This is a genomic window from Caballeronia sp. LZ029 (assembly GCF_031451275.1).
Classification (GTDB): domain Bacteria; phylum Pseudomonadota; class Gammaproteobacteria; order Burkholderiales; family Burkholderiaceae; genus Caballeronia; species Caballeronia jiangsuensis.
On sequence record NZ_JARUXO010000003.1, the window covers coordinates 1,098,117 to 1,155,295 of the forward strand.

Sequence of the window (57,179 nt, forward strand, 5' to 3'; positions counted from 1 at the left end):
CTTGCTCCTGAGTCAGCATCGGCGGCAAAAGCCGCCATCGTCTCCCAGGTGGGTCAATTTTATGTCGGCGACAGGGTCAGTTTTACATCGGCGCTAACATGCTTCGAGATCTTTATCGCCGTCACGCTTACTTACTGCCCGATGGGTTGAATATTCGTCTGGGTCGCGCGTGGCGCGAAGCGATCGACGGATTCGACCGAATCAAAGCCATGAAGGCGTTCGAATGGGCCACGTTGTTCGCCCTGCGCGTCGCGCTTCGCAACGGATCGGTCTATGTGGAGCATAGTTTCGCGTTCCGCAGTCGAACGCGCATGTTGATTCCGATGGGCGAGTGGATCGCCAAACGCAACAACCTTTACGGGCAACTGGCTCTTCCGCAAGATCCCAAGGATTTTCTCGATCCGATCCTTGCACTCCTCGATCAAAGGCTCGATCTCTTGCTCGAAGCGGTGAAGCAAGGGGATGTGCAGGTTGATACGGCCGTGCATTTGAGTCCGCTTAACGCCCAGTCGGCGGACAACGAGGTAGATCGCCTGCGACAGGCGATCTACCAGGCGCATCCGCAGGGGCAACTTCCGGAGATCATCCTCGAGATCGATAGCGCAACACGATTTAGTTGGCTTCTGCTCGGGCGTGAACCGCGCTCACGAGTGGAACTGCTGATGGTCTATTCTGCCGTGCTCGCGCATGGAACGTCTCTCTCGGCCGCAGAACTCTCTCGGATGGTGCCCGAGGTGCAGGCGACGCGATCCGCCAGATGATGAAACGCTTGGCGGACGAGAGAAAGCTGAGGCTTGCCGCCGATGCGGTACTTGAGTTCATGCACGAGCACCCTATCGCTGCCCACTGGGGCCGTTCTGATCTCGCGTCTTCCGACATGATGTCGCTCGAAACCACACGAAAGGTGTGGCAGGCGGGGCGGATCCACGGCGCCGCTCGGCATCCATCGGAATGTACACACATGTGCTCGATCGTTGGGGCATCTTTTACGATCAGCCGATCGTTCTGAATGAGCGGCAAGCAGGTGCGGCTATCGAGGGCGTCGTGCGCCAGAGTGCCACGAAAGACATCGCTCAGCTCGCTGTCGACACGCACGGATACACTGACTTCGCGATGGGCCTGGCCCGCGCGCTGGGATTTGATCTCTGCCCTCGTCTATCGCATCTTCGTGATCGTCGGCTTCACGTTCCTCGCGGCCGAGACGTGCCACAAGAGCTTTGTGCGGTTACAGACCGCGACGTCAGACTTGACCTTATCGCAGAAGTTTGGGACGAGTTTGTCAGGATCGCCGCATCGATTCGCTCAGGAAAATGTACTGCAGTGGAAGCCCTAACCCGCTTCGGCTCAGCAGCGCGTGGGCAGCAGGTCTATGACGGAGGCGTCCACATCGGTCGGCTCTTCCGTAGCATCTTCCTGATCGATTACTTCACGAACACGACATTTCGGACAGAGCTGCAGCACGTGTTGAATCGGGGCGAGGCCGTGCATGTCGTTCAACGCGCGATTCATGTTGGCCGTATCCCAGTCGAATTGGCACGGCGCGAAGATTCGCTCTCGGCCGTGTCTTCCGCATTGACGCTGCTTGCGAACATTCTGATGGCATGGAACACGACCCACATGCAGCATGCGCTCGAGGCGCCACAAGCCTCCGGAGGCGAATCGCCTGGAGCCGAGCAACTCAGACGGATTGCGCCGACGCATCTGGAGGGCATCAACCTGCGCGGGACCTTCATTTTTCCCGTGGGACGCTACGCGAGCAGGCTGCTTCCAAGCCTGGGTCAAGACGCCAAGGCACTTGCCGCTGGTCAGCGCGCGTAGGACGTAGCGACGACGCCTTTTCGGGTAGACAGCAAGTCTCTGATTTTAAATGCTATTGATTTAGTGTCAGAAGGAAAAGCCTTGTCAGAGCTGGAGCACCCTAACCCGGAAATTGCATGGAAATCAAGTCCATCCCCAGCACAGCTTCATAGTCTTGCCCGCCGTAGAACACACCGACGATCGACACAACCTCCGTCACCAACAGGTAGGCAATGATCGCGCGCTCGCGGAAATGGGTGATCCGAAGTCCCGTCAACAGATCGTCACGCGCAACGCCGCGCGCGGCAAACGTCTGCAATGCGACGTTCGATCTCTCAGAGTTGAGCCAGGGCCTCTGGCGCGAACTGAACGCGCCAGCTCATCCGCGGCGCGCGCTCGATTTCTTGAGTTCGGCACGCACCTGATCGGCCGACAGCGCGCGCGCGGGATCGTCGCGAAGCGCCCGTGCGGCGGGCACGACCTGCTCGCGCAACCACGCTTCGACGGCTCGATTTCGTTCACGAAGCACGCGAAGTGCATCGCGCAACACCTCGCTGTCGGATGCGTAGTCGCCGCGCGCGACTTTCTCGCGTACAAACTCGGCCATTTCGTTCGGTAAGGTGATGCTCATGTGCTGCGTTGTTCCCATGACATCCTCCGACCAGTAGGATTAAATCCTACTCGCACGATCTCGGAGATGTAACCACAGGGAAGCAGTGGAAGTTGATCATATAAAGCCGGGGCCAAAGACTCGCAGAAGCTAAAAAGTACGTCCTGACCGTACGCGCAGGCGAGAGCCTACAAATTCAGTAAAAGACGATGTTTGATGAAGAACCCGACTGATACGATTCGTGCCTTTTGCTGCGCATCTGTCCCTCAAAGTCGGCTGCTCGGCAAGGCTCCGTTGATACGACCAGCACACAGTCAGAAACATGCAAGTCCAAAATGCCCGTCGCTGGGCGCCTCGCGGGGCGCGACGATGGATTATCGCGCTCGTCGCGCTCGGTATCGCAAGCGGCGTGCGGCTGCTACTGCACCCGCTGCTGGGTCCGGTGATGCCGGGCACAGCCTTTAGCATCGCAGCCGTTCTCATCGAGTATTACTTTGGCCTCGCGCCCGCGCTGACGGTGCTGCTGGCGGGATTGTGCATCGCCGATTTTCTGTTCGTACCACCCTACGAGGCGCTGGGAATTATCGATCGGTCGGATGTGATGTTCGCGGTTTCCTATCCGCTGGTGACACTCGTCGTCATCACGCTGCTTGAACGGTTGCGACGCGCGCAGTTTCGAGCCGAGCTCATCGCATCCGTCGCGCAGTCGCGCTACGAGATGCTGCTGCGCCACGACAACGAGCGCGCGCTCGCGCGCCGCGCCGTCGACGAGACGCATCGGCTGCTGCGTCATCTGTCGCAGCATCACGAGCGGTTCGTGCTGATTCAGGCGATCGAGCGCACGCCCGCAGGCGTTGGCGTGGCGCCGCGTCAGCGCGCCGGGATCGCACCTGGCCCCCGCTTCGACGATGTTGATCCGGACGACATCCGCCGTTTCTCGAATGCGCTCGCGCCGGGGAGCCATCGCGTGCGCCTGCGCTCGGCGAATGCGTCCGTTGCGGCGCAGCTCGTCGACTGTATCTGCGAACGATTCATCACGCACGCGGGCGATTTCCTTGTGCTACGCATCGGCGACTGACCGTGGACATGCCGTGAACACTAACGCCGACCGCACCATTTTTAACGAGGGCGACGGCCATGCCGTGCTGATGCTGCACGGGCTTTCCAGCTCGCCGCTCGAAATGCGCTACCTCGCACGCTTCCTCAGCAAAGAAGGCTTCACGACGTGCGCGCCTGTGCTCGACGGTTACAGCGCGGGCACGCGCGAACAGGCGATGGAACATTGGCTCGACGCCGCGACGCGCGAATACGACGCCCTCGCCGCACGCTACGAGCGCGTGTCGGTCTGCGGACTCTCGATCGGCGCGGCACTTGCCCTTGCGCTCGTGCATCGGCGGCCGCAAGCACAGGCCGTCGCACTGCTATCACTCACGCTCGCCTATGACGGCTGGGCGATCCCGTGGTATCGCTTCCTGCTGAACTGGGCCTACTACTCGCCGATGCGCCTGCGCTACCGATATCGCGAATCGACGCCATATGGCCTGCGCAACGAAGCGTTGCGCGCCAAGATCGCCCGCGCGATGCAACGGGACGATTTCAGCGAAGTCGGTCCATCTACGATCTCGTTGCCGGCGCTCCACCAGGCGAACCGGCTCGCAGCGCTCGTGCGCGCGCGCACGCGGTTGATCCGCAACGACTGCCTGATCGTCCACGCAATCGACGACGAGACGTCGAGCCCGCATAACGCGCGCATCGTCGCAAGCTCGATCGGCTCGCCCGTCCTGCGCACAATCTGGCTCGACGATTCGTACCACATGATCACATCCGACAACGAGCGCGAGATCGTCGCGCGTGAAACGGCGCTCTTCCTGCGTGATAGCGAACTGGCGAGCCGCACGGGTCATGCCGGTGGACAGCCGGTTGTATCAAAAGCGTTGATACGGCGTCTGCGCCAACTGGCGGCGGTCGAAAAGAGGAGCGCATGAAGACAAGCAGCACACTTCACGCTCGGCCCGGGAGGTCACTGCCGCGCGAAGGTGCCGGAGCACAGCGATAGGCGGCACCAAGATGCGTCAGAAGAAACGCTAGCCCGCGATCTGGAATCTCTCACGCTTTTTGCCCTTGATCCATAGCGGCTCACGGCCGCGCCCGCTCCACGTGGCGCCGGTCTTCGGATCCTGATACTTCGCTACGACCGGTTGCTTAGCGACAGCTTTCGCTTTCTTCGTCCCTGGTCCACGCTTTCCTTTCACCTCGATGTCCGCGATGGTCAGTCCGTACTGAGCCATTAGCGAACTGATCTCTTCGATGGCGGCCGTGCGTCGCGTCTCCTCCTCCCTAGCGATCCGTCCTTCCACCTTCGCCAACTGTTCGCGCAGGACAAGGCCGCGGCGAGGCGCTACTTCGAAAAGTCAATCGAGCAAAACGGCGAGCCCGAGACGGTGACAATCGATAAAAGCGGTGCGAACCTGGCCGCGCCGGATACCCTCAACGCGGAGCGGCAAATACCGATCAAGATTCGCCAGAACAAGTATCTGAACAATGTTGTCGAGCAAGATCATCGGGCGATCAAGCGACGCACGCGGCCTATGCTCGCCTTCAAGAGTTTTCGTTGCGCCCAGATCCTGTTGAGCGGCATCGAGCTCATGCACATAATCGCCAAGGGTCAAATGCAACACCGAGGCATCGGATGCACTCACGCTCAGCAGTTTTACTCACTGGCAGCGTAAGCAATCCTACCTATATTGCCACTTGTTCGCCATCTTGCCCTTACCGCGACTTAACCGTTCGTACCAACCCGCCGTGCAACCGTTCCATGCTTTGCGGGCGCCCACGACTTTAAGCCCATACTTTTCAGGCATGGAGACGAGCCTCGAAAGTCTTTCTCGTCTGAAGGCCTAACCGCTAATCTGCGTGCAGGAGCCAGAGCATTCCGGCGGACCTGAACAGATCGCGGCCTTCCAGTTTTTCTCGTTTCCCGTCGACGCACGCTGCATATCGAGTGATGAATTCGACGCGCGCACCTGGGCGCCATCGCTCTGGCGACTTGCACTTGTCATGATCTACTCTATCGGAGCCACAAATGACCCAATCCGTAGTCCTTATCACTGGCGCCCTCACCGGCATCGGCCGCGCAACCGCTTTTGCGTTTGCCCGCTCGGGCGCACGCCTCGTCGTGTCGGGTCGCCGCGTCGCACAGGGTGAGGCGCTCGAGGCAGAACTGCGCGAAGTGGGCGCAGAAGCGTTCTTTGTACAGGCCGACGTACGCCGCGACGAAGACGTGCGTCGTCTAGTCGATGAAACCGTTGCCCGCTTTGGCCGGCTCGACATCGCAGTCAACAATGCTGGCACGGAAGGCCGGCCGGGGCCTGTAGTCGAACAGACCGCCGAGAGCTATGCAGATACCTTCGACACCAACGTGCTCGGCACGTTGCTGAGTCTCAAGCACGAACTGCGCGTGATGACCGCGCAGAAAGCCGGAAGCATCATCAATATATCTTCGACTTATGGTCACGAGGGCGCCGCGTTCGCGTCGGTGTATGCGGGCAGCAAGCACGCCGTGGAAGGCATTACGAAATCGGCCGCGCTCGAGGCCGCATCGGCGGGCGTTCGCGTCAATGCTGTCGCACCCGGTCCCACCGACACAGGCATGCTGGACCGTTTCACGAGCACGCCGGAGAACAAGGCCGCGCTCGCCGCAACGGTGCCGCTCGCGCGAATCGGCAGGCCCGACGACATCGCCGCGGCCGTGCTCTACCTGGCAAATGAAGGCGCTGCGTTTGTCACGGGACAGATTCTCACCGTCGATGGCGGCAAGACCGCAGGCTAACTCTCAACGTAGATTCGCCTGCCTGCTCAACCGGCGAAACACCATATCAGCCACGTTTCTGGATAACAGACAATGAACACCGATCTCACCTTCTTCGAATCCAAGGCTTCCCCCAACTCTCGCAGAGTGCGCATCTTTCTCGCCGAGAAGGGCATCGAATTTCCAACCAAAGCGGTGGATCTCGGCGCGAAGGAGCAATTTTCTGACACCTACGTCGCAATCAACCCGCGCCGGCAAGTCCCCACGCTCGTGCTCCGGGACGGCACTGCGATTGGCGAAGTCCCGGCAATCTGGCGCTACATCGAAGAGGCCTACCCCGAGACGCCCACGCTGCTGGGCACGACGCCAACGACGAAGGCGCTCGTCGCGATGTGGGAACGACGTGCTGAGCTGGACGGATTCTCGGCAGTGATGGAGGGCGTCAGGAATGCCGTCCCCGGGTTGAAAGGCCGGGCGCTGTCGGGTCCGCATGGATATGAGCAGATTCCCGAAATCGTCGAGCGCAGCAAGTTGCGCGTCGCGAACTTCTTCGGCGATTTCAATGACCGTCTCAAGACAGTGCCGTTCGTCGCGGGCGATGCGTTTTCGGTGGCGGACATCACTACGCTGGTGACGATCGATTTCGCGGCGGGCGGCATGAAGCTCGGCATTCCCGCGGGGTTCGACGCGCTGCAGGCGTGGTATGACAAGGTGTCGGCGCGTTCATCGTCGAAGGCATGACCGATGCCGCGCGCTCAGTGCCCATGCGCGCGGCATCGGTGCTTCGCCTCAGCGCCGGTAAGCGCTGCACCGGCCCGTGTCACGCCCGCGTCCGCGGACTGCCGCGTCGCGGGAAAGATGGCCTCCAGCGCGGCTTGCGCGTCGCCTTTCATGTGCCGGAGCCTCGCGAGACTCAACGCGCAACGCGACTGCCACCCAACGAAACCGAATTCCCCCGCCATCTGAAGGGCGTCGGCCAGAATCGATTCGGCCGCCGGTATCGCCTCGTCGCCCCGGCTCGCGACCAGTATCTCCGCGTTCGCTCTCCACAACTCGGGCAGAGCGCACCGGTCGTCGGTGCGAACCGCGCGTGTCAGCGATGCGTCGATGACCTCGGCCGCCTCGGCAATCATGCCCCGCCTGCACAACGACTCGGCGAGCGCTGTGATGTATGGCGAGAGCGACACGTAGAAGCGCTTCGAACCGATGTTCGTCATCGCCGGGGAGATGGTCCGGCCGAACGCGGCCGTGTCGCCCGCGCGCAGGTCGAGCAGTCCTTGCCACATCTGCGCACGGGCACGCCACGTCGAAATACTGTGACGCCGCGTTTCCACCGCGAGAGACGCGACGGCCTCCTCGAGCGCGGCATCGTCGCCGCACAATACCGCCAGCGTGCAGACGGCTTCGCTCAGCGCATAACAGATCGAGACGGGATGGTCGAACTCTCGCGCATCGTCGAGCGATTGTCGTGCTGCCTGCCGCGCCTGATCCACGTTCCCCATGAACCACAGCGTGAGTGCGAGCGATGCGTGAGACAGCATCTTCTCGTCGTACAGGAAGCGCATCCGTTGCGCGCGCGTCAGCGGCGAAGGATCATTCGATGCGCGTTCCAGGTTCACGAGCGCGCCCTGAAGATCGCCGCCGAATAGATGCGACATGCCATTCAGACGATAGGCTGCGAGCTGATCGCATTTGCAAGCCGACGTCGATGCGAGGTCACTGAACCGACGAGCAAGCGGGATGGCCCGCGCGTATTCGCCGTTCAGGTAGTGGCACATCCAGCGCCCCCACATGCCCAGCAGTTGATAATCCGCGTTACCGACTCGCGCCGCGATGTCCACGGCCGATTCGAAGGCATCACTGGTGCTGGCTGCAACGGTATGACAAAGCAGACACATCCCGCGCGCCGCATGAAGCTTCATGTGCCGCTCGTCAACCGGACCGCCTTCGACCGACAGCCATTCCAGCGCCACGTCCACTTTCGCGAGACACTCTTGAAGCAGCGCCAGATGCATCAGAAACGGAATGCTGGCGACCGTGAGTTCGATTGCCAGCGGCATGTCCCCTTCGGCGCTGAAGCACCACAGCATCGCGGCGCGAAGGTCGTCCAGATGCGGCGCATAGCCATTTTTCCAGTCGACATCGGCGCGCACCTCTGTCTGCCGCTCGGCGGCCCGGAAGATTTCGAGGAAGTAAGTTGCGTGCCGCCTCGACCATTCACGCATCGCACCGCTCGCGCGTAGCTCGTTCCGTGCATACGCGCGCGTCGATTCGAGCAGCCGATACCGGACATTGCCGCCACCGGAAGCCACTGAAACAAGGGATTTGTCGACGAGCTGCATCAAAGCCGCCACAACGGCGTCCGGGGAAAGCGCCGTGCAACTCGCCATTTCCTGCGCTGATGCCAGCGTGAACGTCCCCGAGAAGAGACTCAGCCGATTCAGCACCGATCGCTGGTCGTCGGACAGCAGGCTGTAGCTCCAGTCGAGCGTGGCGCGCAGCGTCTGCTGCCTCGGCAGCGCAGTGCGCGCGCCGTGCGTGAGGATCTGGAAGCGATTCCCGAGCCGGTCGGCCACACCCTGCAGACCGAACGCCGGCACGCAAGCCGCGGCAAGTTCCAGCGCGAGCGGAATGCCGTCGAGCTGTCGGCAAATTTGCGATTTCAGCCGCAACGCCGCACGTGTATCCAGACTGACGGCGCGCGAACTCACGCGCTCGTCGAAGAGACGCACGGCGCTGTAATGGAGCGCGCCGTCGCAATCGTCGTCTGGCGGCACATCAAGTGACGGGACGCGATACAGCAGTTCCCCGTCGATGCGCAGCGGCTCGCGGCTCGTCGCGACTACAGTCGCTTGCGGGGCAATATGCAGCAGCCTTTCCGCGATCCTTGCGGCTCCGTCGATCAGGTGCTCGCAGTTGTCCAGAACGAGTAGCAGATGCCGCGACACCAGGCTCGGCGCGATCCGGTCGAGCGTGGGCGTTCCGTCGCCTGGAGGAAAACCGAGCGCGACGGCGATGGTTGTCGGGATATGGTCCGCCGATGTGGCGGCTGCGAGTTCGGCCACGAACGCGCCATCGGCAAAGAGAGGCGCCGCGTGACGCGCAGCTTCGAGCGCCAGCCGCGTCTTTCCCACGCCGCCGGTACCCACGAGCGTGACCAGACGATGCGTTTGCAGGCCACGGCAAATCTCGCGCACGGCCGCTTCCTGGCCGATGAGAGGACTGATCGCGGCAGGCAGCCGCGAGCCCGGAAAAAACGGACCGTCCGCTCGCGCGGCAGGCGACTGATCCGATTGCGTCGCGGGCGGGAGCGGTTCTGCCGTGAACTGGTATCCGCGCCCCGTCACCGTACGTATTGCCGCCCGATCGTCTCCGAGCGCACGGCGAAGCGCGGAAACCTGAGCTTCGACGGTATTGTCCTCGACGACGCGGTCGTGCCACACGCTCGCGATGATCTCGTCCTTGCTCAGAACGGAGCCACGCGACTCCACCAGAACGAGAAGCAGGTCGAACGCCCGCTCGCCGATCTCGACTCTGATTCCTCGATGCAACACCTCTCGGCGGCGCGGCGCGACGATCGTTGCCCCGAAAGCGAAGTCATCGTGATGCGGCATGCACGCGTTCATGCGGGCCTCCTCGTGACGAGGTGCGGACAACCGGGATCGAGCGTGAATCCGGGGCGCTCTCTTCATTCACCGGTTCAGCGCGCATCCGATTGTACCGCCGGGCCTGCGAAGCAACGATGGCGCGTGACGTCCTGCTGCCGTGACATCAGCACATTTCAGCGCATTTCAGCGCGTACAGGACCGCATCACGCAACTGTCAGAGTTTCGAGCCGCCGTCGACGCGCAGCGTATCGCCCGTCACCCAGCGGGCCAAATCGGATGCCAGGAAAACCGCGGCCCCGGCGATGTCGTCAGGCTGGGCCACACGCTTGAGCGCCTGCATGCCGAGCGTGAAGTCGCGGCCCGCATCGGTTTTCGCGAAGTTCGACATGTCCGTCTCGACGACACCCGGCGCAATCGCGTTGACACGAATGCCGCGCTCGCCGAGCGCGGATGCGAAGTGCCGCACGAGCGTATCGATCGCGCCCTTGGTCGCTGCATAGGCGGACAGATTGTTGACGGCGCTGCGTGCCGCGAGCGACGACAGCAACACGACGCTGCTGCCGTCGCCGAACATCGGCAGCAATTGCTGTACGAGAAAGTACGGCGCGCGCACGTTGACCGCGAAGAGGTCGTCAAAGTCTTCGACGGTCGTTTCCTCGATGGTGGCGGCCCTGGAGATGCCCGCGTTCGCGACCAGAACATCCAGTCGGTCGCTGGCCAGCGCACGCACCCGTTTTGCAAGCTCGTGCGGGCCATCCGCGGCGCGCAGATCGGCCGCTACCTTGTCAGCACTGCCACCCGCGGCGCGAATCGCTTCGACGACTGCATCTGCGGCGTCCTCGGCGTTGCCGAAGTGCACGAGTACGCGCGCACCGGCCTTGGCCAGTGCCAGGGCGATGGCCCGGCCGATGCCGCGTGAAGCGCCCGTGACGAGCGCGGTTTTTCCGGTCAGACTGGTCATGATCAAACTCGTGAGGATGATTGGCGAGGACGTCCGCGGTTGTGCTCAGGCGTACGGGCGTTCCGAGAGAAACTGCGCGACGTGCGTGACGAAGCGCTCGGGATACTGATACAGCGAGCCGTGGTTCGCATCGGGATAGATGATCAGCTGTGCATCGGGTATGTGCTGCTGCAGGATCCACGAATTGATCGAGTAGATGATCACGTCGTTGTCGCCGTTCACGACGAGTGTCGGCTGCGTGATGGCCTCCAGATAGGCATACGGGTTTTCGCGCGCGGCGCCCCACTTGCCGAGCGCGGCGAGTTGAGCCGGCGCGACCTTGTCGTTCGCTTCGGGATCGCGGTTTTCCTTGCGCAGACGAAACCGTTCGAGGAAAGCGCGCCCTGCCCTCTGGCTCGCGGCAGACGGCGCGAAGTGTACGCGCAGCCACAGATGGTCGGGCTCGTCATAACTCACGCCGAAGATCTCCTGTGCTTCCGGAGTCAGCGAAGCCATGCCTTCACCGCTGCGCGGGCCGGTGCCCACGAGAATCAGCCTGCGCACCAGCCGAGGTCTCGTGATTGCGAGTTGCTGCGCGATGAGACCGCCCATCGAGAAGCCGAGCACGTCGACCTGTTTCAATTCCAGTGCATCGATGAAAGCCGCCGCGTTCGCCGCCATTTCCTCGATCGATTCCGGCACCGTGCCCGAGCTGCTGGAGATGCCCGCGTTGTTAAAGAGGACTACTTCGCGGCCATGGGCGAGACCGTCGGTGACGGCCGGATCCCAGTGATCCATCGTGCCGGTGAAGTGGATGTTCATGATGAGCGGCACGCCTTGCGGATTGCCGAACCGGCGGTATGCGAAACGGATGCCGTTCGCTTCGACGTACTGCGTGGGTGCTGTGTGATGGGTATGGCGGGTCATGGCTGTCATCCTTTGAGTCCGGGGGAGAGTCAGGCGACTCATATCTGGAACGTACGGGGCATCCGCTGATGCGTTGCCTGCTGATGCTCAATGTAGGCGCATCGCACACGCTTGAGAAAGACTTTAGGGGCAGCGCCCCATGCATGACAGGCATGACCGGACAGCGCGCTGCCGCGCGTCGGATCAGCCTGGAAAGCGGTCGCCGAACATCGGCAGGCCGCTGACGGATAGGAATTCGGTTGCCTCTTCCTGCAAGACGTCCCAGTGCTCGGCCAGCTTGCCGTTTTCGAAGCGTACGATGTCGGCCGCTATCCACGCCGCCGCACGCCCGTTTCCGGAGAAGCGACCATGCGCGATCACATAGTCGCCTTCCGCCACCACGAGCTGGTTTTGGTAGCGCAAGGTATCGGGCAACGTGCGGATCAGATCGAACAGGCCGTCGCGTCCGGGCGCGATGTGCGCGCTGTGCTGGATATAGTGCTCGGACCAGAAACGGTTTGCGGCTGCGTAGTCCCGCTTGTTGAAGAGCGTGTCGAAGGCTTCCAGCAACAGCGCCTTGTTGCGCTCCGAAGATGTGTTGGTCATGTCAGTCTCCATAGGTCGGCTTGACGATCGTCGCTCGTTCAGGCAGTCAGTTCGCAGCGGCTGTTTCCGCGGCGGTGCGCGCCGACCGGCCGAAAAGCATGATGGCGAGCATCGCAAGCACGCACAGCGCGGCGCCCGAGTACATCGCGTCGAACAGTCCGTAACGGTCGACGATCACGCCGCCCGCGAACGAGCCGAGCGCGATCGAGATCTGGAAGACCGCGACGAACAGCGCCATGCCGCCCTCGCGCATGTCGGGAGTGGCTTGCGCCATCCACATTTGCAACGCGACTGGCATCGCACCGTAAGACACGCCCCACACCGCGAGGGCCGCGATCGCCGAGATGCGATGGATGCCGAGCGCAGGGAGCACCGCCACCGGGAGCGCGATGAACAGGATCGTAGCGAGCAAGGTCGTACGCACATCGCGTTGCGCCCCTGCGCCGCCGATGAAATTGCCGAACAGGCCAATCAACGTGTAGCCGAGCAACAGCGACGAGATCGTCTTGCCGTCGAACCCCGAGACCGTCGCCAGGAACGGCGTTACGTAGGTGTAGGTCGCGAACTGGCCGCATAGCGCGAGCGTCATCGCCACGAGCCCGACTCGCCCCGGCCGCGTTGCCAGAATGCCCAGCAAGTCGCGCCCGCTGATGCGCTGTGTCACGCGAAGCTCGGGCAGCACCGCCATTTGTACAAGCAACGCGAGGAGCGACATCGCCAGCGCAGCCCCGAATGCCGCGCGCCACCCGGCAAGCTCTCCGATCAAGGCGCCAGCGGGACCGCCGATCAGCATGCCGAGCGATACGCCTGCGAATATCAGCGAGGTCGCGCGCCCGATATGCCGTTCGGCCACCAGCCTCGCACCCAGGCCCGCCCCGATGGCCCAGAATCCCCCGATCCCGATACCGAACAACGCGCGCGCGAAAACGAGAACGGGGAAATTCGGCGCAAGCATGGCGATCAGGTTCGATGCGACCAGGATGAGTCCCAGGCCCTGAAGCACGCGCCGGCGATCGACGCGCCGCACCGCGACCGTCACCGCAGGCGCGGCGATGGCGGCCAGCAGCCCGGGCGCGCTGACCATGATGCCGGCAGCGCCCTCGCTGACGGCGAGTCCTTGGCTGATGTAGCGCAGGAGGCCTACGGGAAGAAACTCGGTCGTGCAGAATACAGTCGCGCTCAAGGCAACCGAGAGGACTGCAAACCATGCCGGTGACTGGGTGGATCGGCCGCTTTCGGACGGGTTCATGATTCTTTCCTTTTGAATGTGATGGACATCGATGGCTTACTTCAGCCAGCGGTTCGGTCATTGACTCGCACGACCTCGCCGGTGACCCAGCGTGCCGCGTCGGATGCGAGGAACGTGACGACGCTGCCAACGTCACTGGCGCCGCCCTCGCGTGTCTGTTCAGCCAATGCTGGCTTATCCTTCTCTACGAGGCTTTCCGCGACTCCATTGACGCGAATGCCGCGCCCGCCCAGAGCGAAGGCGAAATGCCCGACCAACGTCTGAATGGCGCCGCCGATCGCCGCGTCGACTGCGTGACGCCCACCCGCGGCTTGACGCGCTGGCAGAAGAAGAAACGTGACGTTGCTTCGCATGCACATGATGGGAAGCAACTGCTGGACGAGAAAAAACGGCGCACGGACGTCGAGCGCGATCCGATGATCGAAATCGTCGGCGGACATGTCGCCGATGACGTCGCTCGTCGACATTCCCGCGTTCGCGACGAGGATGTCGAGTCGGTCGCCCACGATAGCGCGGACCTCCCGTGCAAGCCGATACGGTCCCTCACGCGTCGTCAGGTCTGCGACGATCGCACCGGACCTGCTGCCGATGCCGCGGATCTCGCGCACGACGGTCTCGGCCTCGCCCGCACCCCGACCGTCGTGAACGATGACCTGCGCCCCGGCTCTCGCAAGCGCCAGAGCGGCGGCGCGGCCGCTGCCGCGCGAGGCGCCCGTGACGACAGCGGTCTTTCCTGCGAGGGCATTCATGTCGTCTTCCTTTCGGCCTGTCTTTGCGGTGGCAGCGCGTAGGGTTGCGCCGCCGATGGACACGAAAGATAGGCTGTGCAGGCCGTCGCGAGAAAGACTTTATAGGCTGGTCTCCATACCTGCGAGGCATGGACGGAAGATGGCGTTTTGCCGCTGGCGATAGTTAATCGACGTAGCGGAAGAAGGCAGGCTGACGGTGGCAGCGGTGTGCGGCTACTGATGCGAAGCGCGCGTGGAGTCGAGCCGGCCGATGCTAACGAACGTCGGTTGAGGCCATATGGGCACAGACGGCGCTTAAGCCCCGAAAAGCACCGACTACGACGCCAGCACGCACCATCGCAGCGTGAAGCCGTCGGACATCAAGAAGCGCCGGGTGGACGTCGTGGATGACAACCAGACCGCCCCGCGCGCTCTACGCCACCGTGAACTGCGCCATCATGCCGGAGTCCTCATGTTCCAGGATGTGGCAGTGCGCCATGTAGGGCGCGTCGGCAGCGGCCGGGTGAGGAAAGCTCAGCAGCAGCTCGCTCACGCCCGCATTTGTGATCGGTGCGATGTCCTTCCAGCCGGCCCGATGCGGCTGCGGCGGTCGCCCGCTCTCGGAGCGGATGCGGAACTGGCAGCCATGGATGTGCACCGGATGCAGCATCTTGTCGTCGCCTTCGGAAACCCGCCAGCGCAGCAGGTCGCCGCGGCCGGCCGTGAAGCCCGGTTCCTTCAGTGCGAAGGACTTGCCGTTGACGCCGTTGAGCGCGAGTTGCTCGGCCATCGGCAAGGCCGGCTCGCCCTCGATCAGCCGGGTAACGCGGGCGACCACCTCAGGTGCAACGGGGCCCGGCATCGCCATGCCCATCATCAGTCCGGCCTTCATCAGCGGCATCATGCCGGCCTCATCGCGGAACATGTTCATGACCAACGCCTGGCTGACAGCCGGCAGCTCTGCCGGCAATGAAGGCAAGCTCGCCAGCACGTCGGGAAGCCTGCCCTTTCCTTCCGCTCCCGTCGGCCGGATCGTCAGCAGGCGCAGCGGCGCATCGAAGGGCGGCAGCCGCATGATGGCTTCACCCTCGGGCTGCGCGACCAGGTCGAACGGCTTGCCGGAGCGGCAATCCACCATCAGTTCGAAGCGCTCGCCCGAGTGCAGGACGAGCTCGTTCACTTTCACCGGACGCTCCAGCAGTCCGCCGTCCGATCCGATGACGAAGAGCGAGCGACCGTCCGAAGTGCTCAGCCGGTAGCTGCGCGCATTGGAACCGTCCAGCACGCGCAGCCGTACCCAGCCGCGCGCGGTGCGTGCCTCAGGATAGTTTGCGCCGTTGACCAGCGGCCGCGTGCCGACATAGCCGTTGATCGCCGTGATGATGTTCATCGTATCGAAGAAGGCGCCGTCGCTGCGAAAGCGGCGATCCTGGATGATCAGCGGGATGTCGTCGATGCCCCAGCGCGAAGGTAGCGCCAGCCGGTCCGCCTCCTCGTCGTCGACGATCAACAGGCCGGCCAGGCCCTTGATCACCTGCGCTGCGGTGGTCGGATAGAAATGCGGGTGGAACCAGAGCGTGGCGGCGGGCTGGTCGATCGGCAGCGTCGGCCGCCAGCGCTCGCCGGGTGCGACGGGCCGGTGCGGACCGCCATCGACATCGCCAGGGATGACCAGCCCGTGCCAGTGCACGGTCGTTGCCTCGGGCAGGCGGTTGGTGAAGTCGATTGTCACCGTCTGGCCGCGCCGCACGCGCAGCGCCGGACCCAGGAAGTCGCCGTCATAGCCGTAAGTCGGCGTGTTCCGGCCCGACAGGAAGCGGCGGCTGCCGCTGCGGGCGTCGAAGGCGATGACGCCTTGCGCGTCCGGCCTGCGTTCCGGCGGGATGGGCAGGCTAACCCGGGCATCGCTGGCCCAGCTGGGGAGCGCCGCCAGCGCGCCGAACGCGGCAACGGTCTGGAGCGCCTGACGGCGTGACATGGGCGTCATGGTGAGTTCCGAGGCAAAGCCGGCATGCCGGCGTCAGGATTCGTAGGACGTCTTCACCGCGTCATGCAGGTTCACGGACAGCTTCGAGACCATACGCATCGGTAGCCACCGCGTGGTCTATCACGGTATCCAGCTCCCCACAGGTGCTCACGCCCGCTGATCCAGTCATCGCAACTCAGCGCCTGAAGGCAACCCCGCCCAACGCCGGGGGCGATGTCATTGTAGGCGACGGCAAGACCCGTGCAGCGCGGCGTTTCGATTGAGTAGCCGTCAATTTTCCGTACGAAAATTGCCGGCTCAGGTCATCCCGGCCGAGCTTGCCCGGCATGTGGCCGCACACGTAAGCAAGGCTCCCGACTGCGCCCTGAACTTCGTGATGCCAAGCATGACTGGATAGCCCGCGCACGGCCTTCCCGAATGGAGCAAGGCTAGCTTCCGGCGGGATGAAAGTCCCGAACACCAGCCGAACTTTTGCCGAGATCGCGGCTTGGTGGCGTTCGGATATGATTTGCCGAGACGAACGGGAGCAACTCAGCCATGGGTGCCGATGATCGCGCAGTTATCCGGTTTGACGAATTCGCCCTGAACACGGCGAGTGGTACGCTGCACGATGCGCGCGGCGCCGAGATCATGCTGCGCCCGAAGGCGTTCGCGCTGCTGCTCTACCTTCTCGAACGCCCGTGCGTGTTGCATCCGCGTGAGGCACTGCTCGACACCCTTTGGCCCAACCTCGCCGTGACCGATGACAGTCTGACGCAATGCGTGGGCGATCTGCGGCGGGCGCTGGGCGATCGCGCAACCGCCGTGCTGCGTACCGTACCCCGGCGCGGCTACCTGCTGACGACGGCTGTGCTGCGAGAGACTGCCGCCGCCGACGTTCCCGCCTCGGCATCCACGACCCTTTTGCCGATTTCAGTCGCAGTGCCGCCGGATGGCGACCTGCTGTTATTCGAGGCACTCGAGCCGGCATCGGACGATGTCGAGGCCCAGCGCTTCGCCCGTGCCCTCGGCGCGGAGTTGCTGATGACCTTCAGCCGGTCCGAGACGATTCTGGTCCAGACACGGGTGACGCAGCCCTTGCCGCCCGAGAGCTTTCGCCTGTCGGGCGCGGTGCGGCGCAGCGGGGAGGAAGCGCAGCTTTCGCTGCTGCTGGAGGAGGCGGATAACGATCGCGTCTTGTGGGCCGATCAGTTGACCTTGCCCCCGCCGGACCAACGAGAGACGGCACTGGCGGCCCTCGCCGCCCGGCTGGAAACGCTGGTTATGGGAGATGGATTGCGCCGCGCCCGGCAGAAACCGGCACACGCGCTCAGATCCTATGACTTCGTCCGGCTGGGCGCCGCGCTCTACGGCCGTGGCGGCGAGGAAGAGAAACACGAGGCGGAACGGCACTTCCTGCAGGCTATTGCGATGGATTCCGGGATCGCGATCGCGCATGCCTTCGTCGCCATAATCCTAATGAATCGCCTGCACGTCGCGCAGGGGCAGGACCGAGCCTTCGAACGCCGAAGGGCGCTGGATTCCGCGCGCCAGGCGGTCGAGTTGAAGCCACGGTCCGGCTTTTGTTTGGCTGCATTCGCCTATGCGCTGGCCCGTTCGAAGCAATGGGATACGGCGGTCGAGAATGCCCGGCTGGCGGTGCGGCTCAGTACCCTGTCCGCCATCGGCACACGCACGATGGCCGCGGTAGCGCTGCTGGTCAGCGGCGAGGCCGCCGAAGGGCTCCTGGCATTGCAGCCAGCGATCGCGCTCGACCCCTTCAGCGCGGCAGGACCGCGCTCCGCGCTCGGTACCATCCTGCTGCTAACGGGCCGTCGCGAAGAGGCCTCGGCCGAATTGCGACGCGCCGCCGCGCATCTGCCCGATTTTCCGCCTTGTTTGCGTTCCACGGTCGTCGCTGCCGCCGAACTGGGACGGATGGACGAAGCAAAGGAAGCGCTGGCGCGACTGCGCCGGATCGATCCGGACTGGCTCGGAAGCCTGAGAGAATTTCTGTCGTTCATGCGGGATCGGCAAGTCGTTGACCGCTTTCTGAGCGCCTTCGCGGCCTGTGGTGCAGAGATGGGCGCGGGCCCTTCGGTCGCGGCGGATGGCGACGCGAATCGAGGCTGAGCCTTCCGGGCACCGATCCGTCGCCCCCCTTCGTCGAGAACTCGGACCACCCATGGCAGGCATTTTTCTATCGCCTTCCTTGCTGGCATCCAGCGGCGGTCGCACGTAGCCGAGTCACGAAGCGACCAGGCGCCGAGCGAGCAATCGGACGGGCCGAACGGTGTCGATCTTGTGATTGGCCGCCGGGTTTAGCGGCGGTGACCCATGTCCTGGACGTCCACTGCGTTTAGGCCGAAGGCTTCGGCCCATCCTCCGCGCATCCTGTTCTGCAACACTGGTTGCGCCGGCCAAATCAGCGAAAAGAGGCCAAAAAAAGGTCTTTTCGCGACGCCAACATATGCAGGTGATCGATAGAATTTCGTCGTGTATCCACGTTACGCACCGTCACGCATCTGATATCTGTCAGATCGCTTTTCCACATCGGATTTCCGGTTCATCCAGCATGACACGGCTCGCACGCCACTACGTCCCAGCACAACCACAGCACGTTATCTTGCAGGGGTTTACCGGCCCCGCCTTCCTGGACGAAGGAGACTATCTCTACTTCCTCTCCTGCCTGGCAGACGCAGCGCGCGTCGCCGATCTGGCCGTGCACGCGTGGGTGCTGATGCCTGAGGCGGTACAGTTCCTCGTCACCCCTTCATATCAGTCGAGCGTGGCCATTACGATGCAGGCCGTGAGCCGTCGGTATGTCGAGACCTTCAACCGCCGCCATGGGCGCCGCGGTTCGGTATGGGGCGGCGGGTACGGCGCAGCAGTGATTGAGCCCGAGCGGTACTTCCTGCTCGCGAGCCAAGCTATCGATCATGCGCCGGTGCGTAGCCGACTTGTAGCCGACCCGGGAAGCTACCGGTGGTCGAGCTATACGCACCATATCGGGCTGCGTGTCGATAGCTTTATCAAGGACCATCCACTTTACGGCGCGCTCGGCAATACGCCGCTCGAGCGCTACCGGGCATACCAGGCTTTGGGCGCACAACCTCCTGACGAACGCGAGGTCGATAACCTGATGCAATCGACCCTGAAGGGCTGGGTGCTCGGCAGCGCCGCATATTGCGAGTGGGCGGCGCAAACAGCCAACCGGCGTTTGATGCCACTGCTCCTGCGCGACCGGCCGCAGAAGGAACGACTGCGTAACTAGGAAAGTCATCTGCTCGCTTCAAGCAGGTCGCAGGACCGAATGGGTTCGCGACCAACCCGGCCGCTGCGAACGTCGCCCTTTGAAGGTGGCGTTGAGCCTAGCCCGGCATACAGGCCCCTTACCGTGTGTGGCCGTTCAAAGGCTCGTCCAGCAACGCTGTGTCAGGCGGCTGTTGCTCTGAAATCCCCGAGCTGTTGCTTTTCAACGATGCTCTTCAATGCCTCATGACGACCCAGAGCGGTCCGCCGGCACCAAGTCGTTGGACTGCGGCTTTCAGGAGACCATCGGACTTCCCGAGGGCGCCGGTGCAACGCGGGACCGACATCATGGGCGAGATCGGGGCGGCGTCGAATAAGCCATCATCGCGCACTACCCTTTCATCCGCTCCTCCAAATACCTCACCGCCCGCGCGCAGGGCGCGGGTAACGGCCATTCCGCGCGATGAATGAGCCATAGAGTCTCGACCACGGGCGACCCGCACTCCACCACTTCGATCTGGTGCTGCTGCGCGAACGCTGCCCGCGCATAACGCGGAATGACCGTGAATCCCAGCCCGCGCGCCACGAATTCGAGGATGAGTGCGATCCGGTTGCTGAAACCGTTGCGCGGCAGGTCCGCGACGCTTGCGTTCTTCCGAAAGCGCCGGCTCAGCAAGCGATTCGCCATCGCCCGCCCATCCGGATGATCGATGAAACCGAGCGTTTCGAGATGGCTCCACGCACGCACTTTTGCACCCGCTGGCACGACAAGTTCCAGGGGCTCCTGCATGAATTTGCGCGCGGTGAGACGCGTATCATCGGGCTTGAGTGTGACGATGCCGAGGTCGTATCGATTGGTCAGCACGGCGTCGAGCACTTCAGGATCCGGCGCGAAACAATAACGAATCTTCCATTGCGGATGCTGCGCCTGCCAATCCAGCATTATCGGAAACAACGCCAGTCCGATGCTTTCCGGCGTGATCAACCCGATCTCTCCGGCTTCTGCAGGACCGGACACGCGCGCATCGAGCCGCCGGCGCGCCTGTTCCATCGCTTCGCAATAGTCGAGCAACGCACGCCCGGCAGGCGTCAGTTCGATGGCACGAGGTCGGCGTATCACCAGCAGACCGAGCGCATCTTCCAGATGGTGCAAATGTTGAGAGACGGCCGCCTGCGTCAGATCGAGCCGTTCCGCCGCGCGCGTGAAGTTGCCGAGTTCGGTCAGCGCAGCGAACGTGCGCAGCCATTGCGGATTGAGCATGATGAGTTGTAGCTGCACCTGGCCATTCGTCGGCAAGGGCATCGTGTAAGGGCCGATCACCTCGGCGGCGAGGGTCTCCGATTGACCTCGGGCGGTCAACCACTGGCACCGACATCGAAGCAAAAGCGGTCGCACATGCGACGCGCAGCCGCTCCTGACGCTGTCCCCATCGGTTCCGTCAACTGCGTGCGATTCCCTCGACTAGCACCGCTCGGTAGGTTGCACCCCTGAACCGATCACGGCGCCGCCGCAGTGTCAGCGAAATGCTTGGCGGCCCAGGTCAGGCAATCCATCCGCCGTCGACCGTCAGGCTCTCCCCGGTCGTATAGCCTGCTTCGTGGCTGGCTAGATAAGCTACGGCCGCTGCGATTTCTTCCGGTTTTCCGAAACGGCCAACGCTTGCGAGCTTCGTCATCGTTGCGTGGTCTTCCGTGCCGGGTTGCGGAGCGAGTTCTGTATCGATCGGGCCGGGTTGCACGGCATTCACGGTCACGCCGAATTTCCCGAGTTCACGCGATAACCCGCGCGTAAAGCCTCTGAGGGCGAATTTCGAGGCGATGTAGAGCGTCACGCCAGGCAAGGGCGCGGCTTCGCCGAAAGCCGAGCCCACGTTGATGATGCGCCCCCAGCCTGCCGCGACCATGCGCGCTGCCGCGTCTTTTGCCAGTTCGATCGGCGCGCGCACATTCAGGTTGAAGTGCGTGTCGTACGACGTGTCCGACGAATCGAGGAACGGCCCATATTCGACTGTGCCAGCGTTGTTGACGAGAATATCGAGCCGCCCTTCGAAGCGGCCGCCGAACGCACCATTCAGCGAGTCAATGAGGCTCTTGACGCCTTCTGGCTGCGACAGATTGGCGCCGACAGCCTCGGCCTCGCCGCCGGCATCGCGGATTTTCTTGACGACGGCTTCGGCCCGCGCGGCACTCGATGCGTAGTGAACGATGACGGATGCGCCGTCGCGCGCAAGACGCGCCGCAATAGCCGCGCCGATTCCACGCGAAGCGCCCGTCACGAGGGCGAGTTTGCCTTTCAGAGCTTGGGTCATGCTTTTCCTCAACAGTAGGTTTTGAAGCGGTCCTCCGGCTTGAACAGCCGGAAGGGACTGCTGCATCGGAGCCAATGTTTCGTGCATTGGTTGATGCGTATCCTCCGCTGAGGCGGAATCGCCCGGTAGCCGCGGGCGGGGAATAGCGCCTATTCCTGCTGCGAGGGGGCAAAGGTGCGCAGCATCTAGCCGGTGAGGCCTGCGCCAGAGTTGCGATCATTGAGAAGGTGCTCGACAAACGCGATGAAGGCACGCGCCTTCGTGGTTGCCATGCGACCGGACGGGAAAACCGCCCACAGGTCGATCGGCGGCAACGTCCAGTCAGTCAGGACGGCCTGAACCGTGCCGTTTGCGAGTTCGGGGGCGAACATCCATTCCGAAGCGACGGCAAAGCCCATGTGCCCGAGTACCGCCGTGCGCATGCCTTCAGCCGCGTTCACGCTTATCCGGCCGGACAAGGTCACGGTCGAGTCGGAGCCGTCGCTGCGGCTGAACAACCACGATTCACCGCCGCCTCGCAGAGAGTAAACGACTGCCTGATGCCGGTTAAGGTCGACAGGTGTTTGAGGGACGCCGGCTTCGGCGAAATATGACGGTGTTGCGACGACGAACCGCCGCGCGCTGGAGATGCGACGCGCGGTCATGGTCGAATCGTCCAGCGTGCCCATACGCAGTGCGACATCGACGCCCTCTCCAAGCAAATCGACGGACCGATCGTCAAGTACGATGTCGATGCTCAGATTGGGGTGCTGATCCAGGAAAGACTTGAGGGCTGGCAAGACATGCAGCCGAGCGAACGTAACGGCAGCGCCGATGCGCAATCGTCCCGACAAGCCCTCCGACGACTCGCGCACGGCCTGCTCGGCCTGATCGGCCTCATCGATGGCCCTCAGTGCGTGATCGTAGAAACGCTGACCGGCATCCGTCGGCGCGAGGCCACGTGTCGATCGCAGCAGCAGACGGGCGCCTAGACGTTCCTCCAGCTGTGCGACCGCCTTTGAGACGGCTGGCTGGCCGAGCTTCAGGCGGCGCGCGGCGGCAGAAAACGAACCCGCATCGACAACTGTTACGAAGGTCTCCATCGCCACCATGCGGTCCATGCGCCCCTCCTAGCAGATCGTTAGCGAAAATGCGCAGTGTAGCGAAACGACGACCTCCCCAGACAAAGCACGCGTTAGGTGGGACGCCGACCTGACTTAGGCGATCAGATGCTGGGGGCCGCTTCTTTTTTCCTGACTCCGATGACTGCTTTCGAGTAGAGTGCGGCCCCTTGGCAGCTTGCTCTCAAGCGCGGCTGGGTGTCGCTGATTGGCCGGCAAGCGCACGCTCGCCGGCCTTGAAAGCCTTCAAGTCGTCCGCGTCGGTGACCGTTGTTCGCCAAAAACGGTCTCCTTGATATTGAGTCGCCGCAGTCTCTCGCGAGTTTGGGGCAGCGCTTCCTCTCCCCGAAGACCAACGGCCGATGGGCCACGAGAATCTCTGCCTCCGATATGCTTGCTCAACGTGTACACACCAGCTATGAGGCAAAGGAATTGGATCTTATTGTCCTTAAGCGTTTGTGACTCGCCTCCATACACCTTCCAGCATCGCCGGTACCCATTGCTCGGCCGGGCACCGACTCCAAGTATCGGCAAGGAAAATCATCGATTCGTCACCGCTCGCCTGCCGAGCGTTCTCCAGCTCCAACAACAGCAGCGTACCCGCGGCGTAGGGGCAGCCACCCACCGTTCCATTCGATGTCGCTTGACGAAGGACCACGCCCGGAGCAAAAAGGCAGCGTTCGCTGGCCATCTCGGGCGTGAGTGTCTGCCGCACCGAGGTGTCGAGATAAAGACAGCGCATTTGATTCAGGCCTCTTACGACATTGTGTATTGCTACACTGACGGCATGGACGCCTGCAAGGTCTCCACCGACCATCGAAGCGAGCAACGCCTTGGCGCGCGTCACCTTGCCCGTCACTTTCCAAGCCAAATTGCGCACCGCATTACCCGGCGCTAGCGACGCAGCAATCACTTCCGCAGCGGCCCAGGTATCCTCGTCAGCTTCGAACGCGGGGCTGAATAAGCGGCCGATGATCTGCTGCACGAGCGGCCCGACCGCGACATCGGGATTCGACTCGCGAATCCACGCTGCCAATGGCTCCAAATCGGCGGGGGCCGCACGGATATTCGGTGCGGCCGCGTTGAGTTTCTTCCACAACGCGTCCTGTTGAATTTCTCGTCCGATTGCCTTTCTCGCGCTCATCGTTGGGAATCGGTGTCCGTTGTAGGACAGCACCCCAAGTATGCGGCGGACCAACAGACTGTTGAGCAATGGCTTGCCAGAGCCAAAAACGCGGTCAAGCGTGTCGTCACGTGCGATTTGAAGGATGTCAGCAGGCTGATCCACCTTGATGACATCGACAAGACCCGGAATGTGTTTATGTTCCACGACTGTGCACCTCGAAGGAGTCATTCTTTCAGCTCGCGTGGGGCGGCAGGCCCAGGCATTTTCCATCGCTGCCACTTGCGCGCTCGAACAGGGCTGACGCCCGCGATGACCTTCCCGCGTCGTCAGATACGAGCCCCGATCATGCCGTCGAAACCGGCTAATATCTATCAGCTACCCGACAGATTCGCACCCTATGACTTCCGATGCGCAGCGCTATCGACCACAACTTGCAACAACACCGTGGTTCAAGGATTTGCCGATCGAGCTTCAGGACTATCTTGTCGCTCGCTCTGACCTGCTCCGATTAGAGAAGGGGCAACAGCTTTATCGGCGCGGCGAACAGTCGTTCGGCCTGTACGCAATTCTCGATGGTGCATTGTCGATTGGCACCGTCGGAGCGGATGGAAAAGAAGCGTTGCTCGCCGTCGTTGGGCCGACCGCCTGGATCGGCGAAGTCTCGATGTTCGATGGGCTGCCTCGCCCGCACGATGTGTCAGCAATGCGTAAGACTCTCGTGCTTCACATACCCGGTCCCGCGTTGGAAAGCCTGCTTAGAGTTCATCCTGCTTACTGGCGGAATTTTGGCTTGTTGATGGCGCAAAAAATCCGGATCTCTTTTGAGACCAACGAAGCCATGATACTGTTGCCCGCCGCTCAGCGCCTAGCAAGTCGCTTATTGCTGATCGCTGGTGGCTACGGCGGGATTAATGCGGAACAGAGCAGGATAAAGCTCTCGCAAGATACCTTGGCTTCAATGGTCTCGCTTACTCGGCAGACGACGAACCAACTACTCAAGAACCTTGAGAGTCAGGGTATTGTCGATCTGAAATTCGGGGAAATCGTTATTCTTGATTTTGATCGCCTGCGCGCTGCCAGTGTCAATGATCCCGGCCCTTGTGGCGCAAATCCGGCTACCTAGATCGTCGCTGCTTCAGTGCGCCACTTTGAACGACGAACGAGAAAGGCGAGCTGGAAGCCTGTGCAGCCAATTTGTCCGCCAGACACCCCTTACCAGTCATCGGCGAATCAATATTGAGGTTCGCCTCTTGGCCGAGCCCTGTCGGATGACCGACGTGAGAGCTTCGGCCTTTGCGGACGTTCGCTGATTTTTGACGAGCTATCTACAGGGTTCGACACTGCGAAAAGCGTGACGATGCTCGCCTTCATCTTCTCGGCACACTCGGTCACCATGTCCGGGTACAGAAAAGGGTTCAGCATCCGGCGCTTGCTGGGCATCATCGCGATGAATTGCGCCTCAGGGCGTCTGTCCACGCCGCGGTAGCCCGAGTAGCCGAAGGCGACCTCTTCATCGCGGTACAGCAGGCGCCCAGCAACATTGATGGCGGCCACGTTCGCCGATTGGGGAACGGCGGCCGCCCGGTCTTGCTCCTGGGCCATTGCGGCCCGATGATCTGCGCCAGTGCGTTCCACGGACTCACGCGCTCCATCTCGTCGCGGAACGCGCGCTTGCGTCGTCTTTGTCGACAGGTTCAATCCCGGGCTGATCTGCTTCATGGGCTCGATGTTCGCGGCTCAGGTGTCCTCAGGCAATGAGGGTGCGTACTGGGTTTTGCAGACCTTCTTTGGCATCGGCTGCACCACTGCGGCATCCCACATCCCCATCGCGTCGGTCACGGCCTTCTCGATGACGGCATGCCGGACACGATCGCGGGCGAGCACAGACAGTCCCTGGAAAAAGCAGTCGAACGCGGTGGACAGCGATGCCGGATCCGTGCTGCTGCGCAGTTCCCCACTCTCAATGCCCCGTACTACGCAGGCGCGGAAGCCGGCGCGCGTGCGACTGCGCACCTCACGAAGCAACTGGGTGATCGCTTCGCTGCCGGTGGAACTGGCCCCGACAACGCCGAGCGCGACCATACAGCCTTTCGGGTGGCCGCTCTCAATCTGCATCCTTGCCGACCGGAGCAGTGCCAGGAACACACCTTCCCGTGGCGGAAGCGACGTGTCATGGAGACTACGGGTCACCTTGCCGTAAATCTCCATGTATCGCTCCAACGCCTCCTTGTACAGCGCCTCCTTGGACTCAAAGGCCGCATAGAAGCTAGGTGCGGAGATGCCCCCGCCGATCGCCGCCTTTAACTGCGACAAAGACGTCGACTCATAGCCATGTTCCCAGAACAGGTGCATCGCCGAAATGATCGCCGCATCACGGTCGAACGCACGTGGCCGACCCCGCTGAACCATGAACATCTCCGTCAGTCAAAATATATATACTAATCGATACACAATCTGTGAACAAGTCGCGACATACAACTTCCCGCGCATGGCAGCGGGCCGTTCAAGAAGGCAGTTGACGCGGCCTTCCAAGTTCTCTTATATTTATACCACTCGGTACGTAAATCCTGAGCAGCGCGGGGTCATCACACGAACCCCGCATTTTTTTCACTATTTATGTACCACTCGGTACGGAAATAACCCATGTCCAAAGAACTTGAAGCACGCCTTGACGCCATCGAAAGCCGCTTCGCGATCGATGCGCTTATCGCCAACTACGCCGAGGCGTTCGACACCATGAACATCGAGCTGCTGGCCACTCTCTGGCATCCCGAATCGCGACTGCTTCTGGGTGCAAACGGCAACTCCGACGGCCTGGAGGCCATCCTGGCGCAAGCACGGATCAACATGAAGCGCATGCCCCACATGCATCATTGGATGGCGAATGCCCTGATCACGGTGGACGGTGACAACGGCCACGGGCTGGTGGCGGCGGACTGTCTTTTTTACGACGTCGATCAGGGCACGCTTCAAGTGAGCGGCCAATACCGCGACGTCTATCAGCGACGCGAAGGCCGCTGGGGATTCCTGGAGCGCACCTTCACCATGCACTACGCTACGCCGCTCCAAAACTGGCACCCCATCACTGGAACAGAACGCTTCGGCCGCCCGGCCTGACGCGGCCCGCGGCCGCCTAAACTTATGCATACGACAACCTCTTCCACGCGTCGATGGTCGGCGTTCGCGGTGTTGCTGGTGGGAGCATTTCTGCCTCCGCTGGACTTCTTCATCGTGAACGTCGCCCTGCCGTCCATCCAAAACACCCTCCACACAAGCGCTGCAGAGTTGCAACTCGTTATTTCCGGATACGCCGCGGCTTACGCGGTCTTCCTTATCACAGGAGGACGGCTAGGCGATTTGTTCGGCCGGCGGAGGATCTTCCTTATCGGCGTCACGGGCTTCGGACTGACATCGGTGATCTGCGGCCTGGCATCGTCACCCGCCATGCTGATACTCGGGCGTGTGCTGCAGGGCCTGAGCGCCGCCGCCATGGCGCCGCAAGGACTGGCCTCCATTCACGCCCTGTTCCCTGAGAAGGAGCGCGCGCGTGCTTTGGGCCTCTACGGCGCCGCGGTGGGACTGGCCGCTGTAGCTGCGCAGGCGCTCGGCGGTGCGTTGATCTCTGCGGACATCTTTCACCTGGAGTGGCGCGTCATCTTTCTCATCAACTTGCCCGTCGTCGCCGCCGTCCTGATCTTCGGGCTGCCGTTGCTACCCGACGTCCGCGGTAACAGCCCGGCACCTGTAGACCGCATCGGGGTGCTGCTTTGCGCGCTCACGCTGGGCTTGCTCATCGTGCCCCTGGTCGAAGGGCGGGAGCTGGATTGGCCCTGGTGGGCCTGCGCAATGCTGATCGCGTGCCCCGTCGCTGGCGTAGGCTTCTGCCGATATGAGGTGGCCTACGCCCGCCGAGGCGGCGTGCCCCTGATCAGCGTCGATCTGATCCGGAGGCCTGGCCTGATGAGCGGGCTTACGGGCGTACTCTTCTTCTACGTCGTCTCTGCTTTCTTCCTGACGTTCTCCGTCTACCTCCAGGGGGCGCTTGGCATGAGCCCATTCGAGACAGGGCTGGTTTTCCTGCCGTTCGGAGTCGGCGCCTTCATCGGGCCGCTGACGACGCCGCTCGCCATCCGCCTCTTCGGCGACCGCGTCCCCGCCATCGGCATGATGCTCGAGGTCGTCGGCTGCATACTCCTCGCCGCCCTCGTGGCCGGCGCGCCCGGACAGATGCCGGCTCAGTTTCCGCTGATCGGGGCGGTAGCACTCCTGGGATTCGGTCAGGGCTGGGCGCTGCCGACGCTGGTGCGCTCGGTTATCAATCGAGCACCGGCGACCGGTTCCGGGATGATCGCGGGCATCACGAATTCGGCGTTGCAAATCAGCGCAGCACTGGGTGTCGCGGTCATCGGCGGCGTCTTCTTCAGTGTCGCAGGGACTTCACCGGATCCGGAAACCCTCGCCAGAGCACTTGTCGTCGCAATGATGTGTGTCGGCGGCAGCCTGACCGTTTCCGCCGTCCTGTCTATCGTCGCTTCAAGATCGAACGTTCAAGCCGCTGCAAGGACCGCGCCTCATTGAGTCCTGCTCCCGTCACTCTCGTCGACTTGATTTGGACGCCCGCCTGTTGACACGCTTGCGCGATCATCGTTCCAAACGCGGATGTTTCGTACGACGAGCACGACGGGTCCGGAATAGAAGCGGTTAGATAAATCGGTTCTGTCGCGCTAACGCGGTCAAGTAGGATCTGTCAGACCGTAACGCATGACGAGCACGATGGCAAAGACAATGACGCCGCGCAAGACGCTGCCTGCTGGCATTGGCAAGGTATTGAAGCGGCTGCATTATCCTGGACGTGATCCTGCTGTGCGTCCGATGGTATGTGGCGTATTCGCTGAGCCTGCGCAACCTTGAAGAAATGATGGCCGAGCGGGGCATCGATGTGGATCATTCGAGCGTGCACCGCTGAGTTATCAAGCTGCTGCCGGTGTTTGAAAAAGCATTCCGCAAGCGCAAACGGCCAGTCGGCACGAGCTGGCGCGTCGATGAGACCTACGTCAAGGTCAAGGGCCAATGGAAATACTCTACCGTGCCGTCGACAAGGTAGGCAACACGGTGGATTTCTTGCTGCGCGCCCATCGTGACAAGGCCGCTGCTCGCCGCTACTTCGAGAAAGCGATTGAACAGAACGGCGAGCCCGAGACAATTACCGTGGACAAGATCGGCGCGAATCTGGCTGCGCTTGAAGCGCTCAATGTCGAGCGGTCAACGCCGATCAAGGTCCGGCAAAACAAATACCTGAACAACGTCGTCGAGCAGGATCACCGCGCCGTCAAACGCATCATTAAGCCGATGATGGGGTTTAAGGATTTCCGCTGCGCGCGCATCATCTTGTCCGGCATAGAGATCGCGCACATGATTCCCAAGGGGCAGATGTGTGAAACTGGCGTCGCTTCGAGCGCAGCCGAGCAATCCTATTCTCTCGCGATGTAAGCATTCCGATTTAACTCACGCGCTTGCTCGTCCCGCCGGCCTTAACGCGACACAACCCCGAACAACGCCTCCAGACTCTTCAGCTTGTTCATCGCGGGTCATAAGCTGGTTGCTCGACCCTATTTGCACCAGAGCCCGCCGCCCCTGCCAGCGGCCTCACTCATCCACAACCTCCGATCACCTGCTCAACCGCCCAACAAGGCGTCATCACCAACGCCCATCCTAACCAAATCCGTCACCCACGTCGCACACACATTTCGTGCAACGTGTTCAACCGCCGAACCGGCTCGACGACATAAGGATTCGTCTCATCCCATGCGTACCCGGCGAGCACGGCGCTGATCATTCGACGTATCGTCGGCGCCTGCTCACGCGCGAAGATGATGTCCTGCAGCTTCCCCGTATACCAGTTCTCGACGAACGCACGAAACGTGTCGATGCCCTTGCGCAGCGGCATATCGTATTGCGTCTGCCAGTCGATGGCCTCGCCGTTCAACTGACGCTCCAGCGTTTCAACAGCGAGATGCGCGGACCGCAGCGCGATCGTCACGCCCGAAGAAAACACGGGGTCCAGGAATTCGCCCGCATTGCCAAGCAGCGCGTAACCCGGACCATGCAGTCGTTCGACATTCGCCGAGTACCCACCGATATGCCGCACCGGCATCAAGAAAGGCGCATCGCCGATCAGCCGGTTCAGCGTCGGCTCGCTGCGAATCAACGAACGCAACTTCGCTTCACGCTCCGCTTCGGGCGCATCGAGAAACGACGCTTCGGCGACACATCCGACTGACGAGCGTCCGTTCGCCAACGGAATCATCCAGTACCAGATATCGCGATGCTCGGGATGCACGGCGACCGTGATCTTGTTGCGATCGTGCGCACCGACGGGAATGTCGTCGCGCACGTGAGTGAAGATCGCGGCGCGCGTGGGCATGCGCGTAGGCGCTTCGAGGTTCAGGAGACGTGGCAGCACGCGGCCGAAACCGCTTGCATCGAGCACGAAACGCGCATGTACCTGATATCGCGTGCCCGCCTCGTCAGCGACTTCGAGCGCGGGTGCATCGCCCGTTTTCATTTCGAGAACCGTATGGCCGAAACGCACTTCGGCGCCCTCCTTCGCCGCGCGACGAATCAACAGATCGTCGAACACGGCACGCTCGACCTGGAATGTCGTGCCCCAGCCGTCGGAATGCTTGTCGCGAAAATCGTAAGCGGACACCTGATCGCGATGGACGAAGTGCGCGCCGTTCTTGTACTGAAATCCGGCTTCCACGACGTCCTGCAACATGCCCGCTTCTTCGAGATACGCCATGCTTTGCGGCAGCAGACTTTCGCCGATCGAAAAGCGCGGAAAGTGTTGCCGCTCCAGCACCAGCACCGAACGTCCGGCCTTCCGGAGCAACGCCGCGGCGACCGCACCCGAAGGGCCGGCTCCGATGATGGCGACATCGACGGAGGTATTCATACAACATTCATTGTTCATCGTTAATTCCCATGAAGGCGGCTGCAAACCAAAGGGCGAATACGACGCTCGCGCGACGGATCAGCGATTACAATCGAGCCACCCAATTGTCAAAGATTCGACTACTATTTCTTTACCGGATTTAATTGTGCAGAATACCGAAACATCCAGCGTGCCGTTCGTTTCTGAAACTGCGTTCGGCGTCTGGTTCCTGCGCACGCATACGTGGGAACACCACGTACTGCGCGTCGCCATCGACGACCTCAAAGGCCTGATCGACGTCCCGCTGCCCGTTCGTCCCACGATCGTCGATGTCGGCTGCGGGCAAGGGGTTTCGTTTCGACTGCTGGCGAAAGCGTTCTCGCCGCAGCGTATCGTCGGCATCGACTTCCACGAGCCATCGCTCGCGCTCGCAACGAATGCCGCGCTCGCCTGCGAAGGCGATTCTGACACCGCCGTTACGCGCATCGAAGTGTTGCACGGCGACTGCGCGAATTTGCCGCTAGGCGACGCCAGCGCGGATATCGTCTTCTGTCACCAGACGTTTCATCACCTCGTCGAGCAGGAACGCGCGCTCGCCGAGTTCCGCCGCGTGCTCAAGCCCGGCGGCTTGCTGCTGTTCGCCGAATCCACCGATGCGTATATCAAATCGTGGGTCATCCGCCTGCTGTTCCGTCATCCAATGCAAGTGCAAAAGAGCGCGGACGGGTATCTCGAGATGATCCGCAACGGTGGCTTCAGCTTCGAACCCCGAAACGTGTCGCTGCCCTACCTGTGGTGGAGCCGTGCAAAAGACTTCGGACTGCTGGAGCGCATCGGTCTCTATGCCCCGAAGCCGGGCAAGCGGCGCGAGACGCTCGTGAACGTTGCTGCCGTCAAGCCCATCTGACCGCGAAACGCGGCGCGCCTTCGAACACGCGCGCCGCACGTCCTTTCCGCGTTACTTCTTCAGCGTCACCACTTCGCCCTTCAGCGCCACGCCCGCGACTACCGCACCCGCGCCACAGGTGAACTCCGTCGCACTCTCACGTTCGACGTTCCGGTAGTTGCTCTTGATGTTGATGATCGCATTGCCGCCTTCCTTGCGCACGCGATCCTGCAACTCCAGCACCGCCGACAGGAACACGTGCTGGCACGCGGTTTCATCGCTCTTGCCGAACGAGTTGGTCTTCTTGTTCGTTGCGAACTCGTGGTGTGCTTATTGCGCGTCGAACTGCACGAGGTCGCCGCGCACGGCTATCGTCGAACCGTTGTTGCTCGATCCGCACGAAAACTCCTTCGATGACGATGTTTCCGTGTGCTGGAAGCGCGTCGTCACGTTGACGACAGCGTTCGCCTTGTGTGCGCCCGCATAGTCGCGCAACTGCTGCAGTGCCTTGCCCAGCGCGATGTTGCACGTCGCTTCCTGACCGCTCATCTCGCGCGGGACACGCGCGCGCACTTCCTTGGTCTCGATCAATTTCTTCACGTTCGGATGTGCCTCGTCGCCGAAATACAGCGGCACGCCCTGCTTGCTTTGCGCCTGCACTTCGGCGGGCATCGGCAGCGAGCGGATCTGCGTCGTGCATCCGGCTTGCGATATCACGATGGCGGCTACCATGCCGAGGACAATCTTGGTTTTCATACGTTGGTCACTCTTGTTTTGATTTTCGAATCACACCCGTCATTGCACCGACGGGCACCGGTCAAACACTCCTGAACATCAGGCCCGCGCAGCTTCCGCCGAAGCCGAACGACACCGACATCGCACGCGCGATATCCGCCTCGCGCGTGGTTTGCACGAGCGGCATGCCGTGCGCAAGCGGGTCCGGGGATTCGACCGCTCCCGTCCCCGCGATGAACCCGTCACGCATCATCAGTAGCGTGTAGATCGCTTCGTGCGCGCCGCATGCGCCGATCGAATGCCCCGTCATGCCCTTGGTCGATGAGAACGGCGGCACGTGCGCGCCGAACACGTCGCGTAATGCGCGCAGTTCTTCGGCATCGCCGAGCGGCGTGGAAGGCGCCTGCGTGTTGATGTACTCGGGCCCTTCGTCGATATCGCCCGCATCGTCGAGCGTCATGCGCAATGCGCGCGCGATGCCGCCGCTGTGCGGCGTCACCATGCCCGTGCTGTCCGTACTCTCGCCGAAGCCGGTCAGCTCGGCGTAGATGCGTGCGCCGCGTGCGAGCGCGTGGTCCAGCGATTCGAGCACCAGCACGCCCGCACCGGAGCCGATCACGAAGCCGTCGCGCGCGGTGTCGTAAGGACGCGAAGCGCGCGCCGGCGTCTCGTTGAAGCCGCGCGACAACGCGTGCATCGCGTCGAACATCAACGTCATGTTGTCGTGCAACGCTTCGCTGCCGCCCGCGAGCACGACGTGTTGCCGTCCGGTGCGTATCAACTGCAGCGCCTGCCCGATCGCGAGTGCGGATGTCGTGCACGCCGACGAAGGCGAGTACGCGACGCCCTCGATGCCGAAGGTCTGCGCCACGTTCGCCGAGGCCGTGCTGCTCATCGCGCGCGGCACCGTATAGGGCGGCGTTCTGTCGACGCCATGCGCGTGCGCCGCGGCGAGCGCCACGTCGTACTCCGCCATTGCGCCGACGCCCGAACCGATCACCGCGCCCGTCTTCGGCGAGCGCAGCATGGCTTCGTCGAGCCGCGCATCGTCGATACCCTTCTTCGCCGCGTGGCACGCGAAGCGCGCCGTGTCGCCCATGAAGCGCTCGAGCTTGCGGTCGAACGGCGGCTCGTCAGCGACGGACGCTACCGCCGCGACTTGCGAATGAAAGCCGCGCTCGCGCCACGCGTCGATACGCGTCACGCCGCGCTTGCCTTCGCGCAACGCGTGACTCACCGCGTCGAGCGAATTGCCGAGACACGAGACAATGCCCATGCCCGTCACGACGACGCGCTGCATGACCCGCGCTGCATTCATCGAACGATCCGGAAAATCAGCGACGTATTGATGCCGCCGAACGCGAAGTTGTTGCTCATCACGTATTCGGCATCGATGGCGCGCGCATCGCCGGTGATGTAATCGAGCGGCGCGCACGCGGGATCGACCTCGGTGAGATTGAGCGTCGGCGCATACCAGTTGCGCTTCATCATCTCGATGGTCCACCACGCCTCGATCGCGCCGCACGCACCGAGCGTGTGCCCGATGTAGCTCTTGAGCGAACTGATCGGCATGCGCTCGCCGAAGGTCTGGGCAGTCGCCTGACTTTCCGCGACATCGCCGCGATCCGTCGATGTGCCGTGCGCATTCACATAGGCGATGGCCTGCGGGTCGAGCCGTGCATCATCGAGTGCAAGCTGCATCGCGCAGGCCATCGTGCTTGCGGTCGGTTGCGTGATATGCGCGCCGTCCGAGTTGCAGCCGAAGCCGACGATCTCCGCGTGAATCGTCGCGCCGCGCGCCTTCGCGTGTTCATACTCTTCGAGCACGAGCGTGGCCGCGCCCTCGCCGACCACGAGACCGTCACGCTTCGCATCGAACGGACGCGGCGTGAGCTGCGGCTCGTCGTTGCGCGTGCTCGTCGCGTAGAGCGTGTCGAATACGGCGACTGCCGGGCCCGAGAGTTCTTCCGCGCCGCCCGCGAGCATCATCGTCTGCTTGCCTGTCGCGATGGCTTCGTACGCGAAGCCGATCGCCTGGCTGCCCGACGCGCACGCGGACGACGCCGGAATCACGCGTCCCTTCAGATCCCAGAACAGGCTCACGTTGACGGCGGTCGTGTGCGGCATCATCTGCACGTAGCTGTTCGATGTGACCTCGGTCATCGAGCCGGTGTTGAGCATCGTGCCGAACGCGCGGATCGGCTCGACGGAACCGGACGACGATCCGTACGCCACGCCCATGCGCCCGTCGCTGATCGATGTGTCGCCGGCAAGCCCTGCAGCCGCGAGTGCGAGTTCGCTCGCGCGCACGGCGTACATCGAGACGATGCCCATCGAACGGGTCTTCTTGCGCGGCCAGCCGGCGGGCTGTTCGAACGCGGGCAGCGGACACGCGAGACGCGTATGCAGCGCCTGAAAGAAGTCCCATTCGTCGATGCGGCGCACCGCGTTGCGGCCGGTCTTCAGCGCGGCCTCGACATCGCTCCAGCGATCGCCGAGCGCCGTGACGCCGCCCATACCTGTGATGACGACTCGTTTCATTCAGATCATCCCGCCGTTCACGCCGATCACCTGACGCGTCACATACGACGCCGCATCGGACATCAGGAAGCCGACGACCGCGGCCACTTCGCCCGGCTGGCCTACTCGGTTCATCGGGATGGTCTTCAGTGCATGCTCGACGGGCGCGTTCTCCAGCATCCCCGTCTCGATCAGCCCCGGCGCGACGCAGTTCACCGTGACGTTGCGCGACGCAAGCTCGACGGCGAGCGCCTTGGTCGCGCCGATCAGCCCGGCCTTCGCGGCGCTGTAGTTCACCTGCCCGCGATTGCCGATCACGCCCGACACCGATGCGATCGTGACGATGCGGCCGCCCTGCTTCGCGCGGACCATCGGCATCGTCAGCGGATGGATCACGTTGTAGAACGCGTCGAGGCCGGTTTCGATCACGACGTCCCAGTCTTCTTCCGTGAGCGCGGGGAACGCGGCGTCGCGCGTCACACCGGCGCTGCACACGATGCCGTAGTAAGGGCCGTGCGCGGCGACATCGGTTTCGAGCGCCGCGCGGCACGCGGCGCGGTCGCGCACGTCGAACTGGATGACGCTTGCCGAACCGCCCTGCGCGGCGATGCCCGCGGTCACGGCTTCGGCTTCCGTGCGGCCCGTGCGGCAATGCACGGAAACAGCGAAGCCGTCGCCGGCAAGTTGATACGCGATCGCGCGGCCGATGCCGCGGCTCGCGCCTGTTACGAGAACTCGACGGTTCATGCGCTCACGCTCCCTTCGATGAACGTCTGAAAATCATGGGGTTGATATACCTTGATGATGGCCTCGGCATAACGTTCGCCGTCATGCCCGATCGTGCATTCGTACGCGCCGTGGCCCTCTTCGCCGCGCAGCACCTCGCGCACGCCGATGTCGAGTTGCGCATCACGCGCGAACGCGCTCACGTGCGCCTGATAGCTGCGCGAGCCGAGCAGCACGCCGGGGCGCGCCTGCTCGCCCGCGCGCATCGCGAGCAGCGAGATATGCGCCGCGATGCACTGCGCCATCAACTCGATGCCGATCCACGCGGGCATCGCGCCGTGTTCGTCCGCGTACCACGCGTCAGGGCGCACGCTCGCGCGGGCCGTCAGCGTTTCGTCGTTGCATGAGGTCACCGCGTCGACGAGCAGCATCGTGCCGCGATGAGGAATGATCGATTCGATCGGCGGAAAGGTGCCGGTTAGCGCGTCGCTGAGGTACATGGTTTCGTCGATCATCGTCGTCAGCCCGCCAGAATCAGGCTGACATTGCTGCCGCCGAATGCGAACGAATTGGTCATGACATGGCGCGTGCCCGCCACGCGCGAAAGGCGGCGCTTCGTCTGCACGAGATCGAGCGCGGGCAACGCGGTGTCGGCTTCGCCGTCCCACGCATGCATCGGCAACGGAACGTCGTCGCGTGCGAGCGTGAGCCATGCAAAGCCGAGTTCCGTCGCGCCCGCCGCGCCGAGCAGATGCCCGGTGAACGGCTTGGTGCCGCTCGCGGGCACGCCGTCCGGGAATACGCGCGCCATCAGACGCGCTTCCATTTCATCGTTCTTGCGCGTGGCCGTGGCGTGCATGTTCACATAGCCGATGTCACCAGGCATCACGCCGGCATCCGCAAACGCCGCACGCAGCGCCATTTCGCCGCCGACGCCTTGCGGATCGGGTGCCGATACATGATGCGCATCGCTGGATTCGCCCACGCCGGCGAGACGCACGGCGCTTTCGTCGCGCGTCATCAGAAACACGGCCGCACCTTCGCCGATGTTGATCCCGTTGCGGTTGCGGCTCATCGGATTGGTGCGCACGGGGCTGACCGAATCGAGCGAGGCGAAGCCCTGCACGGTCAGCTCGCACAATGTATCGACGCCGCCGACGATCACCGCGTCGCACAGGTTCAGTTGCAGCAGACGCCGCGCCGACGCGAACGCTTTCGCGCTCGACGTGCAGGCCGTCGAGATCGTGAACGCCGGGCCTTGCAGGTTCAGCGCGGCCGCCGCGAACGGCGCGGCCGTGCCGATTTCCATCTGCCGGTAGTCGAAGTGCGCCGGCAACGCGCCCGTTTTCGTGCGATGAGCGAACGCTTCTTCCGCTGCGCCGACGCCCGACGTGCTGGTGCCGAGCACCACGCCGATGCGCGCGGAGCCATAGCGTTGACGCGCCGTTTCGATCTCCGGGCGAATCCGTTCGAGCGCCGCGAGCAGCAAGCGGTTGTTGCGGCAGTCGAAGCGTTCGAGCGCGGCGGGCGGTGCGATATCGAGCGGCGCAAGCACACGGCCGACGAACGCATCGCCGTTTTTCATGGACACAGGTCCCATGCCGGGCGATTGCGATGCAGCGAGCGCGGACGCGATTGCAGCGGTGTCGTCGCCGAGTGCGTTGATCATGCCGAGCGCATGCAGATAGACAGGCGGCAGTGTCATGCGTGTTGTCTCCCTTCGTTTGGCAAGGCCATCGGTGCGAGCAGCACCGCCACCAGAATGCCGAGCGTGAGCGTGAGGCCGAAGCTCTTCAGCGCGGGCATGCCGCTCATGCCGAGCATGCCGAACGACAGCAGCGTCGTCGCAGCCGACAGCAACACGCCCGTCCAGACCGCGCCGAGATCGGCACCGTCGCGCAGGCATCCTTCGCGCAGGAACACGGCGTAGTTCGCGCCGACGCCGAGCACCAGCATCAGCGCGAGGCAGTTGAACAGATTGAGCGGCACGCGCGCATAGCCGAACGCCGCGAGCGTCACGCCGATGGCGAGCAGCACGGGCAACGTCGTCGCGATACCGCCGCGCAGCCGATAGCGCGTCATCACCAGCACGAGCACGAGCAGCAGCGCGCCGGCGAGCCAGATGGCGCTATCGACGCGATATTCGCCGAACAGCGCCGACACGCTCGCGGCTTTGTCGACGAACACGACGCCTTCGGTCGCACGCGCCGTTGCGATCAGCGCGTGCAGGTTCTGCGGCATCACGCGGCGCGGCATCACGATGGCCGCGTAGCCGTGCTGACCGTTGGCATCGACGGCGCCGAGCCACAAATGAGAAAACGGCTTCGACCAACTCGCCGCGAGCCAGCGCTCGACCGTCAGCGGCTGCGTTTGCGTTGGCGCTTGCGCGAACGAGTCGATCCACTCGTCCGCGATGTCGTCACGGAAGCCCGCTTGCAGCAGCGTCGCGCGCAACGCGGCCGGATCGGCGAAGACATGTTGCGCAAGGAGCGCACGGTCTTCGGCCTGACGCCGCGCCGACGGCACGAACTGCGTGATCGAGCGCCATCCGTCCACCGACCGATCGCCCGAAAGCGCATCGAGTTTCGCGCCCAGCGCTTCGGCACGTTCCAGCACGATGTCCTGCGTCGCGCCCTGCACCACGAAAAACTGCGCGGTATTGTCGATGCCGACCGCATCGCGCACCTGATTCTCCTGCGCGACGAGCGCCGGATCGCGCTGGATCAGCAAATGGATATCGTCGTCGCTCTTGAGCAGCAGCCAGCCCGGCGCGCAAACGACGACGAGCGCGACGGCGACGGCCCACGAACGCTTCCCGCCGATCGCGCGCTGCCAGCGTTGCAGCAGCACGGCCGCGCGCGCAAAGAGACGCCGCTGAGTGGCCTTCGGCCCGTTCGACAACATCGCGGGCAGCAGCCACATGACCGACGCGAACGCGACGCAGATACCCGTCATCGCGAAGCAGGCGATCTGCTTGAGCGCGGGAAACGGCGCCCACGCGAGAATCGCATAGCCGAGCAGGCTCGTGGCAAGCGCCACGGAAAGCGCGGGCCGCACCGAACGCGCGCCTTGCTTCGCATCCCAGTTGCGCGGCGCGCCGAGATAGACGACAAAGTACTGAATCGAATAATCGACGGCCTCGCCGATCAGGCTCGCGCCGAACACGAGCGTCAGCAGATGGAGCTTGCCGAACACGGCCATCGTGACGGCCAGTGCGAAAACGATGCCGAGCGCAGTGGACATGAATCCGAGCAGCAACAGACGCGGCGAGCGGAACACCCACAGCATCAGCAACGCGATGCCGCATGCGGACGCAATGCCGATCAGATGCACTTCGCGCTCCGACGCACGTCGCGCCGATTCCGCGTAAAACACGGCGCCCGCGCGCGCGACGGACGCATCGGGCCATGCGGCGTGCAACGACGTTTCCGCCTGCGACGCCGCCGACAGCACCGCACGCTGCACGCGCGATTCGTAGGCGGAGCCGTTGAGCGTCGTGACGACGAGCACGCTCGTCGTGTCGCCGCGATGCGCGACGAGCATGTTGTCTTCGAGATCGAGGTTCGACGTCGCGAGCGGCAGGTCGGACAGCCAGTGTTCGAGCCACCCGAACGGATCGACGGCGAGCTGCGTTGCGAGCGGGCCGCGCACGGGGTTGTAGATGCGCTGCATCAGCGCGTCGTACAGCGATGCAGCGCTTTTTTCGGACGAGTGCGTGAGAGCATCGCGGTCGTCGCGTGTCAGCAGGCCGAAGCGATACGGCGTGTAGAGCGCGCCGATCCGCGCGATATCGAATGGCGGCAGCTCCGCCGTCACGGACGCGAACGCGCCGCTCGCCTGCAGCGTCGCGCCGAGTCGTTTCGCGGCGGCCTTCGCGTGATCCGCGTCACGGCTCGACACGAGGAACACCGTGCGGTCGCCGAGCGCGTTCGAGAGCTGATCGACGGCCTTTTCGGCGACGGGATTCGCTTCGGTCGCGGGCAGCAGCGCGAGCAGATTCGTCTCCAGCGGCGACGGTCCGCTGAAACGATGCACGCAATACAGCACCGCGACGAGCGCGAGCGCGATCCATGCGGCGCGAACACCCCACATCGACATCCTCGTGCGCTGCCCGTGCGCGAGGCTCATGGCGCGCCCAACAAGGTGCGTTCGGCGGATGGCAGATCGTCGGCCGCTTCGCTCTTCGTGAACTCGATGCGCGTAGTATCGCCGCTCGCGAGATCGATCCGCAGGCTGCGCAGGAAAGCGCCTCCCGTCATGTGCAAGCCGCGAATCGCCTGCGCGAGTTGCGGCTGGTTCGGAGCAAGGTCGAGCGTCCAGTCCGAAGCCGAGCCGTGCGCATCGACATCGAACTGCGAGTACAGCGCGGAGAGATCGCCGCCGAGCATCGCGCGCATCATCTTCGAGACCTGCGCGACGCCGCGCACGCCTTGCGCGCTCTTCGTGCGGATGCGCTTGCCGTTCGCGTCGACTTCAGTGACGCCTGCATCGGTGATGACGAACGTCGCCGCATAAGGCGTTTCCACGCGCCAGATCACGCCGCGATCGCGCATGAACACCAGCGTGCCCGTGCTCACGAGCGGCTGCTTCATCGCTGAGAGCGTCTGCGTCTGCGTGAACTGTGCGCGCACGCCTTTCATCTGCGCGAGCCGCGATGTCACCTGCGCGACGAGCGCCTGATTGCCGGATGCAGCATGCAATGGCGCCGCCGTGAACAGCAACAAGACGAGCAACGCACGGAGCAGCTTCAAACCGCCCATACGCGCTCCAGCTTTTCGAACAAGACAGGCGGCGACACGAACTGCAATTCCTGCGTGGCCGCATCGACGGCGACCTGGATCGTATAGCCCTTGGTCAGACGCTGGCCCGTTTCGCAATCGACGATTTCATAGCCGATCTTCAGGCGGTTCTCGTATTCGAGCAGTTCCGTGCGCACTTCGATGCGCTGTCCGTAGGTCGCGGGCCGCACGTACTTCAGATGCGCCTCGACGACCGGCCACACATAGCCCGACGCCTGCATCTCGCGATAGTCGTAGTCGAACGCGCGCTGCAGCGTCGAGCGTCCCGCTTCGAAATACTTCAGATAGTGGCCGTGCCAGCACACGTTCATCGCATCGACATCGTGAAACGGCACTTCGACGATCGCGCTCGCCTTGAGCGTGCGAGCCTGCGCGACTTCAGCCATGACGCGCTTCCTTTGCATCGGCATCGACCAGAGCGCACGCCGCGATGCGCGCCGTCAACGCGCGCAGATCGCGCTCCAGCGCACGGTCTTCGGCGACGAACGGCGAAACCGATGCGATCGTCGCCGCGAACTCGCGCAGCGGCGCGGGCACGGGCGTTTCCGGATCGAGACGCAGACGCAGATTCAACGCCTGCACGGCGGCGAGCGTGTGCGCGGCCGCGACCTGCTCCGTCAGTTCGAGCACGCGCAGACAGTCGCGCGCGGCGATCGTGCCCATGCTGACCTTGTCCTGGTTGTGCGCTTCGGTCGAGCGCGAGAACACGCTCGCGGGCATCGTGTGCTTGAGCGCCTCGGCGGTCCACGCGGACGCCGAAATCTGCACGGCCTTGAAGCCGTGATTGATCGGCGCGCGCCCATGCGTTGCGCCGGTCAGATTGCGCGGCAGGCCGTTGTTGAACTTGTCGTCGACGATCAGCGCGAGCTGGCGATCCATCAAATCCGCGAGATTGGCGACGGCCGTCTTCAGCGCGTCCATCGCGAACGCGATATGGCCGCCGTAGAAGTTGCCGCCGTGCAGCACGCGCTCTTCGTCGGGATCGATCAGCGGATTGTCGTTTGCGCTGTTGAGTTCGTTCTCGATGTCGCGGCGCATCCACGTGAGCGCGTCGGTGGCCACGCCGATCACGTGCGGCGCGCAGCGGATCGAATAGCGGTCCTGTAGACGATGGCCCGGCGTGTCGTTGCGGCCCGCGAGATCGGCGCGAATCCATGCGGCGGCTTCGGCCTGGCCCGCGTGTGGCTTGACTGTGAAGATCGTCGCGTCGAAGTGCGCGGCGCGGCCATCGAGCGCCACCGTGGAGAGCGCCGTGAGACGCGCGGCAAGACGCGTCAGATGACGCGCGCGCGCGAACGCGAGACACGCGAGGCCGGTCATCACGGCCGTGCCGTTCATCAGCGCGAGCCCTTCCTTCGGCGCGAGCGTAAGCGGCGTCACGCCGAGCGTGGACCACACGCCGGCGGCATCGCGCAAGCTGCCGTCGAACATCACGTCGCGCTCGCCGACCAAAGCCGCCGCCACGTACGACAACGGCGTCAGATCGCCGCTCGCGCCAACCGAGCCTTCCGACGGAATGCGCGGCAGCACGCGATGATTGATCAGGTCCGCGAGCCGTTCGAGCAGCACGAGACGCACGCCGGAAAACCCGTACGCCAGCGAATTCAGACGCGCGGCGATCACGGCGAGCGTCGCTTCGTCATCGAGATACGCGCCCATGCCGCAGCCGTGATAGCGCGTGAGTTGCAGCGGCAGCGCCTCGACGAGTTCCATCGGCACATCGACGACGCATGCATCGCCATAGCCGGTGTTCACGCCATACACGGTCTTGCCGGCCGCGAGATGGCGGCGCAGAAAGTCCGCGCCGCGCTCGATGCGCGCGCGCCAGCCGGCGTCGCCGTTCAGGGCCACGGGCGTGCGGCGCGTCGCAATCGATACAACCTCTTCGATCGTCAGATGCCGCCCACCGAAGGTTACCGCGGTCGCTTTGCGCGGCGCGCGCACCTCGTCGATCAGATCATGCTCGGACATCGTTTCCTCTGGGCGCGGAGCCTTCCGTCATCGTTTTGCCGGGACGCGCCCAGAAATCGAAGAAATTGAACCATTGATATGGAGCCTTGCGGCAATAGTGTTCGAGCCGCGACGCGTAGCGCTGCGCCCACGTCGCGATGTGCTGCGCGCGTTCACGGCGCGGCAATGCGATGCGCTCCGCGAACGGCTCGAAATACAGCCGATGGCACGTGCCGCGTTTCGCGTCGCGCTCTTTCAGGCAGAAAAACAGATAGACGGGACAGCCGAGCGCATGCGCCAGCACATACGGCCCTTGCGCGAACGGCGCTGTCGCGCCGAGGAAGTGCGTCTCCGTCGTGCGGCCCGACTCGTGCGCGGGCACGCGATCGCCGACGATCACGAGCAATTCGCCCGCGTCGATGCGTTCCTTCATCATCATCGACGTATCGGGACCGAAGCCGCTCACCGGCATGAGCCGCCGGGCGAAGTCGGCGTTGGCCGTCGACAGCACGCTGTTGAAGCGCTTTGCGTGCTCCGTGTAGACGACGGCCGTCACTTTTGCGCGGCCATTGCGCACCGCGAGCGCGCGCGTCATTTCGAGATTGCCGAGATGCGCGCCGATGACGAGCGCGCCACGTCCGCTCGCGACGAGTGCTTCGAACGCGGCGGGATCGTCGAACACGACGTCGTCTTCGGCGATCCGGCCCGACCACGCGGCGAACCGGTCCAGCCCCGACTGCGCGAACGCGAGCATCTGCCGATACGTGGAACGCCAGCCCGGACGCGGCGTGCCCTCGCCCGGCGCGGCGTGCTCCAGATGCGCGAAGTATCGATGCGATGCGGCGCGCGCATCGCGCCCCGTCAGCAGAAAATAGCCGACGACGGGATGCAGCCACAGCCCCGTGAAGCGCACGCCAAACAGACGGCAACTGAGCGCGAGCAGTGCCATGCCGAGCCGGCTGCCGCGCTCGGCGACGCGCCACCAGCCGCTCTCGGCGCGCGTGGCGGCGGACGTCTTGCGCGGCATCGCCTTGTGCGCGAGGAGCATCGGCAGACGCAGCAGCATGCCGCACACGAGCCGCGTATGACTCGCGCTGATGCGCACGTTGTCCCACAGCACGTCGAAGTGCGACACGCCATCCGTCGCGTAGACGACGCGCGTTGCCACGGTGCGGAACGCGAGACGCCGCCAATGCAGGCGCACCAGAATTTCGATGTCGAAGTCCATGCGCGTGCCGAGCCGCACGCTGTCGATCAGCGCGCAGACCGCATCGAGCGGATACAAACGAAAGCCGCACATCGAATCGCGGATCGTGAACGACAGCGTCTCGATCCAGACCCACACGTGCGTCAGGTAGCGACCATAGAGACGCGACTTCGGCACGCTTTCGTCGTAGACGGGACGCCCGAGAATCACCGCGCCGGGTTCGGCCCGCGCGGCCGCGAGAAAGCGCGGCACGTCGTTCGCGTCATGCTGGCCGTCGGCGTCGATCTGCAATGCGTGCGTGTGGCCCGCGCGCCGCGCCGCGCGCAAACCCGCCATCACGGCTGCGCCCTTGCCGCCGTTGACGGGCAGGCGCAGCAGCGTCATCTGTTCGCCGTACTGCCCGCCGAGCTGCGCGAGGACGGCTTGCGTGGCCTCGTCGCTGCCGTCGTCGACGACGAACATCGGCAGGCCGTGCACGGCCAGGCGCGCGACGGTGCCGCCGATCGCATCCTTGTGGTTGTAGATCGGAATGACGATGCACGTCCGCAGGTTCGCGCCGCTCATGCGCGCTCCCGGTACACGACAACGCCCGACGAACAGTCGCGTCCATTCAGCCGATATGCGAACTGCACGCGGCGGCGCGCCGCATCGTGCGCGAGCCGCAGATCGAGCAGCGCGCCGGGCGGCACGGGCGCCATGAACTTGAGACGATCGACGGATGCCGCGTCGCGCGTGCCCGCGATGTGCTCCGACGCGAGCCGGATCGCCCAGTCGACTTGTACGACGCCTGGCAGGATCGGCAGATTCGGGAAATGTCCGTCGAAGTGAGCGAGCGTGGAAGGCACGCGCAACTCATAGTGCAGATTGTCGCCGTCGCGCGTTTCGGAGAGCACTTCAAAGCCTTCGGCGCGCGTGCCGAACGACGCCGCGACCGTCGCGACGGGCAGCTTGCCGCGCGCATCGAACGGCAGTGCGATGCGAAAACGCCAGCGGCGCGGCAAGAGAACGACGTCGAAATACGCGGCGAGATGACGGCGCAGCGCTTTCGCGAGCGCGACGCGGCCTTCGTCGCGCAGCGCGGCGCTGCCCGCATCGCTCAACGCGACGACGGCGCCCACGCGCTCGCGCGATGCACCCGCGAGCGGCACGACGCACGCCTGCGTCACATACGGATGCAGCGCGAGCCGCGCCTCCATCTCCGGCAGCGACACGCGCTTGCCGTCGAGCTTGATCACGCGATCGAGACGGCCTTGCAGGCTGAAGCGGCCGTCATCGTCGAAGGCAATCGCATCGTCGGTGCGATGCCAGTCGCCGTGGCCCAGATGCGGCGAGCGCACTTCGAGCGCGCCGTCGTCCGCGCGACGCACATCGACGCCGGCGAGCGGCTGCCACGCCGGCGTTTCGTTCTGCCTGCGCCACGCGATGCCGCCGGTTTCCGTGCTGCCGTAGATTTCGACGGGCGCGTCGCCGAACACGCGCGCGTAGTCGTGCGCGGCGTCCGCCGCGAGCGGGCCGCCCGAGGAAAAGAACACGCGCGGCGCGGGCGTCAGTTCATCGAAACCGGCCAGCGCGGCCCAGCGCACGAGTTGCGCCGGCGACGACACCATCACGGTCGCGCCGCAGCACGCGATGCGCAGCTGCACTTGCCGCGGCTCCGCGCACAACGCGCGATCGAATGCGCGGCCCGCCGCGAGCGGCCACATCACGCGAAACAGCAGCCCGTAAATGTGCCGATGCGCCACGCTCGCGAGCATCGTCGCGTCGCCGATGAGCGCGCCCCATTCGCGTTCGAGCGTGCGCACTTCGACATCGAACTGTGCGAGGGTCTTGCGGATCGGCTTCGGGCTGCCGCTGCTGCCCGATGTGTAGAGCGTGAGCGGTGCGTGCGGGTCGATCGGCATCGGCTTCGGCGACGCGGCGACCCCGATCGATTCCGTCGCGGCCAGCGCGCGGATGTCGTCGTCGGTCAGCATGGCGTCGTACGCGTGGGCGAGATCGGCGAGATAGCCGGGCGCCGAGCTCGCGGGAATCACCGGCTCCTTGCCGCACGCGAACAGCGCGAAGAGCGCGCAGGCGAAGTCGAACGGATCGTCGATGCACAACGCGTAGCGGCGCGCCGACTGCTCGCGCAGCCACCACGCGAGGACCGCCGTGCGCGTGCGGAAAGCCGCGTGCGTGATGATCGTGTTCGCGCTTGCGGCGCGATCGTCGCGGCAGACGGGTCTCTGCGCATCGCTCGGCGCGCACAGCAAATCGTGCAGCGCGATCATGCCGCCTCCGCTCGCCGCGCGCGCGGCAGGATCACGAGATAGCGCCACACGATTTCACCCACGAGCAGCACGCCGACGAGTCCATACGAGATCGCGCCGTTGTACAGCGACCATGCCTCGCGCTGCCAGTACAACGCCGTATAGAGCGCGAACAGGCCGTTGGCGGCAAAGAACACGCACCAGATTTGCGTGACGCGGTGCGTGTGACGCACGGCGGCGGCGCTCAGATCGGGCGTGCCGATGCGCGCGAATTTTTCGATCATCGACGGGCCGCGCACGAGCGTCGCGCCGAACGCGATCAGCAAGCCGAGGTTCACGAGCGACGGATAGATATGCAACAGGCGTTCGCTATCGGTCCACACGATCGCGGCGGACGCGGCGCTCAGCATGAAGGCGACGATCCAGTCGACGCGCGTGAGCCTGCGCAGCGACACGCTGACGACACCCGTGCCAATGCAGCGCTGCAGCCAGATCAGCGCGAACAGCAGGCAGCCGGCGTAGCGCGGCGCGTTCCAGAACCACGCGCCCAGGATCACGGCCGGATAAGCGAGCTTGAACGCGACGTTCAGCGCGAATCCGGTCCAGCCTCGCGCCTTTGCATCGGTGGTCTGACTGCTTGGCGCGTGCGCGGTCTGCGACTGCATCATTCCTGCTCGACGAGCAATGACTCGACGGCGGCGACCACGTCCGCGACCGTGCGCACCGATTTGAATTCTTCGGGCTTGATACGGCGGCCCGTCATTTCCTGCAGCTTGATCGCGAGATCGACGGCGTCGATGCTGTCCAGATCGAGCTCTTCGAACAGGGAGGCCTCGGGCGTCACGCGCTCCGGCGCAATGCCGAAGTTCTCTTCGAAGATGGCGCGGATGCGCTCAAGAATTTCATTCTCGGTCACGGTCATTCCCCTTGTTTCTCGGCTTCGTCCGCAGCATGCGCAAGCTCGCGCTGGCTCGCCACCAGCGCGACGAGCGTGTTGATCGAACGGAAATGTTCTCGCGTATGCTCGTCATTGGCCGCGATGTTCAGTTGATAGTGTTCGCGCAGCACGATGCCGATTTCGAGCGCATCGATCGAATCGAGACCGACGCCGTCGGTCTCGAAGAGCGGCGCGTCGTCGTCGATGTCGTCGGGCTGCATGTCTTCGAGATCAAGCGCTTCGATCAGAAGCCGTTTGATTTCAAGCTTTAAAGAATCCATAGTCGATCAGATGCCGGGTAATGTGGGCTTCGATCGCGCTCGTCACCGTGCGTGCGGCGAGCGCGGGTGTCTCGTCGCGTGCGGCGAGTTCGTCGGCACGCAGGGGCTCGAGCACGTTCACCTGCATGTGGAATGCACGTTCGGGTACGTCGTGCCAGCGCATGTCTTTCGTGAACGCGGGTGGATCACAGTCCATCAGCACGGGCAGAATGGGCGCGCCCGACTGCAAGGCCATGTGGGCGAACCCGCGTGAGAACGCGTGCATGCGGTTGCGTGTCGGACTGCGCGAGCCTTCGGGGAAGATGATCATCGTGTAGCCGCGCGCGAGTTGCCGTGCGCCTGCTTCGACGAGCTCGACGGGGTTCGCATTGCTCACGTATTCGGCCGCGCGCATCACGCCCCAGAAGAAGGGGTTGCTCCAGTGCGCGCTCTTCACGACGCAACATGCGCGCGGCGTGAGCGAGAGCAGCACCACCACGTCGATCCACGTCGGGTGATTCGCGACGACGATGGCCGCGCGCGGCGAGTCGCGTCTGAGCGCGCGGGCGCCATGCACGTCGAGCTTCATCACGCCGACGCGCACGAGCACGGCGACGAGCGCGCGAAAGAACGCGTGAATGATGGCGACGATAATGCGCTGCTTCGAGTCGCGATGCGGCCAGATCGAAGCGAGCGGGAACACGATCAGCGAGAAGCCCAGCCCGCAGACGCCGAACGAGGCGAATGCGAGAGCCGTCGCAACGAGGCGCCAGTAGTAATCAAGCGCCTTCATGCCAGGACCATTGCCAGGTCGAGTTCTTGCCGCGCCATTCGCTCGCCGTGCGCGTGTCGAGACAGTGCTGCACGGCATGGCTCTGGGAAGAGAACGTCGTGCCTGGGAGAGCGGCATCGGTCTCGTCGCCGACCGTTGCGCGCGCGCATTCCAGGCGACCCGTTTGCATGGATGAGTCGAGCAATATCGCGAGCGCCCCGCCATCGACTTCATCTTCGACGGTGCCGTATGCGGGATCGGCGGGTTCGTCGGCATAGACGAGCAGTACCGGGCCCGAAGGGTCCGTTACGTATTGCGCGTACGCTTCGAGCAAGGCATAGCCGAGGGTTTCAGTGCCCGCGGACAGGGCGCTGGCCGGTGCGCGGTCGCCGCGCACGATGCCGAAAACGCCGGTCATCGTGTTGAGCACGGAAAGACTAAACGACGTGGGCGAGACTGTCTTGCCCGCATCGATGGTGTGCAGGATCTCGGTCGTGCGGCCCAGTTCGCCATGACGCGAAGCGAAGACCAGACGCACTGCAGGCACATGCGCAACGCAGTCGTGCGCCACCTTCAGCGCGGCCCGCGACAGCGTGCTGAGCCGGCGTCGCGTCAAAGGCTCGATGAAGCCTAAGTCGGGGGCGGCGGATGCAGCGGCAGGCCACAATGACCAGCGAGCAACCGGAATAGTCCAGCGCGTATCGGGCATGTCGGTGTTCGCGTGAGAATTCTTTTAACCGGGCAGAGAGGACCGACGGAGGTACGCCATAACGCGCCCACCCAGGCATGGACACACCCAGCGCTTATATATCGAGTACGTTGAATAAGATCAGGTTAACGGCATGACGGCCGGAATATTTAGGAGTCAAACGCGCGAATCTGGCGCGCCGTCCGGCCATTAAAACGGTAGCGCCGGATTTTACCGGCGATTGCGACTGAAAGCAGCATAAATAACCTGCTGATCAGCATCCGTCTCAGTTTCGCTACGCGTCTTGCGGATCGGTGGAACCGCGGTCAATCAAGGCACAGAGAGCTGTTCGCGTTTGACTCGAGCCGCCCTGCACGCAATCGTCAAAGAGTGTTCGCACCCGCGGCGGCGAGACTTTGCGAGCACGATCCGTACTCTGTCGCAGGTGCTGATCTGCTGGAAAACGCATGACAAGCCTCTGCCTTCACGTCGACGACAACCGACGCCATCGTGAAACCGACGAGAGCGTCGCATCGATTGGTGACCGATCTTAGAAGCATGACGGTGTTTGTAAACAATCGAGCGGCACGTTTCGAAAATCGTGCGACAACATGCCGAGATCGCTTGCGTTGCGGGATAGAACATCGCGGTCGAATGCGTGATCGCGCGCCGCGCTGGAGTCCTTTTTCTGGCTGCCGATCGCCTTCCGAGAGAAAAGATGGAGTCGACGATTTATTGCAAAATTGCCTGAGGCGCAATGCGAGATGAAGGTATATATCTAATTTGGTATACTAAATATTTTCCAAAACCCGATGAAGGCATTGGTGACCTCTCACTCGTAGAGAGGGACAATGCAAATATCATGAAATCACCGATTATTTTGGTTTGCTAAAGAGTCGGGAAGTGACGTTCTGTCAGCGCTACCCGTTCCCGATTTCACCCTTCCACACCGGCTACCGCCCTGCCATTTGTACCGTGCCGATATCAGGCACTAAAGGGGTATTGCGCGCCACCAGCGCACGAACCAGTGCCCAGTCCGCATACTCACAGAAGTCGATCATCACGGTTCCGCACGGTCCATCGTGGCCGGCGAGGCGCCCGACCAGCATGTCGTTGATACCGCGCCGCCCATCGTCGCCGCATGCCACCATACGTGGGTTAGCACCCATCCCGGTGCCACTGCAAAAATTGATCATCCAGCGCTCCAGACTGCTTCGTCCGGTGTGAACGAGTAGTGCTTCGATCACGCGAAACTTGTAGTCAATCGATGCCCGTACTGGCACGCGGTACTCGTCCTGAATGGAAAAGGCCGCATTCGGCAAGTTCAATTCGAACGTGTCATTCTCAGGCCACGCGGACAGATCGATGCCCAGCGCAGACTCACTGGCGAAACGTCGCAATAGCACGATCGCGCCGCGCACTTCGCCCAGACTCGGAATCGTCTCGCCCAGATACCAGCGTGGCCCCGCATGGTGCCGGACATAAGACCCGAACGTCTGCGCAAAGCTGCGCGTGCAGTCCCGGGAGCCGCATTCGTCCTTCACCGACATCACGATGCATTCGCCAGGATGCCGTGCCAGAAACGCAGCGCAAACGGCGATCACATCTTCAAACATCAGGCCAAGTGGGATGTGCGCATGATTGATGTGAAAGACATCGTCCTGATGCCTGCAGCGAATATCGAGTACCCGCGCACCATGAGCCAACTGTTCCGCCAGTGTTGCGCCCTGCGTTTTCGCGAGCGGATCCTCGATCGTGTATGCGCAGGTGTCGTGGCTGCCTGGCAAAGTCAAATGGTTCAGCGCGAGATCATCGGAAAGGCTCGACATCCAGCAAACCAGCGGAGTTTCGGCAAGGTGAGCGTTCATCAGGGGCAATGGGTTAATATTAAGGGAGTGCCGGGTACGGTCGGTTATGAATTGCGCTGAAACGGCGACGCACATGCCCCGTGCAGACGGTCGGCTGTCGGTCTTCTGGTTGTGCAGGGGATTGTCCAGGCACAGCACGCCGTGCGCGCTGCGGGAATTGCTTTTTCCGTTACATATCGCTCGATGCCCGTCTTCCCGTCCTCCTGATCACGAAGGCTGCCGTAAGCTAGCCTTGTTTCCGCTCACCCGTTATACATGCCACAGAAACAAACGCCCTGGGTGACCGCCGCCGATGTTGCGCGGCGTGCAGGTGTGTCGCGTTCTGCCGTATCGCGCGCGTTTTCGCCTACCGCGAGCATCGCGCCGGAGACGCGCGAGCGCGTGATGCAGGCAGCCCGCGCCCTCGGCTATCAGGTCAACCTGATTGCGCGGGAAATGATCATGCAGCGCAGCAGCATGGTTGGCGTGGTCACGGCCGGCTTCGAAAATCCCTTCCGCGCGAAACTGCTCGCACAGATCATCTCCGCGTTGAGCCGGCATGCCCTGACGCCACTCGTGCTGAACGCCGAAGATCCGCGCCAGATCAAGCAATCGCTCGAGATGCTGCTCAGCTATCGCATCACAGGCATCGTGATGACATCGGCATCACCGCCAGTCAGCCTCGCACGACAGTATCTCGACTACCGTATCCCGGTCACGATGATCAACCGCGCCGCGAACCTGCCTGGTGCCGACATCGTCTTGAGCGACAACGAGGCCGGCGCCTCTTCCGCGGTTCGCATGCTGGCAAACGCGGGAGCCAGGCGTCTCGTCTTCGTCGGGCCGACAAGGACGAGCTTCAGCGCAAAGGCGCGCGCGGAAGGCTTTACGCGCGCAGTGGAAAAGCTCCGCGAGGGTGGCACGCTGCATGCCGCAACGCTCATAACCACGTCCGATACCTATGAGTCCGGAGTCGCCGCCGCACACGCCATATTCCAGGGCACGCCACAGCCCGACGGCGTGTTCTGCTCCTCGGACCTGCTCGCGCTTGGACTGATCGATACAGCCCGGCATCAGTATGGCCTGCGCGTGCCCGGCGATCTGTGCGTGGTCGGTTTCGATGATATCCCTGCCTCGGGTTTCGAAAACTACCAGTTGACGACGATCCGGCAGGACACGGCGGGCCTTGCCAATGCTGCAATCTCGATGCTGACCGAGCGGATCGACGCATTCTCAGGCGAGTCACGTACACGCGTTGTGCCAGTTGAACTGCTCGTGCGCAAGAGCTGTACGTAACGGCAACGTGCTGCGGGGTGGACATCAGCCCACCCGGCAGCCCGTCCCGGCATCGAAGAAGTGCAACCGCTCGGGCGGCAGCACGACATCGATCGCGTCGCCCGGCTCGATGCGCTGCTGATATGGCACACGCACGATCAGTTGCTGCGTACCCCACGTGCCAAAAACCAGGTTGTCCGCGCCGAGCATCTCGCACAGTCCCACCGATAGCCGTGTCATGCACGCGCCTCCAACGCCGGCTGGCAGGATATGTTCGGGACGGATGCCAAGCACGTAGGAGCGTCCCGGCACGAGCAAGTGGCGCACGGAAGTATCGGCTACGCTTACCCCTTCGCCGGGCGCACCCTCGACCATGAAGATGCGGCCGTCCGCAGCGAGTTGCCCCTTGAGCAGGTTCATCGCCGGCGCGCCCATGAAGCCCGCCACGAAGACAGTCTGCGGTCTGTCGTAGATCTGCGCCGGCGTGCCGATCTGCTCGATTCGCCCCTGATTCAGTACGACGATGCGCTGCGCAAGCGTCATCGCCTCGACCTGGTCGTGCGTGACGTACAGCGTCGTCGTGCCGAGGCGTGCATGCAGGCCGCGCATCTCCACGCGCATCTGCGAGCGAAGGCGTGCGTCGAGGTTCGAGAGGGGCTCGTCGAACAGGAAAAGCTGCGGCTCGCGCACAATCGCCCGCCCCATCGCGACACGCTGGCGCTGGCCGCCCGAGAGCTCGCCCGGCTTGCGCGCGAGCAGCGCGTCCAGCGACAGCATGCGCGCAGTCTCGTAGACACGCGTGTAGATCTGGTCCTCGCGCGTGCCGCGCATCTTCATGCCGAACGCGATGTTCTCGGCCACACTCATGTGCGGATAGAGCGCGTAGTTCTGAAACACCATGGCGACGTCACGCCTTTGCGAAGGCACGTCGTTGACGACACGCGAACCGATCAGGATCTGTCCCGTCGTCACGGACTCGAGTCCGGCCGTCATCCTGAGCAGCGTCGACTTCCCGCAGCCCGATGGCCCGACCAGAACGACGAATTCACCGTCGGCCACGTCGAGATCAATATCGTGCAGCACCTGATGCGCCGGCTGTCTGGTCTTGCCAACCGAACGAAATGCAAGTGTGGACATCTGGTTTACCTCCGGACTTCAACTTGAACGCCGGCCGACGAACCGCCCGCCCGCCGCGCGGGTTGCGCGGCGAGCGCGCAGGCTCCGCCGGACAAGATCATCAGAAGCGGTGCAGGATGCCTGCGCCCACCACGACCTGACTGCCCGAGGACGACGGCGAGCCATTAAAGCCGTCTCCCACGGTCGCAGTCGCGTTAATGATCTGCACGCCGTTGGAACCGAGTGTCTGACCGTTCGCACGCGTGTACGCCTGTCCCGAATAGAGTCCCGTGCGTTTAGAGAGACTGTAGAACTGCGTAAGGGAAATCTGATGGTACTGGGCCGCGTGGCGAATGCCGTTCGCCTGGCTTGCCCGCGTGTAGCTGTATCCACCGGCAAGATCAAGCGTCGTCAGCGGCTTCCAGTGCAGCACGAGACCCGCCGTATTGAAGATCGCCTTCTGCTGGAACGACGAGCCCACACCCGGAAGATACTGAACGTTCGAGTACGACATCGAGACGTCCCACTCCGGGGAGAACCGGTAGCCGCCCGTCACCGCGACACGCTGCTGTGCCTGCGAGGTGGCATAGCCATTGTTGAGCGCCGAGACACCCGGCTGACCGCCCGAATTCGCGGTGGAACTGGCGCCCCAGACGCCACCTCCCGGCGTGGCGTTGTTCACGCGCTGAACGCCTGCAGCCAGGCCGAACGGACCGTTCAGGTACTGGGCCGCCGCGCTCCATGTCGAACCGCTGTTGAATGCGCCGGCGACCCCGCCCAGCGCATACGACGCACCGAACGTGAACCCTGCGATCGAGGGCGACGTATAAACCGCCGAATTGTTCGCACGGAACGTCGTGTCGAGCGAATCGATGTCGCCCGGGTGGGCGCCAAAGAAGCCGGTGAGGTATTTCGTCGGGCTATAGGGTGAGAGCAGCAGGTAATACGACGTGTACTGGCGGCCGAAGGTGAGCGAGCCGTAGTCCGCATTCGAAAGACCAACGAACGCCTGGCGCGTGAAGATACCGCCTGCGAACTGCGCCTGGCCGTTTTGACTGTTGAATCCCGACTCGAGCTGGAAGATCGCCGTCGTACCACCGCCAAGATTCTCCGTGCCTTTCAGGCCGAAGCGGCTACCGGCCCACGCACCGCTCGTCATCGTCACAGCGGAGTGCCCGCCCGTAGTCAGCCCTTTCGACGTGCTGCTGCTCTGGTATGCAATGCCATTGTCCACCACGCCAAAGAGCGTGACACTCGTTTGTGCCAGACACATCGGCGTTATCGCCAGCCCCGCAAATGCAACGACGGTCTTGATGTTGTTTTTCATTTCGTAATCCTAATTATTGGACCAATTTCTACAGCTTCAAAGCAATTCACGGTTTCTTAAGCCAGCGCCGCCACCGTGCGGACGGTACCGTCCCTACCCTTTGCTCATTTCAACCCGCCCGTGAAGCCGCGCAGAAGATAGCGCTGTACGTAGCCGGCAAGCATCAGCGTCGGTAGCGAAGCGATCAGCCCGGCGCTCATCAGTTCGCCCCAGTCAATACCGTTCTCCGTCACGTAGCCCGCGATGGCCAGGGGCAGCGTGAAGCGGCTCGGTGACGAGACGAAGAGCAACGCAAGCAGGAATCCGTTCCACGCGGTGATAAACACGAAAATCGCGGTGGCGATCAATCCCGGCGCGCAAAGCGGCAGCACAATGTACGCGATGCGCTGCGCGAGACTGGCTCCGTCAAGATCTGCCGCCTCCTCACATTCCAAGGGTACGTCTCGCACAAACGGCAGCAGCATCCAGATCGCCATCGGCAGGGTGTAGATCTGATAAGCGAGCATCAGCCCGAACACCGAATCGAGCAGATGCAGCCACTTCGCCAGCGAGAAGAGCGGCACGGCAACCGTGATCGGCGGCATCAGCTTGAGCGCGAGCACGAGGACAAGGAACAGCATGTCCAGACGCGCCGGAAAACGCAGCCGTACGAGCGCGTACGCGGCCGGAAAGGCGAGCAGGAGCGAGAGCAGCGTGGCTCCAAGCCCGACAAGCACGGAGTTGAGCAACTGCCGGTCGATACCGCTCTGCCAGACTGTCACGACGTGGGCCAGCGTCGGAGCGGACGGCAACAGCGCGAGTGGATGATCGAGGCGCTCGACGGTGGGCATGAACGCCGTACCAATCATCCACACGCAAGGCAACAGCAGGACCGCGAGTGCGCCAAGCCGGAGCATCCCGAGGGTGATCGAGCCTCGCGCGATCGGTGCAAAAGGCAGACCGCGCGGGGCCCGTATCACGCGGCCCGTTTCACGGCTGATTTCCATATGTATCCTGAGACAAGAATGGCGCACGTAGCCAGCATCAACACGGCGGCCGCACTGGCCGGGCCGACGTTGAAAAAGCGGAAACCCGTGTCGTAGATGTAGGTCGAGAGCGTCTGGGTTGCGTTGCCCGGGCCGCCGCCCGTCAATGCGTAAACCTTGTCGAACAGCTTGAAGGTATCGATCGAACGCAGCAGGAGCGCCAGCATGATGTGCGGCGCAATGAGCGGCAGCGTGATGTACCGCAGGCATTGCCACTCACGCGCCCCGTCGGTGCGGGCCGCTTCCGTGAGCTCGCGCGGAATCGACTGCAGACCAGCGAGAATCACAAGAAACGCCATGGGCGTCCACTGCCACACGTCGACGAGAATCAGCGACCAGAGCGCAAGCTGCCGATCGGACAGCCAGGGCACGGCCGGCAGACCCAGTACCGCCAGCAACGTGTTGAGGAAACCGCTGTAGTTGAGCCAGTTGCGCCAGATGGCCGAGCACACGAGCGTCGAGAGCATCATCGGCAGGATGGCGAGCGGCAACGCGATCTTGCGGCCCGGAAACGCACGTGCGAACAGCAGCGCGAGGCCAAGCCCGAGCAGCACTTCCGCGATCGACGCGACGATCGTGAACTGCAGCGTGTTCAGGAAGCTCGCACCGAACTCCGCATCCGCGGCAACCGCACGATAGTTTGCGAGGCCGACGAGGGTCCGGTGGCCGGAGGCGTAATCGACTTCGTAGAACGAGTCGATCACGACCCGCGCTACCGGATAGAGCGCGAGCACGCTGAGCACCAGCACAGCAGGGCTCATCAGAATGATCAGCGGCAGGTGCCGACGCAGCATGCACGTGAGCGAGCCGGAAGCGCCCGGTTGCACGCGCATCATCCGGCCACCACGGGTAGAACGTGCGAGATCTTCTGCGCGGCCTGCCGCAGTGCCACATCCGGTGCGAGCTGCCCCGTCAGCGCGAGCTGAAGCGAATCGCCAAGGATCGCCTCGATCTGCTGCCAGTCCTTCACGCGCGGCCGCGCGCGGCCCGCTTCAAGCGCCTTGAGCTGATCCGGATACCAGCGGTACTGCCTGACGAGTGCCGGGTCGGCGAAGACGCTCCTGCGCGTCGGCGGAATGCCGAGCGTTGCAAGCTGCGTCTGCGTAGCCGGCGAAGTCAGGTACGCCAGAAAATCCGCGGCGAGCTTCGCATGCGGGGCATCCGTCGGAATGCCCATTTGCCAGATGCCGAGCATGGGCGCCGGACCTTTCACCTGCCCCGGCGGTGATTGCAGCGCGATCTGGCCGACCACGCGCGATTTCGACGGATCGTCCAGCGCGGCAATCCACGCGGGCCATACTTCGATGGACTGGGCAGCGACGCCCTTCTGCAGGGCATCGCGCACTTCGGCGGCTCCGTATACGTCGACATCCTTGGGCGCCGCCGCCTTCAGCGCGATCAGCATCTTCAGTGCGGCGAGCGCCTGCGGCGAGTCGATCGTCACCTTGCCGCTGACATCAACCACATCGCCGCCGTAGGCCCAGAGGATCGGCAGATAGCCGGTTACGACCGGGTTGCCCTTCGTACCTCGGAACACGACACCCGAGACACCCTGGTCTGCGCCACCAATCGTGTGCGCAATCTTCAGTACGTCGTCCCAGCTTTTCGGTGGTTGCAGGCCCTTGCCCGCGAGCAGGTCCTTGCGATACGCGAACATCTCGACATTTCCGACGATCGGCAATGCATACAACCCACCCGAGGGGGCTCGGCCGAGCGACACCGTCGATTCAACCATGTCCGTGTCAACAAGCGCAGCGGACAACGGCTTCAGCCAGCCGTTGGCGATGAACTCGGGCGACCAGGTGTCGTCCATCATCACGAGGTCGTAGGCGCCCGTGCCCTCACGCATGGAGAGCTTCAGCTTCTGGTACAGATTGTTGCCAGGTAGCTTCAGCAGCTCGATATCGGTATCCGGATGCAG

The 57,179-nt window shown here is 63.4% G+C and carries 50 protein-coding genes and 5 pseudogenes (1 of these 55 only partly in view); 14 read left to right on the top strand and 41 right to left on the bottom strand.

Annotation, left to right across the window (positions count from 1 at the left end):
• Nucleotides 1-95: 95 nt before the first annotated feature.
• Nucleotides 96-1,818 (top strand): annotated as a pseudogene (locus QCE73_RS24420) (Tn3 family transposase); the annotation flags it as partial.
• A gap of 100 nt (nt 1,819-1,918) precedes the next feature.
• Here the strand turns inward: QCE73_RS24420 and QCE73_RS24425 are convergent.
• Together QCE73_RS24425 and QCE73_RS24430 are read right to left on the bottom strand one after the other, a co-directional pair.
• Nucleotides 1,919-2,116: a hypothetical protein gene (locus QCE73_RS24425; protein WP_309883931.1), complete on the bottom strand. Its 198-nt coding sequence runs from the start codon at nt 2,114-2,116 to the stop codon at nt 1,919-1,921.
• Between the two features lie 60 nt (nt 2,117-2,176).
• Nucleotides 2,177-2,446 carry a type II toxin-antitoxin system ParD family antitoxin gene (locus QCE73_RS24430; protein ID WP_309883932.1) on the bottom strand — a complete coding sequence of 90 codons (270 nt, stop codon included), beginning with the start codon at nt 2,444-2,446 and terminating at the stop codon, nt 2,177-2,179.
• 283 nt (nt 2,447-2,729) lie between these two features.
• On the opposite strand from QCE73_RS24430, the gene QCE73_RS24435 reads away from it, so the two are divergent.
• Both QCE73_RS24435 and QCE73_RS24440 read left to right on the top strand, forming a co-directional pair.
• A complete protein-coding gene (locus tag QCE73_RS24435) occupies nt 2,730-3,485 on the top strand; it encodes a DUF4118 domain-containing protein (RefSeq protein WP_309883933.1) in 756 nt (251 codons plus the stop codon).
• Between the two features lie 70 nt (nt 3,486-3,555).
• Nucleotides 3,556-4,392 carry an alpha/beta hydrolase gene (locus QCE73_RS24440; protein WP_404989812.1) on the top strand — a complete coding sequence of 279 codons (837 nt, stop codon included), beginning with the start codon at nt 3,556-3,558 and terminating at the stop codon, nt 4,390-4,392.
• 99 nt (nt 4,393-4,491) lie between these two features.
• On the opposite strand, the gene QCE73_RS24445 is transcribed toward QCE73_RS24440, so the two are convergent.
• Nucleotides 4,492-4,773, bottom strand: a complete 282-nt coding sequence (locus QCE73_RS24445; RefSeq protein WP_404989799.1) for an H-NS family nucleoid-associated regulatory protein — start codon at nt 4,771-4,773, stop codon at nt 4,492-4,494.
• A gap of 9 nt (nt 4,774-4,782) precedes the next feature.
• Here QCE73_RS24445 and QCE73_RS24450 point away from each other — a divergent pair.
• From QCE73_RS24450 to QCE73_RS24460, 3 genes and pseudogenes are all read left to right on the top strand, one after another.
• Nucleotides 4,783-5,136: pseudogene (locus tag QCE73_RS24450) on the top strand (DDE-type integrase/transposase/recombinase); the annotation flags it as partial.
• Between the two features lie 353 nt (nt 5,137-5,489).
• Nucleotides 5,490-6,236, top strand: a complete 747-nt coding sequence (locus tag QCE73_RS24455) for a glucose 1-dehydrogenase (RefSeq protein ID WP_309883935.1) — start codon at nt 5,490-5,492, stop codon at nt 6,234-6,236.
• Nucleotides 6,237-6,308: 72 nt separating this feature from the next.
• Nucleotides 6,309-6,956, top strand: coding sequence for a glutathione S-transferase (locus QCE73_RS24460; RefSeq protein WP_309883936.1), 648 nt, complete (start codon nt 6,309-6,311; stop codon nt 6,954-6,956).
• A gap of 14 nt (nt 6,957-6,970) precedes the next feature.
• On the opposite strand, the gene QCE73_RS24465 is transcribed toward QCE73_RS24460, so the two are convergent.
• The 7 genes from QCE73_RS24465 to cueO form a co-directional block, all read right to left on the bottom strand.
• Nucleotides 6,971-9,841, bottom strand: coding sequence for a winged helix-turn-helix domain-containing protein (locus QCE73_RS24465; RefSeq protein ID WP_309883937.1), 2,871 nt, complete (start codon nt 9,839-9,841; stop codon nt 6,971-6,973).
• 196 nt (nt 9,842-10,037) lie between these two features.
• Nucleotides 10,038-10,784 (bottom strand): SDR family oxidoreductase, encoded by a 747-nt coding sequence (locus QCE73_RS24470; RefSeq protein ID WP_309883939.1) that lies wholly within the window; start codon nt 10,782-10,784, stop codon nt 10,038-10,040.
• Between the two features lie 45 nt (nt 10,785-10,829).
• Complete coding sequence (locus tag QCE73_RS24475) at nt 10,830-11,690, bottom strand: alpha/beta hydrolase (RefSeq protein ID WP_309883940.1); 861 nt, start codon at nt 11,688-11,690, stop codon at nt 10,830-10,832.
• Between the two features lie 183 nt (nt 11,691-11,873).
• Nucleotides 11,874-12,275: an ester cyclase gene (locus tag QCE73_RS24480; RefSeq protein ID WP_309883941.1), complete on the bottom strand. Its 402-nt coding sequence runs from the start codon at nt 12,273-12,275 to the stop codon at nt 11,874-11,876.
• A gap of 46 nt (nt 12,276-12,321) precedes the next feature.
• Nucleotides 12,322-13,524, bottom strand: a complete 1,203-nt coding sequence (locus QCE73_RS24485; RefSeq protein ID WP_309883942.1) for an MFS transporter — start codon at nt 13,522-13,524, stop codon at nt 12,322-12,324.
• Between the two features lie 41 nt (nt 13,525-13,565).
• Nucleotides 13,566-14,273: an SDR family oxidoreductase gene (locus QCE73_RS24490; RefSeq protein WP_309883943.1), complete on the bottom strand. Its 708-nt coding sequence runs from the start codon at nt 14,271-14,273 to the stop codon at nt 13,566-13,568.
• 412 nt (nt 14,274-14,685) lie between these two features.
• Nucleotides 14,686-16,239, bottom strand: coding sequence for a multicopper oxidase CueO (gene cueO, locus QCE73_RS24495; protein WP_309883944.1), 1,554 nt, complete (start codon nt 16,237-16,239; stop codon nt 14,686-14,688).
• 537 nt (nt 16,240-16,776) lie between these two features.
• Between cueO and QCE73_RS24500 the strand changes: the two genes are divergently transcribed.
• Together QCE73_RS24500 and QCE73_RS24505 are read left to right on the top strand one after the other, a co-directional pair.
• Nucleotides 16,777-18,351 carry a winged helix-turn-helix domain-containing protein gene (locus tag QCE73_RS24500; protein WP_309883945.1) on the top strand — a complete coding sequence of 525 codons (1,575 nt, stop codon included), beginning with the start codon at nt 16,777-16,779 and terminating at the stop codon, nt 18,349-18,351.
• A gap of 442 nt (nt 18,352-18,793) precedes the next feature.
• Nucleotides 18,794-19,492, top strand: coding sequence for a transposase (locus QCE73_RS24505; protein ID WP_309883946.1), 699 nt, complete (start codon nt 18,794-18,796; stop codon nt 19,490-19,492).
• A gap of 369 nt (nt 19,493-19,861) precedes the next feature.
• Here QCE73_RS24505 and QCE73_RS24510 read toward each other — a convergent pair whose 3' ends face one another.
• The 4 genes from QCE73_RS24510 to QCE73_RS24525 form a co-directional block, all read right to left on the bottom strand.
• Nucleotides 19,862-20,731, bottom strand: a complete 870-nt coding sequence (locus tag QCE73_RS24510) for a LysR family transcriptional regulator (RefSeq protein WP_309884195.1) — start codon at nt 20,729-20,731, stop codon at nt 19,862-19,864.
• A gap of 280 nt (nt 20,732-21,011) precedes the next feature.
• A complete protein-coding gene (locus tag QCE73_RS24515) occupies nt 21,012-21,779 on the bottom strand; it encodes an SDR family oxidoreductase (protein ID WP_309883947.1) in 768 nt (255 codons plus the stop codon).
• A 185-nt stretch (nt 21,780-21,964) separates the two neighbouring features.
• Complete coding sequence (locus QCE73_RS24520; RefSeq protein ID WP_309883948.1) at nt 21,965-22,879, bottom strand: LysR family transcriptional regulator; 915 nt, start codon at nt 22,877-22,879, stop codon at nt 21,965-21,967.
• A 448-nt stretch (nt 22,880-23,327) separates the two neighbouring features.
• Nucleotides 23,328-24,209: a hypothetical protein gene (locus QCE73_RS24525; protein WP_309883949.1), complete on the bottom strand. Its 882-nt coding sequence runs from the start codon at nt 24,207-24,209 to the stop codon at nt 23,328-23,330.
• A gap of 193 nt (nt 24,210-24,402) precedes the next feature.
• On the opposite strand from QCE73_RS24525, the gene QCE73_RS24530 reads away from it, so the two are divergent.
• The gene (locus tag QCE73_RS24530) at nt 24,403-25,128 is read left to right on the top strand and encodes a Crp/Fnr family transcriptional regulator (protein ID WP_309883950.1); all 726 of its coding nucleotides are present in this window, start codon (nt 24,403-24,405) and stop codon (nt 25,126-25,128) included.
• A gap of 233 nt (nt 25,129-25,361) precedes the next feature.
• Here QCE73_RS24530 and QCE73_RS24535 read toward each other — a convergent pair.
• A pseudogene (locus tag QCE73_RS24535) lies at nt 25,362-25,565 on the bottom strand (IS5/IS1182 family transposase); the annotation flags it as partial.
• 177 nt (nt 25,566-25,742) lie between these two features.
• Nucleotides 25,743-26,414 (bottom strand): TetR/AcrR family transcriptional regulator, encoded by a 672-nt coding sequence (locus QCE73_RS24545; RefSeq protein WP_309883951.1) that lies wholly within the window; start codon nt 26,412-26,414, stop codon nt 25,743-25,745.
• A 234-nt stretch (nt 26,415-26,648) separates the two neighbouring features.
• Here QCE73_RS24545 and QCE73_RS24550 point away from each other — a divergent pair, with 234 nt between their 5' ends.
• From QCE73_RS24550 to QCE73_RS24560, 3 genes and pseudogenes are all read left to right on the top strand, one after another.
• A complete protein-coding gene (locus QCE73_RS24550) occupies nt 26,649-27,122 on the top strand; it encodes a nuclear transport factor 2 family protein (protein ID WP_309883952.1) in 474 nt (157 codons plus the stop codon).
• Between the two features lie 24 nt (nt 27,123-27,146).
• Nucleotides 27,147-28,583 (top strand): MFS transporter, encoded by a 1,437-nt coding sequence (locus QCE73_RS24555; RefSeq protein WP_309883953.1) that lies wholly within the window; start codon nt 27,147-27,149, stop codon nt 28,581-28,583.
• Between the two features lie 195 nt (nt 28,584-28,778).
• Nucleotides 28,779-29,495, top strand: a pseudogene (locus tag QCE73_RS24560) (IS6 family transposase).
• A gap of 235 nt (nt 29,496-29,730) precedes the next feature.
• Here the strand turns inward: QCE73_RS24560 and QCE73_RS24565 are convergent.
• Nucleotides 29,731-30,978: an NAD(P)/FAD-dependent oxidoreductase gene (locus QCE73_RS24565; RefSeq protein ID WP_309883954.1), complete on the bottom strand. Its 1,248-nt coding sequence runs from the start codon at nt 30,976-30,978 to the stop codon at nt 29,731-29,733.
• 127 nt (nt 30,979-31,105) lie between these two features.
• Between QCE73_RS24565 and QCE73_RS24570 the strand changes: the two genes are divergently transcribed.
• A complete protein-coding gene (locus QCE73_RS24570) occupies nt 31,106-31,846 on the top strand; it encodes a methyltransferase domain-containing protein (protein ID WP_309884196.1) in 741 nt (246 codons plus the stop codon).
• Between the two features lie 51 nt (nt 31,847-31,897).
• Here QCE73_RS24570 and QCE73_RS24575 read toward each other — a convergent pair.
• The 19 genes and pseudogenes from QCE73_RS24575 to QCE73_RS24665 form a co-directional block, all read right to left on the bottom strand.
• Nucleotides 31,898-32,146: pseudogene (locus tag QCE73_RS24575) on the bottom strand (excinuclease ABC subunit A); the annotation flags it as partial.
• Nucleotides 32,147-32,155: 9 nt separating this feature from the next.
• Entirely contained in the window at nt 32,156-32,581 is a 426-nt protein-coding gene (locus QCE73_RS24580) for a hypothetical protein (protein WP_309883955.1), read from the bottom strand.
• Between the two features lie 61 nt (nt 32,582-32,642).
• Complete coding sequence (locus QCE73_RS24585; protein ID WP_309883956.1) at nt 32,643-33,878, bottom strand: beta-ketoacyl synthase N-terminal-like domain-containing protein; 1,236 nt, start codon at nt 33,876-33,878, stop codon at nt 32,643-32,645.
• Nucleotides 33,875-35,101 (bottom strand): beta-ketoacyl-ACP synthase, encoded by a 1,227-nt coding sequence (locus tag QCE73_RS24590; RefSeq protein WP_309883957.1) that lies wholly within the window; start codon nt 35,099-35,101, stop codon nt 33,875-33,877. The genes QCE73_RS24585 and QCE73_RS24590 overlap by 4 nt, the downstream gene beginning before the upstream one ends.
• Nucleotides 35,102-35,827, bottom strand: coding sequence for a 3-ketoacyl-ACP reductase FabG2 (locus tag QCE73_RS24595; protein WP_309883958.1), 726 nt, complete (start codon nt 35,825-35,827; stop codon nt 35,102-35,104).
• Entirely contained in the window at nt 35,824-36,321 is a 498-nt protein-coding gene (locus QCE73_RS24600) for a hotdog family protein (RefSeq protein WP_309883959.1), read from the bottom strand. The genes QCE73_RS24595 and QCE73_RS24600 overlap by 4 nt, the downstream gene beginning before the upstream one ends.
• A 5-nt stretch (nt 36,322-36,326) precedes the next feature.
• A complete protein-coding gene (locus QCE73_RS24605) occupies nt 36,327-37,511 on the bottom strand; it encodes a beta-ketoacyl-[acyl-carrier-protein] synthase family protein (protein ID WP_309883960.1) in 1,185 nt (394 codons plus the stop codon).
• Nucleotides 37,508-39,898: an MMPL family transporter gene (locus tag QCE73_RS24610; protein ID WP_309883961.1), complete on the bottom strand. Its 2,391-nt coding sequence runs from the start codon at nt 39,896-39,898 to the stop codon at nt 37,508-37,510. Before QCE73_RS24610 ends, QCE73_RS24605 begins: the two co-directional genes overlap by 4 nt.
• A 32-nt stretch (nt 39,899-39,930) precedes the next feature.
• Nucleotides 39,931-40,566, bottom strand: a complete 636-nt coding sequence (locus QCE73_RS24615; protein ID WP_309883962.1) for an outer membrane lipoprotein carrier protein LolA — start codon at nt 40,564-40,566, stop codon at nt 39,931-39,933.
• A complete protein-coding gene (locus QCE73_RS24620) occupies nt 40,554-40,991 on the bottom strand; it encodes a thioesterase family protein (protein ID WP_035500663.1) in 438 nt (145 codons plus the stop codon). Before QCE73_RS24620 ends, QCE73_RS24615 begins: the two co-directional genes overlap by 13 nt.
• Complete coding sequence (locus tag QCE73_RS24625; protein ID WP_309883963.1) at nt 40,984-42,576, bottom strand: aromatic amino acid ammonia-lyase; 1,593 nt, start codon at nt 42,574-42,576, stop codon at nt 40,984-40,986. The genes QCE73_RS24620 and QCE73_RS24625 overlap by 8 nt, the downstream gene beginning before the upstream one ends.
• Nucleotides 42,563-44,326, bottom strand: a complete 1,764-nt coding sequence (locus QCE73_RS24630) for a glycosyltransferase (RefSeq protein ID WP_309883964.1) — start codon at nt 44,324-44,326, stop codon at nt 42,563-42,565. Before QCE73_RS24630 ends, QCE73_RS24625 begins: the two co-directional genes overlap by 14 nt.
• Complete coding sequence (locus tag QCE73_RS24635; protein ID WP_309883965.1) at nt 44,323-46,032, bottom strand: AMP-binding protein; 1,710 nt, start codon at nt 46,030-46,032, stop codon at nt 44,323-44,325. The genes QCE73_RS24630 and QCE73_RS24635 overlap by 4 nt, the downstream gene beginning before the upstream one ends.
• Nucleotides 46,029-46,679 (bottom strand): hypothetical protein, encoded by a 651-nt coding sequence (locus QCE73_RS24640; protein WP_309883966.1) that lies wholly within the window; start codon nt 46,677-46,679, stop codon nt 46,029-46,031. The genes QCE73_RS24635 and QCE73_RS24640 overlap by 4 nt, the downstream gene beginning before the upstream one ends.
• Entirely contained in the window at nt 46,676-46,927 is a 252-nt protein-coding gene (locus tag QCE73_RS24645) for an acyl carrier protein (protein WP_238211965.1), read from the bottom strand. Before QCE73_RS24645 ends, QCE73_RS24640 begins: the two co-directional genes overlap by 4 nt.
• Nucleotides 46,928-46,929: 2 nt before the next feature.
• A complete protein-coding gene (locus QCE73_RS24650; protein ID WP_035500590.1) occupies nt 46,930-47,229 on the bottom strand; it encodes a phosphopantetheine-binding protein in 300 nt (99 codons plus the stop codon).
• Nucleotides 47,210-48,001, bottom strand: coding sequence for a 1-acyl-sn-glycerol-3-phosphate acyltransferase (locus QCE73_RS24655; protein WP_035500588.1), 792 nt, complete (start codon nt 47,999-48,001; stop codon nt 47,210-47,212). Before QCE73_RS24655 ends, QCE73_RS24650 begins: the two co-directional genes overlap by 20 nt.
• Nucleotides 47,988-48,689 carry a beta-ketoacyl synthase chain length factor gene (locus tag QCE73_RS24660; protein WP_309883967.1) on the bottom strand — a complete coding sequence of 234 codons (702 nt, stop codon included), beginning with the start codon at nt 48,687-48,689 and terminating at the stop codon, nt 47,988-47,990. Before QCE73_RS24660 ends, QCE73_RS24655 begins: the two co-directional genes overlap by 14 nt.
• A gap of 932 nt (nt 48,690-49,621) precedes the next feature.
• Nucleotides 49,622-50,536 (bottom strand): phosphatidylinositol-specific phospholipase C, encoded by a 915-nt coding sequence (locus tag QCE73_RS24665; protein WP_309883968.1) that lies wholly within the window; start codon nt 50,534-50,536, stop codon nt 49,622-49,624.
• Nucleotides 50,537-50,791: 255 nt separating this feature from the next.
• Here QCE73_RS24665 and QCE73_RS24670 point away from each other — a divergent pair, with 255 nt between their 5' ends.
• On the top strand, nt 50,792-51,811 hold the full coding sequence (locus tag QCE73_RS24670; protein WP_309883969.1) for a LacI family DNA-binding transcriptional regulator: 1,020 nt from the start codon (nt 50,792-50,794) through the stop codon (nt 51,809-51,811).
• A 24-nt stretch (nt 51,812-51,835) separates the two neighbouring features.
• On the opposite strand, the gene ugpC is transcribed toward QCE73_RS24670, so the two are convergent.
• The 5 genes from ugpC to QCE73_RS24695 form a co-directional block, all read right to left on the bottom strand.
• Entirely contained in the window at nt 51,836-52,927 is a 1,092-nt protein-coding gene (ugpC, locus tag QCE73_RS24675) for a sn-glycerol-3-phosphate ABC transporter ATP-binding protein UgpC (RefSeq protein ID WP_309883970.1), read from the bottom strand.
• A gap of 100 nt (nt 52,928-53,027) precedes the next feature.
• Nucleotides 53,028-54,233, bottom strand: coding sequence for a porin (locus tag QCE73_RS24680; RefSeq protein ID WP_309883971.1), 1,206 nt, complete (start codon nt 54,231-54,233; stop codon nt 53,028-53,030).
• Nucleotides 54,234-54,337: 104 nt separating this feature from the next.
• A complete protein-coding gene (locus tag QCE73_RS24685; RefSeq protein WP_309884197.1) occupies nt 54,338-55,129 on the bottom strand; it encodes a carbohydrate ABC transporter permease in 792 nt (263 codons plus the stop codon).
• Between the two features lie 59 nt (nt 55,130-55,188).
• Nucleotides 55,189-56,091: a sugar ABC transporter permease gene (locus QCE73_RS24690; RefSeq protein WP_309884198.1), complete on the bottom strand. Its 903-nt coding sequence runs from the start codon at nt 56,089-56,091 to the stop codon at nt 55,189-55,191.
• Nucleotides 56,091-57,179: the 3' portion of an ABC transporter substrate-binding protein gene (locus QCE73_RS24695; RefSeq protein ID WP_309883972.1), read on the bottom strand. The gene runs 150 nt beyond the window's last position; only the last 1,089 of its 1,239 coding nucleotides appear in the window; its start codon lies beyond the right edge, outside the window; it ends in the stop codon at nt 56,091-56,093. Before QCE73_RS24695 ends, QCE73_RS24690 begins: the two co-directional genes overlap by 1 nt.

Coding starts and splice junctions, on each gene's coding strand:
- QCE73_RS24430 (WP_309883932.1), bottom strand. CDS start 2,446: ATGGGAACAACGCAGCACATGAGCATCACCTTACCGAACGAAATGGCC.
- QCE73_RS24435 (WP_309883933.1), top strand. CDS start 2,730: ATGCAAGTCCAAAATGCCCGTCGCTGGGCGCCTCGCGGGGCGCGACGA.
- QCE73_RS24440 (WP_404989812.1), top strand. CDS start 3,556: ATGCTGCACGGGCTTTCCAGCTCGCCGCTCGAAATGCGCTACCTCGCA.
- QCE73_RS24455 (WP_309883935.1), top strand. CDS start 5,490: ATGACCCAATCCGTAGTCCTTATCACTGGCGCCCTCACCGGCATCGGC.
- QCE73_RS24460 (WP_309883936.1), top strand. CDS start 6,309: ATGAACACCGATCTCACCTTCTTCGAATCCAAGGCTTCCCCCAACTCT.
- QCE73_RS24465 (WP_309883937.1), bottom strand. CDS start 9,841: ATGAACGCGTGCATGCCGCATCACGATGACTTCGCTTTCGGGGCAACG.
- QCE73_RS24470 (WP_309883939.1), bottom strand. CDS start 10,784: ATGACCAGTCTGACCGGAAAAACCGCGCTCGTCACGGGCGCTTCACGC.
- QCE73_RS24475 (WP_309883940.1), bottom strand. CDS start 11,690: ATGACCCGCCATACCCATCACACAGCACCCACGCAGTACGTCGAAGCG.
- QCE73_RS24480 (WP_309883941.1), bottom strand. CDS start 12,275: ATGACCAACACATCTTCGGAGCGCAACAAGGCGCTGTTGCTGGAAGCC.
- QCE73_RS24485 (WP_309883942.1), bottom strand. CDS start 13,524: ATGAACCCGTCCGAAAGCGGCCGATCCACCCAGTCACCGGCATGGTTT.
- QCE73_RS24490 (WP_309883943.1), bottom strand. CDS start 14,273: ATGAATGCCCTCGCAGGAAAGACCGCTGTCGTCACGGGCGCCTCGCGC.
- cueO (WP_309883944.1), bottom strand. CDS start 16,239: ATGACGCCCATGTCACGCCGTCAGGCGCTCCAGACCGTTGCCGCGTTC.
- QCE73_RS24500 (WP_309883945.1), top strand. CDS start 16,777: ATGGGTGCCGATGATCGCGCAGTTATCCGGTTTGACGAATTCGCCCTG.
- QCE73_RS24505 (WP_309883946.1), top strand. CDS start 18,794: ATGACACGGCTCGCACGCCACTACGTCCCAGCACAACCACAGCACGTT.
- QCE73_RS24510 (WP_309884195.1), bottom strand. CDS start 20,731: ATGCTCAATCCGCAATGGCTGCGCACGTTCGCTGCGCTGACCGAACTC.
- QCE73_RS24515 (WP_309883947.1), bottom strand. CDS start 21,779: ATGACCCAAGCTCTGAAAGGCAAACTCGCCCTCGTGACGGGCGCTTCG.
- QCE73_RS24520 (WP_309883948.1), bottom strand. CDS start 22,879: ATGGACCGCATGGTGGCGATGGAGACCTTCGTAACAGTTGTCGATGCG.
- QCE73_RS24530 (WP_309883950.1), top strand. CDS start 24,403: ATGACTTCCGATGCGCAGCGCTATCGACCACAACTTGCAACAACACCG.
- QCE73_RS24545 (WP_309883951.1), bottom strand. CDS start 26,414: ATGGTTCAGCGGGGTCGGCCACGTGCGTTCGACCGTGATGCGGCGATC.
- QCE73_RS24550 (WP_309883952.1), top strand. CDS start 26,649: ATGTCCAAAGAACTTGAAGCACGCCTTGACGCCATCGAAAGCCGCTTC.
- QCE73_RS24555 (WP_309883953.1), top strand. CDS start 27,147: ATGCATACGACAACCTCTTCCACGCGTCGATGGTCGGCGTTCGCGGTG.
- QCE73_RS24565 (WP_309883954.1), bottom strand. CDS start 30,978: ATGAACAATGAATGTTGTATGAATACCTCCGTCGATGTCGCCATCATC.
- QCE73_RS24580 (WP_309883955.1), bottom strand. CDS start 32,581: ATGAAAACCAAGATTGTCCTCGGCATGGTAGCCGCCATCGTGATATCG.
- QCE73_RS24585 (WP_309883956.1), bottom strand. CDS start 33,878: ATGAATGCAGCGCGGGTCATGCAGCGCGTCGTCGTGACGGGCATGGGC.
- QCE73_RS24590 (WP_309883957.1), bottom strand. CDS start 35,101: ATGAAACGAGTCGTCATCACAGGTATGGGCGGCGTCACGGCGCTCGGC.
- QCE73_RS24595 (WP_309883958.1), bottom strand. CDS start 35,827: ATGAACCGTCGAGTTCTCGTAACAGGCGCGAGCCGCGGCATCGGCCGC.
- QCE73_RS24600 (WP_309883959.1), bottom strand. CDS start 36,321: ATGATCGACGAAACCATGTACCTCAGCGACGCGCTAACCGGCACCTTT.
- QCE73_RS24605 (WP_309883960.1), bottom strand. CDS start 37,511: ATGACACTGCCGCCTGTCTATCTGCATGCGCTCGGCATGATCAACGCA.
- QCE73_RS24610 (WP_309883961.1), bottom strand. CDS start 39,898: ATGTGGGGTGTTCGCGCCGCATGGATCGCGCTCGCGCTCGTCGCGGTG.
- QCE73_RS24615 (WP_309883962.1), bottom strand. CDS start 40,566: ATGGGCGGTTTGAAGCTGCTCCGTGCGTTGCTCGTCTTGTTGCTGTTC.
- QCE73_RS24620 (WP_035500663.1), bottom strand. CDS start 40,991: ATGGCTGAAGTCGCGCAGGCTCGCACGCTCAAGGCGAGCGCGATCGTC.
- QCE73_RS24625 (WP_309883963.1), bottom strand. CDS start 42,576: ATGTCCGAGCATGATCTGATCGACGAGGTGCGCGCGCCGCGCAAAGCG.
- QCE73_RS24630 (WP_309883964.1), bottom strand. CDS start 44,326: ATGAGCGGCGCGAACCTGCGGACGTGCATCGTCATTCCGATCTACAAC.
- QCE73_RS24635 (WP_309883965.1), bottom strand. CDS start 46,032: ATGATCGCGCTGCACGATTTGCTGTGCGCGCCGAGCGATGCGCAGAGA.
- QCE73_RS24640 (WP_309883966.1), bottom strand. CDS start 46,679: ATGATGCAGTCGCAGACCGCGCACGCGCCAAGCAGTCAGACCACCGAT.
- QCE73_RS24650 (WP_035500590.1), bottom strand. CDS start 47,229: ATGGATTCTTTAAAGCTTGAAATCAAACGGCTTCTGATCGAAGCGCTT.
- QCE73_RS24655 (WP_035500588.1), bottom strand. CDS start 48,001: ATGAAGGCGCTTGATTACTACTGGCGCCTCGTTGCGACGGCTCTCGCA.
- QCE73_RS24660 (WP_309883967.1), bottom strand. CDS start 48,689: ATGCCCGATACGCGCTGGACTATTCCGGTTGCTCGCTGGTCATTGTGG.
- QCE73_RS24665 (WP_309883968.1), bottom strand. CDS start 50,536: ATGAACGCTCACCTTGCCGAAACTCCGCTGGTTTGCTGGATGTCGAGC.
- QCE73_RS24670 (WP_309883969.1), top strand. CDS start 50,792: ATGCCACAGAAACAAACGCCCTGGGTGACCGCCGCCGATGTTGCGCGG.
- ugpC (WP_309883970.1), bottom strand. CDS start 52,927: ATGTCCACACTTGCATTTCGTTCGGTTGGCAAGACCAGACAGCCGGCG.
- QCE73_RS24680 (WP_309883971.1), bottom strand. CDS start 54,233: ATGAAAAACAACATCAAGACCGTCGTTGCATTTGCGGGGCTGGCGATA.
- QCE73_RS24685 (WP_309884197.1), bottom strand. CDS start 55,129: ATGCTCCGGCTTGGCGCACTCGCGGTCCTGCTGTTGCCTTGCGTGTGG.
- QCE73_RS24690 (WP_309884198.1), bottom strand. CDS start 56,091: ATGCGCGTGCAACCGGGCGCTTCCGGCTCGCTCACGTGCATGCTGCGT.